This window comes from Treponema sp. OMZ 798 (genome assembly GCF_024181385.1).
Classification (GTDB): domain Bacteria; phylum Spirochaetota; class Spirochaetia; order Treponematales; family Treponemataceae; genus Treponema_B.
Map to the genome: position 1 here is coordinate 2825467 of NZ_CP051305.1, position 57305 is coordinate 2882771.

Below are 57305 nucleotides of genomic sequence, written 5' to 3' on the forward strand. Positions count from 1 at the left end.
GCCGTTGCTCCGAAAAAAATCAATACAGGAACACGCAAACTTTTAAAGCTGAAATTTTAGTTGAATTCCGGGTGCCGTTCTACCTGATAATTTACCTCGCCGGTAAAAATCTGCTTTGCTCCGGCTGAAACAACCTTGTCTCCGCTTTTTTCGACATTGGGATCTTGAATTTTAGCCAGTTGATAGGCCCTTCTTGTCGATGCGCATGTAATCTCGTAAATATTGTCATCAAACTCGATGAGTTCTTCTAATGGAAATATCATGGAGCTATTCTAACATCATTTACGAAAAAAGTCAATCATTATTGAATTTCGGGCGTTATGTTTCCCATACCGATGACCGAAACATCCTTTGGAATTTCGGGGACGGATAAGACAGGAACCATGGGCATTTCGTATTCGAGGAGTCTCTTTATTAGGAGGCGGCCTTCTTCGGGAACAAGGATGACTGCGATGCCTACAAATTGGGCATTAAAGTTGTTGTATGCAGTTTGAACTGCCCTAAGCCATGCTTTTTTAGATTCAATGTCGATTGCAGGCTGAGGCCCGGTCAGGGTGTCAATACGGCTTGCCAAAACGGTTTGGAAAAAGGCTGAATCTACCATAAAAGCCCGCAGGGCCTTGTCTTCTCCCAAGTATTGCTGAACAATCTGTCTGCCAAGTCTTTGTCTGACTTTTTCGGCGATTATATACATGTCTCCGGTTATGCGTCTATAGTCTGCTATTGTTTCAAGGATGGCAGTTGTGTTGCGTATGGAAACGTTTTCTCTAAGTAAGCACTTAAATACGGTTTGTAAGTCACCCAATGTCAGCTTGTCGTTTGATTGAATTTCATCAACTACGATTGGGTTTAGTTTTTTTGCGGAATCCAAGATGTTGCTTACCATCTGCCTTGAAAGGATATCGTCTGCATGTGTTTTTATAACCTGAGTTAAATGAGTTGCTATTATCGAAGGCGGATCTATTACCGTGTATCCTGCCCTTTCGGCGGCGGCTTGGTTTGCTTCCGAAATCCAGATAGCCGGGAGGCCGAAGGCCGGATCTAAGGTAGGCTCGCCCGGTATTTCATCTTGAACGTTTCCCGGGTTTACCGCGAGGTATGCGCCCATTCTTATCTTTGATCTTGCTACCTCGGCCCCCTGTATCGTGATACAATATTCATCGGGGGGAAGATTCATAGCATCCATCATTCTGATAACCGGCATTACAAGGCCTGTTTCGAGGGCTATTTCTTTTCGTATTCGTTTTACTCTGGGCACAAGATCGGAGCCTCTTTTTTCATCGACCAGAGGAATAAGGCCGTATCCGAACTGTAAGGATAGATCGTCATAGGGGCTTACAGCCTTGGTATCATCCGTTTCGGTTTTTGCCGCCTTTTCCGATGCAGCTTGAGCCTCTTTGGCTGCCTGTTCTTTTTGAGCCCTTGTTACCCTTGTTGTCTGCAAGCGCCAGCCTAAAAAGGCAAGGCTTAGTGCTATTAGGATTAAGATTATTGACGGGAAGCCGGGTAAAACGGCCATTACGGTCAAGGTAACAGCGGCTATGTAATAAACAGTCGAATTGCGTGCAAATTGATCTGTTATGTCCTTTCCGAAAGAACCTGTCGAAGCTGAGCGGGTTACTACAAGACCTGTTGCAACCGATATAAAAAGAGAAGGGAGCTGGGCTAAAAGTCCGTCACCTATTGTAAACCTTGTGTACATCTGCAATGCCTTGCCGAAGGCTTCTTGTCTAAAGATGATACCTACAATTAAACCGGCTACAATATTTAAAACCGTTATAAAGATACCTATTTTTACGTTTCCTGAAACGAATTTACTTGCACCGTCCATAGCCCCGTAAAAATCGGTAGATCTTTGCAGGTCTTCTTTTTTCTTTCGAGCTTCAGCTTCAGTGATAACGCCGGCATTGTACTCTGCCTCTATAGACATGCTCCTCGTGTTATTGAAGTCTAAGGCAAAACGGGCTGCAACCTCAGCGATTCTTGTTGCACCCTTTGTGATTACAAAGGCTTGGACTGCAATCAAGATAATAAAAACTACAAAACCTATGACCAAGCCCTGATTTCCTGAAGAGCCTATAACAAATTTGCTGAAGGCTGCTATCATCTTTCCGTCAAAGGCTTCTCCATATGTCAAAATCAATCTTGTAGATGAAACGTTGAGAGCAAGCCCGAATATTGTGGAGACTAAGAGCAATGAAGGAAAAACCGTAAATTCGGTAGGCTTATCTACAAACAAGACTATGAGCAGTATTATCAAGCTGAATATAAGATTCAGTGCCATAAAAAAGTCCAAAAGAGCTGTAGGCAGAGGAATAATAATTACAAATATTACCATGATAGCTCCTATGGCTACCAAGGAATTTGGTACTTCCTTAAAAAATCTGTTTTCGGCCATTTATCGTTTTACCTCCATCTTTTCCTTAACATTTCTTTTTCTTTCATAGAGTAAATTTTTAAGAAAATAATTGAAAGCGATTGATAGTACTCGCTTGGAATTATCTGTCCTAAATCGACGTTTGCATAAAGGGCTCGCGCCAAGGGAACATTTTCGATTGTGGGAATATTGTTTTCTTTGGCAATCCTTTTTATATTTTGAGCTGTTGCATCAACTCCCTTCGATATAACCATGGGAGCAGGCATAAGCCCTTGTTTCCATTGAAGAGCGACAGCATAGTGGGTCGGGTTTGTAATAACGACATCTGCATCCGGAACATTTTTTATACCGGTTTTTTGCAAGATTGCCTGCATCTGCCTGTTTATCTGGGCCTTTACCATCGGGTCTCCTTCCAATTCCTTGTACTCATCGGTTACTTCCGTTTTTGACATTTTAAGGGATTCGGAAAACTGCCGTTTTTGAAAAAAGTAATCCGGAATACTTAAAAGAACCAGAGCGATAGAGGCGTAGACCAATATTTGAGCTGCCGTTTTTGCTATAAAGATTATCGAATTGGTAAAATCGGATTGAAGCAGGGCTATCATCTTTGTAATATTGTTTTTTATAACAAGATAGCCTATAAAGCCTATGATGACAACCTTAAAAAGCGATTTTGCCAGATTAAAAAGTCCTTCTGCAGAAAACAGTGCCCTTTTAAAGAACCTTGCAAAGTTGGGTGTGATTCTTTTAAAATCGGGCGTAATCGGTTTTGTCGAAAATAAAAAGCCCCTGTTTTGAATAATGTTTCCCAAAACCCCTGAAATTAAGGCCACTGCCGTTATCGGGAAAACCGTTCTAAAAAAATACGAAACAAAGATCCCGAACCATGCTCCGTTTAAAACGTCCTCTGTTGTACAGCGTTCAAAAAAGAAAGAGATGACCTGCATTAAGGATTTAAATATGTAGGGGCCCATTATTATAAGAGTAATTACGGGAAGCAGCACCACCATCGCAGCATTTAGATCCTGACTTTTTGCAACCCTTCCTTCTTCCCTGGCTTTGCGTATCTTATATTCGGTCGGGTCTTCAGTTCTGCCTTCATCTTCGGCAGCAAACCACTGCAAGCCTATTGTCTTATTGAGGAGGAGTTCTTCTTGCGAAAAATATCTTTGGTAAAGGATGGATGATTTTCCGGATATCATTTAGTACCTCTCAAACTGTCTAAAAGCCGCCAAAAATCCGAAAAGCCTTTTTCCAACATAATTTCAAAGGTGTTTATAAAAAAAGGCAGAGCAATGGTCAAAATAAAAAATGCGGTTAAAATAGTAATTGGGAAGCCTTCAGATAAAAGGTTCATTTGAGGGGCTGCCTTTGTTAAAAGTCCCATTGTTATGTGAATTAAAATCAGGGTTCCCATAACAGGCAAGGCAATTATCATCGCATTAAAAAAAAGATTTCCAACTGCCCCTAAAAGATAGGTTGAAAGCACATCCTGTCTTTCTAAAAACATAAAGCAGTTGACATGTTCGATGCTCTTCATTATTCCGCCTAAAAAAAGGCGCTGGAAACCGTTTATGCGTAAAAAAATAAGGACTGCAATAAAGTTAAAATATTGACCTATCAAGGGGTTTTCAACTTGTGCAAGAGCATCAAAAACTCCTGAAGCTCCGAAACCCATCTGAAACGAAAAAAACTGCCCTGCAGTGCTGAATGTAGAAAACAAGATGCTTATAAAAAAGCCTGTTAACACGCCGATGAGCCCTTCTCCTAAAAGTAAAAGAAGATACTCAAGACTGAAGGCATTTAGATTTCCGAAGTTGGGATAGGCATAGGGGGTTACCATAAATGCAGTTAAACCCGCAAGAGCAACTTTTGCGATTCGTGAAACATTGCGCATCGACATTAGGGGAGATGTCATCAGCATGGCAAAAATTCGGACTGCTGCGAGTAAAAAAATAGGTTCTTTATTTAGGATAAAATCAAAGGGCTGCATTTATTTTATGGAATGACCCTTATCTTACCAGTTGAGGAATTAAATTCATTAAAGAAACAAAATATTCCCTTAACACCGTAATCATCCAAGTTGCCAAAAGGGCAATCATTCCTAAAATAGTTAAAATTTTAGGAACAAAGGTCAGCGTCTGTTCCTGTATAGAAGTAGTCGCCTGAAAGATTGCAACAATTAAGCCTACTAAAAGAGCTGCAACTAAGATGGGTGCGGAAAGCATCAGTATGATACCTACGCCTTCACGCATTAAAGTAACTATAGTACCTGTAGTCATAGTCCCCTCCATAATGACCTAGGGTTTTCTGTCATTATAAACAAAAATGCTATATTTTTCAAGGCAGGAATTAAAATTCAAGTTTAAAAAAAATATGCCGAAAATTTATTCTGTAGAGGAATTTGAAAAGATGGCAGATTTTGTATTTAAACTTTCATCAAAGGTTATTTTAGGTAACTATTCTCTTGCCCGCATCGGTGAAGAAGTCATAAAATTCGGTAATAATTTTATGTTTGTAGTAGATCCGTTTTTTGAAGATATGGGCTTGCTCGATAAGATTCGAAAATCTCTTGAAGAAAAGCATATATCCCTTTTTATTTTTAACGGTTTTGAGCAGACAGCCGATTCTGAGGTTATAGAAAGGGCACTTTCATTAGCCAGAGGGGCTCATATAAGGGGAGTAATTGCCTGCGGAGATATGACTGCCTGTGCCATAGGGCGGGCTATAGCGGCTCTTTATAATGAAGATAAACCCGTATACAGATATATTGAAGGAGAGCCTATCACGGCAGAAGCCTTACCTCTTGTTCAAATTCCTACAAGCTGCAGTGACCCCTTTTTGTTCGGAAATTCAAGCTTCATCGTCGATTCACGAAATAGAACCATAAATTTATTAAAGATAAAAGAAGACCTATGCGACCTTGTAATTTTCGATTCAAATACCTATGCAGGGCTTGCTCCAAACGCAATGACTTCAATGATTTTTGCAGGCCTGTGTTCTACCTTTGAGGCCTATGTTTCGACACGGGGAAGCTTTTTTTCGGAGACAATTTTGGGTAAGGCTGTCGAGATATTTTTAATTTCCCTTGACCCTCAGCATGAAAAATTGGTAGGCATGCCCAGAGAGGAACTTGTGGCGCAAGCTGCCTGCCTTTCGGCTATAGGAATTGCGGCTTCCGCCCCGGGACTTGGAACAGCTATAGCTCTTGCTGCCGGAGGACGATACAGAATAGCAAGCCCGCTTATTTCGAGTATATTGTTCCCCCATGTTGTTAATGATGCCATTTCTTCAAGTCTTTCAAAGACTGTTGCCGTTGCGAGAATGTTAGGCGAAACCATGCTTGAAGGCGGAGATGCAGCCGAGGTTGCAAAACGAGGTATTGAAGAAATTAGAAGAAGACTTGCCGAGGCCAATTTACCTATACGTTTAAAAGACATAGATTTAACTATAGAATCCCTTGTGCCTGTTGCAGAGGATGCCGCCCGTTTGAGTTTTATGAACTACAGTCCAAGGCCTCTTGCAAATCACGATATTTTTGAAATTATAAAACAAGCCTTCTAAGATGCCCGAGATTTTTAAGCTTTATAACTTACCGCAAAAACAAAGATGCCGTAAAATATTGCGTATCTTGGAATCGGCTGAAGCTGCCCTTGTGCAAAACAAGGCTGACGAATTTCTTGATGCTTTTTATCTGCGTTCTCTTTTAAAAATCATTTTAGAAGATTTAGAACCTTCCTCTGCAATAAAAATTCAAAACTGGATTGAAAATCCGCAAGAAAACGATAAAAGAAAAATTATCAATTTTGTACGGTATGAACTTTACAAAAAACTTGATACGGCTCCTGCGGAGTGGGATTTGATTTTGCCTAATTCCGGTGCCGATGAAATTGCAAATTTCAGGCGGACTTTTTTTGAAGGAGTCTATGTCTATGCCGAAGACATACGCACCCCTTTTAACATAGGCTCGATTTTTAGAACAGCCGAATCCTTCGGGGTCGAAAAAGTTTTTTTATCTCACGACTGCGTTTCTCCTGACAACCCCAAGGCTAAAAGAACGGCAATGGGCTGCACCGAATATCTTCCATGGGAAAGAGTCGGGCTTGAAAGCCTTCCTGACCTTCCTCTGATTGTGCTTGAAACGGGCGGAACGGATATTTCGAAGTTTGACTTCCCCAAAAAGGGAATTGTTGTGATAGGCTCGGAAGAATTGGGGGTCAGCCCCGAAGCTATAAAAAAAGCCGAAGGACGGGTTATCACAATTCCCATGTACGGAATAAAGGCCTCGATAAATGTGAGCGTTGCCTTCGGTATCTGTATGCAAAAATGGTGTGAAGCTCTTACGGCAGACAGGCGTTTTTAATTGGTAATTGGTAGTGGGTAATGAGAGAAACTTGTCAAGTTTCATGATTGCCCTAGCTCAAATTTCCCCCACAGCTTATACTGGATTTTTCAAACAAAAAGGTGTATAATTAAAATGTGAGGGAAAGGCTATGAGTATTTCAAACAGAAAATATAAAGATTCAGTCTTCGTCGATTTATTCAGTGAAGACGAAAAAGCAAAAGAAAACTTTTTATCTCTTTACAATGCCTTGCATAATACCGAACTCAAAGATACGGAACAGCTGAAAAATGTCAGGCTTGATCAAGTTTTATATATGTCATTTTATAATGATGTCTCCTACCTTGTAGATAACAAAATCATAGTTTTAGCAGAGCATCAATCGACAATCAACCCAAATATGCCTTTACGTTGTCTTGAATACATAAGCCGCCTTTATGAAACTCTTTTCGAGTCAAAAGAAAAATACAGCCGTAAACTCCTAAAAATTCCAAGACCTGAATTTTATGTCTTTTACAATGGAGAGGAACACTATCCTTCCGATAAAACATTAAAACTATCAGATGCTTTTATAGAAAAAGCAACAGAAACTAATCTTGAGCTGACCGTTAAGATAATAAACATAAATAAGCAAAACAGTCATCCGATACTTGAAAACTGCAAGACGATGTATGAATACACAGTATTTGTAGAAACAGTGCGGAGATGGAAAAAGGCAGACCCTAAAAACGGCTTTGAAAAAGCGATTGAAGAATGTATACAAAACAATATTTTGAGAGACTATCTAAAGCGTAAGACTAAGGAGGTGTTGAATATGTTACTAGCCGAATATGATTATGAAACAGATATAGCTGTACAACGAGCAGAAGAGAGAGAAATAGCCTTTGCTGAAGGAATATCTCAGGGTATATCTCAAGGAGTTTACCAAAACAAGCTTGAAACGGCAAAAATGATGAAGGGTATGAATTATCCCATTGATGATATTTGCACAATATCGGGTCTAAGCCAAGAAGAAATAGAAAACCTTTAAATTAATTATCAAGATACGATGAGCCGAGTTTTTTCTTTAGGCGGTAAATAAGCAAAAAGAGGAGTAAGATTGCTGTAGGAAAGATGATGAGGATGGGCGGCCAAGGGTCTGCAAAGATGGTTTTGCAAAGCCAATAAATGTGGAAAAATAGGGCGAGGATAAAAAACTTGAGGCTTATTATACCTATCATTATATTGACCTTAGAAACCGAAAAAGAGCCTCCGGCAGTAGAAAAAAGGCTTTTGTCTATGGGGTCGCCGTGGCAATTTTTAAGACGCCCAAAAACATATTCGCTGTATCGTCCGGTGGTTTTGTTGCAAAAGATTTTATCGAGTTCGGATACGCCTTTGGCTTCATCTTTACTCTTCCAGAATCGGGGGTTACTGCTCATTTTTGCCAAGTTGCTTTCGTATATTTCGTACCAAGCCTTTGAGCCCTTGCCCATAATAATCCAAAGCACCGAAAAGATTATACCTAAAAGGGAAATGAGGATCGGAACCGCACCGAATGTAAAAAGTAGCGAAAAAGACTTATCTTTTTTAATTGAAGTTTTAGTTTCGGGGTTGTTGTTCGGGTTTATGATTAGTGTATACTCCGTTGAACCTTCTGCCTCTTTTTTGTCCGCATTAAGTGTTACAGTAATTTGATTTGGGCTTAAATGCGGAATAAAGATGTCTTTTACATAAAAAGCATAGACGCTTGCAATGCCGAGTAAAAAAGCACCAAGGAAAACAGACCTTTGCCAAAGGTGTTCAAGCTCAAAATCCCTCCCGTGCCAAAGATAATCGTAAATGTCCTTTGCTGTGGGTCTGTCTTTTTGTTCGTCCTTTGATGTATCGGTCATAAAAGTCTCCTTATTTTGAAGTGATGTTTTGACAATAAGTTTCGAATATTTTGGTAAGCTGTTTTTTATAATACCTATTCATAGTTATAATCTCTTCGGTTGGTGTAGGATTTTTGGTTGTTTTTAAGTCCATATCTCCTTTAGGTGTATTTACCATATGTTTATCCCTATCGTCTTCTAATCTTTTAAGAGCCTCGTCATAGGCGTATGTTAATAGGGCTTTTTTGCGATTATCTTCTGAAAATATAAGATTGATTACGGTAAAAGCAATAATAAAAACTATAGTAATACCTATAAAAAGTGAAGTTATGATAAATACATATTGATTGCCTAAAGGGTAAACAATTAACCATAAAAAAATTAACAGTCCAATCGCAAAAAGACTTAAAAGCATAAATATTACATAAGTGCAGATCGGCATTTGCATTTTTTGTATGTAGTTTTCAACCGATAAGTTAGTTCCTTCACTCATTCTTTTTCTCCTTAAAATATTCAATTTACAATGCTTAATTAAGAATTAAGTCAATTCCTAATTAAGCATTTATAATTCCTAATTTATTTTAGTTTTTCTTCCAGTATTTCATGAAATACTTTCTGCTTAAAAAACTAGCCGCTGTTTTGGGGTCTTTCAATTCTTCTTCATTTATGGGTGCGGAATCGTCCTCATACGCATTCACAGCCCAGCCGTTGGTATCTGCAAAGACCGCACTCGTTAAGCCCTTGCAGTTTTCAAAAGCAAACTTGTCTATTGTAGTCAGGTTTGCGGGTAAGTTTATGCTTTTTAAGTCCTCACAGCCTTTAAAAGCTTACCATCCTATTGTATCCAGGTTTGTGCAAGAAGATAGGTCTATGCTTGTTAAGCCCGTACAGTCGTTAAAAGCATAGCCGCCTATTTGGGTAAGGCTTTGAGGTAACTTTACGGAAGTTATTCCGCTACAATCTCTAAAGGCTCCCTTATCCTGGTTGTCGCCTTCTTCTATTTCGGTAATACCGTCGGGGATTATTATTTTGCCTTTGGGTTTTGCTCCGCTATAGCCTTTCTTGTCTATAAGTTTGATTTTATCGCCTACGATATTAAATTTGGCTTTGGCATAGTTGGTTACGGCGTATACGGTTATGTGCTTGTCTATCTGGTAGCCGTCGGTCAGTTTTGCTCCGTTTTCATTGTCAAGTCTCCATTCGTAAACCTCATAATCGCCGCCCTGCCATTCGGGTTTTAAGTTTACCTTAGCTTCTACTTGAGCTTTTATGTCTGCCCATTTTTTGGTTTCGGTAATGGGAATTTCGATGAAGTTTTCTTGAGATATTTCTGTTCTTTCATCACCTTTTATGGTAATGTGGAAGTTTTTATTCCAGAAGGCCTTGTATTCTGCATCTTGAACAGGAAAGGTTGAAGGAAGTTCCGGCTCCCAGTACCAAAAAATATGTTCAGTCTTTGTCGGCTCAACAAGATTTATATCTGCTCCGTATCTGCTCTTTAACTTATCACCATCTATAAGAGGTGTAGTAGTACTTCCGCCTTGTAAATCAAGTGTGATGGTAATTTCGTTTCTGTTATACTTAATCTGCACTACCGTAGACCCGTCTGCATTTATTGAGGTTTGGCTAAAATCTTGCACCGTAAAGCCCTCATAGGCTTTGGCCTTCGCAGAGGTGGTTTCGCCTGCCTTACCGCTTAAGATTTCCCTCTCGTACACGGTGTACTCATCGTTACCGATATTTTGCTGCAAGTGTTCTACCGTGTAATTATATCTAGGATCAACCTTAGGCTTACAGCCGGTCAACAGCCCTGTCAATAATACCATCGGCAGCAAGGCTGCCAATACCGATGCAGTAAGATTTACTGCCCCAAAAAAGGATTTTCTTTTACTTTGCTTCATTCCTCTTTCCTTCCTTTTTAATTTATTTTTTTATTTAACCGCTAAGGGCGCGAAGCGTTGAGTTTACGCTCAACTTCGCAAAGAATTTTAAGGTAGTCTTTGTATGATATTCCTTTATAATCCTTGGCACTTTTTGTGCCTCTTGCGGTTTTATTAAACGATGTGAGAAAATTATATCCTGTGTGTGATTGTTTAAATTTAGCCGCAGAGAGCACAATGGTGTTAAGGAATGTGAGGAGGAATTTGTAAGGTGTTTCTTAATTATTCTTTGCGGTTTATCTAAAAGAGTGCTGAGTGCTGAGTGATTATGGGTTTGCTTTCGGTTTTGTCAAGTAGTTTGACATGCTTATCAAAAGTTTTAATATTCGAATACTCTCTTTTCCCTTTCATAGTTTAGTATTATATAATATTTTGTATGGAATAGCAAGGCTCTTTTTAATTGTAAGCCTATTGAAAAACATTCTTTTTAGTGTTATCTTAGTTAATCAGAGGTGAAAATGAAAAAAATTAAAATTGTGTTTTTTATGGCAGTTCTTGCATTTATTTTGACGGGATGCGAGCTTATGGATTCTTTAGCTAAAGAAACTGAAATAATCAAACAGATCAAGGATGAAGATTTACGAGGGTACACCGTAACATGGCTTATTTTTGCGGATGACAGCGATGCCTTAAAATCGGCCGCCTATAAAAAAGCCGCTTCTTATTATAAAAAGGCATCCGAAAATGCCGGTTTAAAAGATCAATTTCAAATTATAGTTGTTTCCGACGGTATAGAAAAAGCAATTCGTGAAAAGGTAAAGGAAGCCGGATTTGATGCGGATTGTTTCCCGTTAAGATGGAACGGAAATGTAAAAAATAAATATAACCCTGATGACAAAAAAAATTATTCCGTATTTTTCGATAAAAAGGGCAGGGCTCTTTTTAGTATGACGGAAGACTGGAAATTTGAAAATTACGGCGGACTTGCGGATTATTCTCTTGAAGCCGCAGGCTTGAAGAACATAAACGAATTAAAAAATCCTCTTACCTTTTTTAAGACCTTAAATAAAATGCAGGAAGACGATATTTTTAAATTTATAAACAATGCCGTAAATTTAAATCTAAAAGAGATTTTAAGAAATTTTATAAATCAAGATTAGTTTTATTTTTATGGAGGACTCAAAATGATTTTATTTATAAGCGACAGTATTTTTACTTCTACCGAAAAAAAGAGCGAGGATTTTGATAAGGCCTTCGCAGGTTACATAGTTGTAGAAAACGGTATTATTCAAAAGGTCGGCAAGGGCGAGGCTCCCGAAAGTTTAAAAAGCCAAGCCGAAAAAATAGTTGATGCAAGAGGAAAGACCATTACTGCAGGTCTTGTCGATGCCCACACCCACTTGGTGCACGGTGGCTCGCGCGAACATGAGCTTGCAATGAAACTCGAAGGAAAGAGCTATCTTGAAATACACGCAAGCGGAGGAGGCATTTTCAGCACCGTAAGAGCAACAAGAGCTGCCTCAAAAGAAGAGTTGACACAGAAGGCTATGACCAGTCTTGACCGAATGCTTATTCACGGTACAACCACTGCCGAATCAAAAAGCGGTTACGGCCTCGACATGGATACCGAAATTAAGTGTCTCGAGATAAATTCTTATTTAAACGAAAATCATCCTATCGATATTGTTTCGACCTATATGGGTGCCCATGCAACTCCGCCCGAATTCAAGGACAACAAAGAAGGCTATATCAAGTTTATGATAGAAGAGGTTATGCCCGAAGTTAAAAGACGAGGCTTGGCCGAATTTTCCGATGCCTTTTGTGAGGACAAGATTTTTTCTGTAGAAGAAACCGAGAGAATAATGAAGGCTGCTAAAGACCTCGGCTTTAAGTTAAAGCTTCATGCAGACGAGATAGTTCCTTTAAAGGGTGCCGAGCTTGCCGCAAAGATGAATGCACACTCTGCAGAGCACCTGATGGCAATCTCCGATGAAGGAATTACGGCCCTTGCAAAATCGGGAACCGTTGCCGTTCTTCTTCCTGCCACCTCTTTCTTTTTGATGTCGCCTATTTATGCGCCTGCAAAAAAGATGATTGAAGAAGGCGTAAGGGTCGCCCTTGCAACCGATTATAACCCCGGAAGCAGCCCGACCGAAAACCTGCAAATGTCTATGTGGGCGGCTTGTTTTAAGATGAAGCTTTTACCTGCACAGATTTTACGCGGAGTAACCATCAATGCGGCCTATGCAATCGACCGCGAAAAAACTATAGGCAGCATCGAAGAAGGAAAACAGGCAGACCTTGTTATCTTTGATGCCCCCAATATTGATTACCTTGTTTATCACTTCGGCGTAAACTCCGTTGATCAGGTTTGGAAAAAGGGAAAGCTCGCTGCCGAAAAAAGGCAGGTAGTTTACAAGAACTGATTTTGATTTTAATTAAATAAACAAAAAAGTTTGAACAATAGGAGATTTTTTATGGAATTAGTAAAGATGATGGTAAGTGCCTTTGTTGACGAAACAGCAAGCGATTCTCCGGCCCCCGGAGGCGGTTCGGTTTCTGCCTTAGCAGGCTCGCTCGCCTCGGCCCTCGGTCAGATGGTTATCCGCCTGACGACAGGAAAAAAAGCCTTTGCTTCTCTTGATGAAAAAACTCAAGAGGAATTTAAGGCTCAGCTTCCTAAACTGGAAAAGGCACAAAAACGATTGGTCGAAATCATTGACGAAGACACTCAGGCCTTTAATGCCTTTATGGAAGCCTTAAAATTACCTAAGGACACTGATGAGCAAAAGGCAAAACGTAATAAGGCTATGTCCGATGCTACTGTTGTAGCCATGCAGGTTCCGCTTGAAACAGCTAAAACCTGTTTGGAAGTTTTACGCTTTTTACCCATTGTTGCCGTTCACGGAAACAAAAATGCCGCATCCGATGCAGGTGTTGCAGCCCTTAATGCCCGCTCCGGTTTGGAAGGCGCTATCTTAAACGTCAAGATAAACCTAGGCGGTATCGACGATGCCCCCCTCTGCGAAAAGACAAGGGCAGAATGCAATAAGATGCTTGAAGAAGGCGAAAAGCTAAAGACCGAAATTTTAAAGACAATCTATTCAAAGATCGAATAGGTTTAACTGCAAAGTCCAATTGGCGAATGAGGGGAGCAAGGGTCATTTGAATTTTTTACGAATTATCAAATATCTTTGCTCCCCTTGTTGTTTATCTCGTCCAAGTATTCAAAGAGTTTTTTTACGGCTTCTTTTGTTGTAGCCCAAGAGGTGCAAAAGCGTACGGCTGTTTGATTTTCTGAGATCTTTGTCCAAAATTCGCATTTAAATTCTTTTTCTATTTTAGTTAAAAGACTGTTTTCGATTATGGGAAAACTTTGATTTGTTGCGCTTTCCATAAAAAAGGAAAAGCCGCGTTCTGAAAATCCCTTGCGTATCATCTTTGCCGTTTCGTTCATCGTTTTTCCTATCTCGAAGTAAAGGTTGTCTGTAAAAAGAGTTTTAAACTGAAGACCTAAAAGCCGGCCCTTTGCGAAGAGACCTCCCTTTTGTTTTTGGATGTACCTAAAATCTTTTTGAAGATCGGGATTGTTTATTATAAGGGCTTCACCGAAAAGGGCTCCCATCTTTGTTCCGCCTATATAAAATGCATCCGTATATCTTGCCAAGTCTGCAAGGCTTAAATCGTTATTGTCCGCTGTGAGGGCGGTTCCTAGGCGGGCTCCGTCAACATAGAGCGGAACGGAATATTTTTGAGCTGTCAGCTTTAAATCCTGTAATTCTTTTTTTGAATAAATGGTACCGAGCTCGGTAGGGTTCGAAATATAAATCATCCCGGGCTGAACCATGTGCTCTGCTGTAGGGTCTTCATAGTGAGCTTTTATAAGAGCTTCTGTCTGTTCTGCCGTTATTTTTCCGTTTGTCGATTCGATGGTAAGAACCTTGTGTCCGCAGGCTTCTATGGCTCCCGACTCATGCACGTTTATATGTCCGGTATCGGCCGCTATTACCCCCTGATGGGGCCTTAGTACCGAAGCAATCATTGTCAGGTTTGTTTGTGTTCCGCCCGAGAAAAAATAAACCTTACTTTGAGGGGCGTCCAGCTCCTTTAAGATAAGGTTTGCTGCTTCTGTACAATATTGGTCACAGCCGTAACCTACAGTTTGCTCTTCATTTGTTTCCGTTAATGTCTTAAGAATTTTTGGGTGACAGCCTTCGCTGTAATCGTTTATAAAAAAATACATACTTGCTCCCTATAAAACTTTTTGTAAGTAATTTCCGAATTTTATTTTTAAACTTGTTCACTTTTCCATTCCCCGATAGTTCTTTCTTCTTCATCAAAGCTTGAACCTATCAGGATAATCTTTTTACCCTCTCCCTTAAATTGTGCGGCATAGCCCTTCTCTTTTATCTGAGCTATTGCATCTTCGGCGGTGCCTACACTCATCAGCTTAAACTCAAAGATGTAGATTGTGTCTCTGGTATGCACAATGCAGTCAGCCCTGCCCTTTGCACAGTGGATTTCAGTCTGTACAAATTGTCCCATAAGCTTAAAGATTAGGTAGACTGCCGTCTGATAGTTTTGCTCCCTTAGTTTGAGCTTATCTTTAGGCAAGTTATCGTAAGGAACGCCTGCTATTATAGCCTGCATCCGCTCCATAAACCCGTCTACATTCCCTGCCCTTACATCCTCTACAAACTCCCATACCGAAACACCTGTTTCGTCAGGCCCAAGAGAGGAGTAGGCAGGTAAAAGATTTTTTAAAAAGCCGAACCTCACCTCATCATTAGGAAAGCCTAAGCGGTAAAGGTTAGATTCTTCTATGTATTCTTTTATCGTTAAATATCCCGATTGAAAAAGTATGGGTAGGGGATTTTTTGCATCTGCCCTATATAGCTCTATACCTGACTCATCAAGCTCAACTTTTCCGTCCAGCTTGGGTATATTGTAATAAGCATCTTTTAGGTAGTTTACCAAAAAGGTAGGTGTACCTGTTGAGAACCAGTAATCCTTTAATTGACCGGAATTAAGAGTGTTTAATATGCTGAAAGGATTATAAACCGACTCTCCTAAAACACTGAACTTATAGCCGTCATAACGCTTTTTTAATTCTTCAAGCATTTTGTCATAAGAGTTTTTAGTGTTATTTGCTAATCTTTCTATTTCGGGTTTAAAGGTGTTTTCTATTTCGCCTTGTGTCAGTCCGCATATTTCGGCATAGTCATTGAGCATACTTATATCCTGCAAATTGTTTAAATCGCTGAAAATGCTTATTTTGCTGAATTTTGTTACACCCGTCAAAAAGGCAAAGCGTATGTACTGGTCGCAGGTTTTTATTACGGAATAAAAGGCTTTTAGCGTGTTACGGTACTCTTCGTTCAAGGCTTCGTTTACCCCCATAGTCTGTAAAAGAGGTTTGTCGTACTCGTCTACTAAAATAACTACTTGACGGCCGGTTTTTTCATATAAGGTTGTAACTATAGATTTAAATCTATCTTCAATACTTCCGGATGTTTTTGTGATACTATAAAGTTTTTCCCAGTCATCTAAGTGTAAATTTATAATAGTTAGAAGAGCTTCTTCATTCTTATAATATTTTGTATTAAAGTCCAAATAAAGTACAGGATATTCTATCCAAGCATCGGTCTTTTCAATTTCGGCTCTTTTTTCTTCGGCCTTTTCGATGTACAGGCCTGTAAATAATTCTTTTTGGCCTAAAAAGTAAGACCTCAAGGTTGAGAGAAAGAGGCTTTTACCGAAGCGGCGCGGACGGCTCAAAAAGTATGGAGAGGAAGTACGAACAAGGCTAAAAATATAACGAGTTTTATCTACATATAAATAATTATCATTCCTCATTTTTTCAAAGCTTTGAACGCCTATAGGTATCTTTCGCGATAAATCAAAATCCATATCAAGCCTCCTCAAAGATGATTATAACATAAGACAGGGTATTATTCAATGTTGCGGAATTTGCAGCCGCCTATTTCTTAAAAAGGCCTGCGAGCTCTTCATTGCTTAATTTTGAAATCCAAGTTTCGCCTGAAGAAATACTCATGCCGCTTATTTCCCGTTTTTTTTGAATCATTTCATCAATTTTTTCTTCAAAGGTGCCGGAGCAGATAAAGCGGTGCACAAATACGTTTTTAGTCTGCCCGATTCTAAATGCCCGATCTGCGGCCTGATCTTCAACTGCGGGATTGTACCAAAGGTCAAAGTGAATTACCCTGTTAGCTGCCGTCAAGTTAAGTCCCGTTCCTCCCGCCTTAAGCGAAATTAAAAAGATACGGTAAGCAGGATCCGTTTGAAAAAGGCCGACGGCTTTTTTGCGTTTTGAGGCGGGCATTTGGCCGTGAAGCAAAAGGGGGCCGGTTCCCAATTCTTTTTGAATAATGGTTTTTAGAATATTGAGGGTGCCTACATATTGGCTGAAAATAATAGCCTTTTCGCCTGAAGAAATTATCTCGCTTAAAAGCTCGATGAGGGCGGTAACCTTCCCGGAATGCTTCATCTCGCTCGGAGTTTCCTTGTCATAGGCCCGCGGATGATTGCATACCTGTTTTAAGGCCGTTAAAAGTTTTAGGACATAGGCCTGCCTTTCAATCTTAGTTTCGGCTCCCATCACCTTGTGTAATTCCGTTTCTACAAGGTTCTCGTAAATTGCCAGCTGCTCAGGCGTAAGATTGCAATATTGATTTGTAATTATCTTGTCGGGTAAGTCGGAGATAACCTTGGGATCGGTTTTTAGGCGGCGCAGCAAAAAGGGCGAAGTGATTTTCTTTAAATCGTCTGCTTCGATTTCGGAATTGTGAAGCTCAATCGGAATGCGCCATTTTTTTCGAAACTCGTCAGCCGAGCCCAGATAGCCGGGGAGAAAAAAGTCGAATATGGAGCGCATATCTTCAAGGTTGTTTTCGACAGGGGTACCGGTAAGAGCGATTCTGCCCCTTGCCTGAATTGCCTTTACTGCATGGGCCTTCTTTGTTCCCGAATTTTTTATAGCCTGAGCCTCATCCAAAATAATACAAAAAACTTTTTTATCCTTTAATTTTTCTATATCGTTTTGCATCGTCTGGTAGGTGCTTATTATTACGTCGGCTTCGGTATTGAACTTGCGCCTTGCTCCGTGATAAAGGTCAACTTTAAGGGATGGAGCAAATTTGGCTATTTCGTGTTCCCAGTTTGAAAGAAGGCTTGCAGGAGCTATAACCAAAAAAGGCTCCTCTGCTTCTTTTGAATTTTTAAAGGCCAGTATCAAGCTTATAATTTGTACGGTTTTGCCCAAGCCCATGTCATCGGCCAAAAGACAGCCGAAGCCGCTTTTGATATTTGCATAAAGCCAGCGGAATCCCTTTTCCTGATAGGGCCGCAATTCCGCATTTAAGTTTTGAGGAACGGGAATGTCATCTTGCCTGAAAATGCCGTCGATAATTTCTGCGGCCGGTTTGGAGCAGACTGCATTCCCCGAAAGAACCGCTTGAAGGGCTTCCCTCATGTCTGCCGGTTTTTCAAATGCCTTTAACATTTTGGCAACTTCTTCGGGGTCGAGCAAAAGGAACTGATCATTAAATTTTACCAAGCCCGATTTATTTAAAAAGAGCTTTTTAAATTCGTCTATGTCTATTACGGTGTCTCCAAGCATTACGGCCCGGTCATAGGAAAGAACGTCATCAAGGTTTAAAAACGAAACTACATTTCCTGCTCCCTTTACGGATTTTACACTTATGACGGGCTTGGGCGTCAAAACGTTTTTTAGGCTTTTAGGTAAAACTATGTCGATGCCGAACCGCTGCAAAAGTTTGGCCGCCCTTTGCAAAAAGAGGCCTGCTTCTTCGCGTGAGAGCATAATATTTTTTTTGACTGCAAGAATCGAAAGAGCCGGTAAGTAGGCCGAAAGGCTTGCCGGAAAGCGCAAAATATCGTCGGGGTTTTTGCTCCTCTTTGCTGCGATATTTAACTCGGTAAAGGGAGCTTCCGCTTCGAGAGAAAAGGAAGATGCATCGTTTTCAAAGCTTTCACTTTCACCGGAGTTTTCTTTAGCCTTACGCACAAGGGCGGAAAGCAAAAAGAACTCGTCTTCTTTTAGTGAGTCCAAAGTCAGGCGGTATTCATAGCCGCAATTGCTGTAATTTAAAACCGAAAGCCAAGAGTAAATTACCGTATCCAAATTCCGCTTGCCGGGAACGCTTATATCTATTTCTTCATTTGAAAAAAAGAGAGAGTCTATTTCTTTATCCCTGGTATAGGACTTACTCGGGAAAAATTTTAAAGATGCCGCATACTCGGTTAAAAGGGCTGTAAGTAAAAGTTCGGCACAGTAGAGCCTTCCCCATTTTTCGACCGGAAGAAAAAAGTCCTTTGTGAGGGAAGCTGCAAATTTAAGAATGTCGGCCTTTATTTCGGAAGAGGCAGAAAGGCTTTTCCAAAAGATAAAAAGTTTTTTGTTTTCGGTAAATACGGCAGGTATAAGTGCCGAGCTTTGGATGAGTTTTCCCGCAATGGCAAAGAGAGAAAAAAGAATTTTGACCGAGGGGCTCATCTCGTTTAAACTGCTTCTTGTTTTATAAAAATTTTGAGCCTGCAAAAGGGTTTGATTTATCTCTTGGTTTTCGCCTAATTTTATGCTTACCGTTAGAGGGCTTTTAGGCTCAAGCGGAAAGACTCTTTTTTGCTTTCGGATATTGTCGATGTTTATTTTTACCCTTGCAAACAAAAAAGGGTTTACCGATTTTTCTTCTTCGCCTTGCTTTTCTTGACTGTAAAAGTTAAGCCCGTAATTTAAAACCGCCTTGTGATAAAATTCCGTAAGCTTTATTATAAAATCGCCCGATGTAAAATTAGGTTCAGGCGGAAGGATACCGGTTATAAGCGGAAGATAGGATTCTCCAAGCCTGAATTTTAAAGGTTCTTCTAATTCGCAAGGAGGCTGAGCTGCCTTATTGCCCGATGAGTCTGAAGTGAGGCCTGTCTCATTTAAAGTTTCATTTTTGCGTAGATTTAAGGGAACGGGATGTTCTTGGAGGAGGGCAAAGTTTCTCTCCTTTTCAGGACCAGCATTTTTGGAAGCGGCACCTTCGGGTATGTTTACTGAATCGAGATCGAAACCTGCAAGCTTAAACAAGAGGCGGGGGTCATGATCTATTTCTTTGGCAAGCAAAAAAAGAACGGCTGCCATGTGCTTACAAGGGTCGCCAAAATCGGGACAGGTGCAATCCCTTTCGATTAAATTCCAGCGGGCAGGAATGAGCCTGACCTTCTTTTTCTTTAAGGCTTCGATTAGGGCCGGGCTCATAATTCCGGCTCGGAGGCCTGCGAGCTCGATAGGATGCTTTTCTAAGATTGAGCGGATTGCGTTTTCATTTGTTTTTGAAAGAGGCGGAAATTTAAAATACACATGGTACCAGGGAGCATAGTTTCCCTTAACCTTTGCTCCCGCCGTTTGTCCGTTTACTACAAGAGAATTTACCTTTCCGGTATTTGCATAAGTCTTCCCGCGAGACAATCTCCCCGAATCGTCGTAGGCCTTGAGCATCTCCAAAAACCATGCACCCCAGGGCGTTGTCCCATAACTTTGTCTTGCCATTGTCAAGGAGTATAACAGAAGCGAGGATAATTTTCAATTCCGGGATTTTCACCGCGTATTAAAGCCACAGTATTAAAAATTAACGAGATAGAGAAACTATAATTTTATTTTCCTAGACCTTTTACTTAAAAAGTTGTATATTATTAACATGAATAAAAAGACAAAATTTAATATTACCGGTATGACCTGCTCGGCGTGTTCTTCTCATGTTCAAAGAGCTGTAGAAAAGCTTGAGGGGGCTGCCGAAGTACAGGTAAATCTTTTAACCAATAGTATGAGTGTCAATTATGATGAAAATCTTTTGACACCCGATAAGATTATAGAAGCGGTTAAAAAGGCCGGCTATGGAGCCGAGGACTTAGACGGATTAACAAAGCCTTCTCTTTCGGATTCATCCAAAGATGGGGCAAAGCGTTCATCTCAGACGGATGCTGCAAAGCGTGAGCGGGATCAGGTAAAAACAAGACTTATTTGGTCCTTGATTTTTGTGCTTCCTCTTTTTTATATTTCTATGGGGCACATGGCGGGAGCCCCGATTCCTCATTTTTTGCATGGGATAGAAAATGCTATTCTTTTTAGTTTTACCCAGTTTTTATTGACTCTTCCTGTTTTGGTATTAAACAAAAAATTCTTTATAGGCGGCTTCAAGGCTTTTTTGAACAAGGCTCCAAATATGGATTCTCTTGTTGCAGTCGGTTCAGGGGCGGCCGTTATTTATGGAATTTTTGCCATTTATAAGATGGCCTACGGAATGGGGCATGGAGATACGGCAACTGTAGAGCGGTTTGCTCATGATCTTTATTTTGAATCGGCTGCCGTTATTTTGGCCCTTGTAACCTTGGGCAAATTCCTTGAAGCTAATGCAAAGGGAAAAACTTCGCAGGCAATTACAAAGCTGATGAACCTTAGGCCTAAAACCGCCCTTGTTATCAGGAACGGTAAGGAAGAAGAAATTCCTGTCGAGGAAATTGTAAAGGGCGATTTTGTTTTAATCAAGCCCGGTTTTTCCATTCCCGTTGACGGAGTTGTGGTTGAGGGCAGTTCTTCGGTAGATGAGGCTGCAATTACAGGTGAAAGTCTCCCGGTCGAAAAGGCTGCAGGAGACAAGGTTGTAAGCGCTTCCATTAACCTTTCGGGAACCTTTACCTTTAAGGCTGAAAGGGTAGGCGATGACACAACCCTCTCCCAAATAATTGCCCTTGTAGAAGAAGCCTCGGCCTCAAAGGCTCCTGTTTCAAAATTAGCAGATAAGATAAGCAATTACTTTGTGCCTGCGGTTATCCTTATTGCGGTGATTACCCTTTTTGTCTGGCTCGCCGCAGGAGAGGGTTTTGAATTTGCTCTTTCGAGGGCTATTTCGGTGCTTGTAATTTCCTGCCCATGTGCCCTAGGTCTTGCAACCCCCACCGCCATTATGGCAGGAACAGGGAAGGGTGCCCGTCTCGGTATTTTAATCCGCTCGGCTGAGGCCCTTGAAACTGCCCATAAAACAAACACCGTAGTCTTGGACAAGACAGGAACTATAACCCAAGGCCGCCCCGATGTAATCGAGATTAAAAAAACCGCAAGTTTTAGCGAGGACGAAGTGCTCAAGTTTGCTTACAGCTTGGAAGTTCTTTCAGAGCATCCTTTGGCAAATGCCGTTATAAAACAGGCAAAGGAAAAAGGCTTGGATGTTTTAAAAATTAAGGACTTTAAGGCTGAACACGGCTTGGGTATTTCGGGTATCGAAGAGGCTTCGGAGCTAAAAATATTTGCAGGTAATGAAAAGCTTTTCCAAAAAAATAATATCGAAATTTCCCATGCTGCATCAGAAATTGATGCTCTTGCAGAAAAAGGAGCAACTCCTCTTTTAATAGGTCTAAGCGGTGCTAAAGACGGAAGTTCTTCAGGAACCGATTCAGGTGCAAAGCTCATCGGAATTATAGCCGTGGCCGACAAAATTAAGGAAGGCAGCATCGAGGCTATTGCAGAGTTTAAGGCTATGGGCATAAAAACTATAATGCTGACAGGTGACAATAAAAAAACTGCAAATGCCATAAAGGCCCAAACAGGAGTCGACGGTTTTGCTGCCGAGCTTTTGCCTCAAAACAAAAAGAGTGAAATCGAAAAACTTCATCAAGCCGGTCATAAAACGGCTATGATAGGCGACGGCATAAACGATGCTCCGGCCCTTATGACGGCCGATGTTGGGATCGCCATAGGCAACGGAACCGATATAGCGATTGAAAGTGCGGATATTATTTTGATGAATGACAGCCTGCAATCTGCGGTCGATTCGATTCAATTAAGCCGTGTTGTAATGCGCAATATAAAGGAAAATCTTTTTTGGGCACTCTTTTATAATTCTCTATGTATACCATTAGCGGCAGGAGTTTTTTATCCTGTCTTCGGCATAGTTTTAAGCCCGATGATTGCGGCTGCTGCAATGAGCTTGAGCTCGGTGTCGGTTGTAAGTAATGCCCTGCGCTTAAATTATTTTAAGCCCAAACGGAAACATAAAATAAACCGTAATGCAGAATCTTGCATAACGGAAGAAAATAAAATTAAGGAGAAAGAACTTATGAATACTGTATTAAAGGTAAACGGAATGCAGTGCCAACACTGTGTTTCCCATGTTAAGGAAGCCTTAACAAAGATTTCGGGGGTTTCTGCCGAAATAGATTTGGGCGCAAAAACTGCAACTATTTCACATCCTGAAAGCGTTGCAGTTGCAGATCTAAAAAAAGCTATTGAAGAAGCCGGATACACGGTAGAATAGCTTTAAAACTGTAACTTTTTTTAAGGCTGTAATTTATTAAAAGAAAAAATCGGCCATGCCTAACTTCGGCCGATTTTTTTTAAGTTGCTGGAAACGCTTAAGACCGGCTAAGATACTGTCAGCTTTTACGGAAAAGGCTTATATTCGTTTACCATGCTTATCGCTGAAGAAACTTTTCGGCCTTCCGACATTTCTTGAGCTATATCCGTTGCTTTTTGAATTAAACCTGCATTATCGGCAACACCGTGTAAAATAACCTCATCTTCCGAAATATCAGCTTCTAAGAAGTAGATCTGAAGCTTTAGATCAAAGGAAATGTGATTTACAATCCTTTGAGCTAATAAAAGCTCTTTGATTCTTTTGTCGCTTAAGGCTGCTTCTTCCTTGCTTATTGTTTTTTCAAAACCGAATTTGATTATTTCGGCAGCTTGGAGAGGCGTTATATGCCCGGTATTTATAACCAAGTTATATTCGGAGGAGTCTTCATTTGCAGTATTAAAAAAGCTTTTGTGGAAACCGTCGCGGTTATTGTCGCTTTCTTCCATTCTGGCTCTGGCATCTTTTTCGGAGTAATTAAATTCCTTCATCAGTCTTGAAATTCTTACATCGTCTGCGGCAACAAGGCGAACTGAATAAAGGCCGGGGACATTCCTTAAAATTGCAAATCCTCCTCTTCCTATAAAAATACTGTTTCCTGAAGAGGCATGTTCATATACTGCTTCGCGCAGATAATCAAAGTAAGAATCTCTTTCTCTCGATAGAGATGCCCAAAACCCGGGTTTGCGTTCATCATATTTTTTTAACTGAGCTTCAGAAATTCCCCGTGAGAGCAAATCTTTCTCCAACGACTTACGGTCGATAAAGTTGTAATTTAAAAGCTTGGCCAGCTCAATTGCTGTTTCATCGCCAAAGGAAGCGATCTTTCTTGAAATAGTTATAATTGCCATAAAAACCTCCTATTGCAATTAAATTCTCTTTATAATAGAATAACTCGAAATCCTTGATATGTCAAATGGAGAATTGCGATTTTTATGGAAAAGAATAATGAGATTATATGGAAGCCCGATTCCTCCAGAGAAATATTAAAAACAAGGGTCTTTACCGTATGCGAAAAAGATAGTATTTCTCCTGAAGGAGAAAAAAAGACCTTTATTTCTTTAAAAGCTCCGAGTTGGGTCATTATTGTGCCTGTTTACCGGGATTCCTCCGGAGAAGATATCTTTGTGATGGTACAGCAGTGGCGGCACGGCTCTGAAAGTGTCTGTATAGAATTTCCCGGCGGTGTTGTAGATGCAGACGAAAGACCGGAAGATGCCGCTTTGCGCGAGCTTATTGAAGAAACAGGGCGGACTCCTAAAAATATAAAATGCTTGTCGGTTCTGTCTCCCAATCCCGCAATAATGGAAAACTCTTGCACCATCTTTTTAGCCGAGCTTGACAGGGGAGAGGTTAAACAAAATCTGGATGAAGACGAATTCTTAAATATTATTGAAATCCCTGCGAAAAAAGTTATTCAAAATATGGGCAATCCTCCTTATACTCATGCAATAATGAATGCTGCCCTTTTCCTTTACTTAAAAGAAAAACAATATCACTGATATATCGGTGTACTGATATATCAGTGATTGCTCACCGATATATCAGTGAAAATTCCGATAAAAACAATCTTTTTTATTAAAATTTTAAATAATTTCTGAATATTTCGACAAAATTCCTCTATTTTTGCTTAAAAAATGCTTTTTCATTCGTTTTTATATTTAGCATGAAAATTGCTTACATATAACTGAACACATATGGAGGTGTTTATGAACAATATAATTAAAAGATTATCAGTCCACACTGCCGACTTTGCAGTTCTTTATATAAAGCTGCATAATTATCACTGGCATGTAGAAGGGCTCGATTTTAAGCCTGTGCATGAAATGATAGAGTCATATTACGATAATATGAGCGATTTCTATGATGCGGTTGCTGAAAGAATTTTACAGCTAAACGAAAAAGCTCCCTCTTCTATGAAAGAGTATTTGGCAATAACGGGAATAGAGGAAGAAACAGATAAATCGTTTAAAACCGCAGATGCTCTTAAAAAAATCTTAGGCGATTTCGAGTACATTGCAAAAGAAATAAAGGTAACTCAAATTGAAGCTGCAGACAGCAATGATGTAGCTACAGACGGAATCCTTAGCGGGATTATCGAATACCTTGACAAAGAAATATGGATGTTAAAATCCGCTTTGAAATAAATTTTTAAGGAGAAAATTATGGAACAAATGGCAATGAATATGCCCCTTTTGGGAGATGACTTCCCTCAATTAACAGTTTCGACAACACATGGAGCTATGAAGCTTCCCTGTGATCTTAAAGGCAGCTGGTTTGTGCTCTTTAGCCACCCTGCCGATTTTACACCCGTATGTACTACGGAATTTGTAGCTTTTCAAAACTTAACACCTGAATTTGAAAAGCTCGGTGTAAAACTCATCGGTCTTTCTGTAGACCAAATGCAGAGCCACTTAAAATGGATTGAATGGATCAAGGAAAAACTCGGAGTTGAGATTACCTTCCCTGTAATTGCTGCAAATGACAGCATTGCAAATCAGATCGGACTCTTGCACCCCGGAAAAGGTACAAACACTGTTCGTGCCGTATTTGTTGTAGACCCTAACGGCAAGGTCAGACTTGTTCTTTACTATCCGCAGGAAATCGGACGAAACATGGAAGAAATTCTTAGAGCCGTTAAGGCCCTTCAGATTTCCGACAAGAACAAGGTTGCTATGCCCGCAGACTGGCCCAACAACAGCTTGATCAAGGATAAGGTAATTATTCCTCCTCCTCCCACAGAAGCGGAAGCCAAAAAGCGCTTAAAGGAGTATGAGGGTTACGACTTCTGGTTCTGCCACAAGTCTTTGTAATCTTAAAATAATTTAAAAAAGTAATTTAAAATAAAAAGCCCTGCATTGATAATCTCAATTCAGGGCTTTTTATTAGGATTAGATAGTTTACGTGAGTAAATTATCTAAAAACATAAATTTTAGATTTTCCATTAAAGTTTATTCCAAACCGTTTTGACGTTTTGCCGCAACAAGTGTATTTGCAACAAGCATTGCGATTGTCATAGGGCCTACTCCCTTGGGTACCGGCGTTATTGCTGAGGCAATTTCGCAGGCGGGCTCAAAGTCGACATCTCCTACAAGTCTAAAGCCGCTCTTTTTTGAGCTGTCATCAATGCGGTTTACGCCGACATCTATAACGACAGCGCCTTTTTTAATCATATCGGCCTTAATAAATTGAGGCTTTCCCATAGCTGCAACTAAAATATCGGCCTCTCGTGTAACTTCAGGTAAATTCTTTGTACCGCTGTGGCAAACCGTTACTGTGGCGTTTACATCCTTATTCATCATTAAAACGGAAAGAGGTTTTCCTACTATGTTGGAACGGCCTACAATTACAACCTTTGCTCCGCTTGTTTCAACTCCTGTTCTCTTTAAAAGATGAATTACGCCGTGGGGTGTACAGGGAATAAAGGTGTCGTGTCCTAAAAGGAGCTTTCCTACATTTACCGGATGGAAACCGTCTACATCCTTTTCGGGGCTTATAGTCTCAATGACCGTATCGGGATCGATCTGCTTTGGCAGGGGTAATTGAACCAAAATACCGTTTACCAGCTTATCGGCATTGAGTTCTTTAATAAGTTTAAGTAACTCATCCTGAGTTGTTGTTTCAGGAAGTCTGAATGTTCTGTCATTCATTCCTACCTCGTGAAGAGCATTTGTTTTTCCCTTTACATAGGATTGGGATGCGGGATCATTCCCTACCAAAATAACGGCCAAGGTGGGCTGAACTCCCATTGCCTTTATTTTTTCAACATCTTTTGCAACATCGGCTCGTAGGTCGGCAGCTATCTGTGCGCCGTCAATAATTTTTGCACTCATTTTTTTCCTCCATTAGTAGATTAAGTAACTATTATTCTTCTTGTTTGTTCTAAACTCGTGTTAGTTTAGAAAAGACAAGAGTTTTTATGTTATCTAACATTTACTATGTTATAACATAATGTGATTTTGTGCAAGTCTTACATATAGACATTCTTGTAAAAAATAAGATATACTATTTTCATTAAGTTAGAGGTGAATAAAAAGTGAAGAGATTTATTTCCTGTTTTTTGATTATCAGCGTTTTTTTGATTCCGATTTTTGCACAAGAAGAGGCTGAAACTCCTTCAAATAGTAAAATAGACGGTGCCACAGTCTTCCGGCCTGTAAGACAAGGCGATAAATTTATAAAAATAGGCTTATCCTTGGGTGTGCCTCTTTTTAATACTTCTGCCGACAAATTTGCGATTAAGCCGAATATTTGGCCGGGAGGCTCTATCAATGCAGCCTTCAGCTATTATATTTTAGACGGGTTTTCTTTGGGCGGAAGTATAAGTTTTCAGTTTTATCCTACATTGGCAAAAAATCTTTACTTTGCTGTTCCTATAACCTTTGATATGGGCTATACCTTTGCTGCCGGAAAATGGCGCATTCCTCTTGGAGGAGGTATAGGCGGGGCAGTTCAGTCCTATAGCGGAAACGGAGCCCAGTACTTCGGAATGATTTTTAGATTTGATGCAGGAACTTATTATCAGTTTTCTCCCGAATGGTCCTTTGGAGGGGATGTGTCTTGGAATGTTGTTCCTCAGTGGTACAAGAAGAAAGAAAATAACCGTACAGGAAATTTTTTAGGTATCAGCCTTGCTGCCAGATACCATCTTTAATTAAATGGAGAATTCAGTATGAAACTTAGAAGATATATTTTTATTTTACTGCCGCTTATTTTTATCGGCTTTATAGCTTGTAATGATAGGCCCATATTTGCAGCCATTGAACAAGAGATTGATTTAAAAGATTTTTCGGTTGAAGGAAATATCTTGAGTTTGTTGGAAGCCGGCGAAAATGTTTATGCCTCAAATAGAGGCGGAGTTTATTCAAAATCAAAAAAATCCGACGGTTCCTGGTCAAAAATTTTAAGTGTGTCAGGTACTCAAAAACTTGCACATGATAATGCTAATATTGTTTTTGCTTGTTTTGGTTCAGGGAGCGTAAAATATTATGAAGCCGGAAATTGGAATACTGTTCCCGGCTCCGGAAATATACGCATTATTGCCGGTGATAATATTGTTTTCGGGTATGATGAAAGCCAAGAAAAAGTTTTTAAGATAGTAAAAAATGCCGCTCCTTCCGAAGTAATACACTCCGGTAAGGTTGATAGTCTTTTTGCGGCAGGGAACTATGTTGTAGTAAAGTCAGGCAGCTCTGAAACTATGTATAAGGCAGATACTTCTCCTGCCGCTGCTGAAGGAGGCTTACCTGGCGGAGTGAAGGGTATGTGTTCAGCAGGTGATGCCGATAAAATATTTGTACTGGCCGGATCCTCAATCCATTATTATAATGGTAGTGATTGGAGTAGTAATACCAAATCAATATCTGACAAAACTCCGATAAGTATTTCATATTTTAAAGAAAGAAAAACCATACTTGTAGGCTGCACAAATGGGTATACCGAGGTAAAGCTAAATACGCCGATAAATCTTTCAAATGCAACACAGTTTAATCCGGGGAATTCCGGCTCTACAACACCGCCGGGCTCTTATTCGCAATATCAAACGACTCTTGGAAGTTATTATACATATCCTGTTTTGGGCGTCGATAGGGACAACGGAGATTATGCAGTGTTTATGGGCATTTATTCCGGAGTAATTAAAAGAAATACCGGCCTTTGGGGCTTTTACAGCGACAAAAAACGCGAATGGAACCGTGAGTAAGGATCTTTTTGAAGCTGCGGCTTCAAGCTCTAAACAAAATGAACCTCTTGCCTCCCGTATGAGGCCTTTTAATTTGGATGAATACGTGGGGCAGGAACATATTATCGGTGAGGGTTGTCTTTTGCGAAGGGCAATCCAAGCTGATAGGCTTTCTTCCATCATCTTTTTCGGTCCTCCCGGAACAGGAAAAACCACCCTTGCAAGAGTCATTGCAAATACCACCAAAAGCAATTTTTTAAGTTTAAATGCCGTTTTAGCAGGTGTGCAGCAGATAAGGGAGGCTATATCCAATGCCGAAGAAAATAAAAAGCTTTATAACCGCAAGACTATTCTTTTTGTAGATGAGGTCCACCGTTGGAATAAATCCCAGCAAGATGCCCTCCTGCCCTGGGTTGAAAACGGTACGATAATTTTAATCGGGGCTACAACTGAAAACCCTTATTTTGAAGTAAACAAGGCTCTTGTAAGCCGGAGCCGAATTTTCGAATTAAAGGCCTTAACAAATGAGGATCTAAAAAAAGTTGTGCAGCTTGTGCTTTCCGATAAGGAAAGGGGTTACGGCCGCTGGAAGGTGGAATTTGAAGAAGGAGCCTTAGAGCATTTGATAGATACGGCTTCGGGAGATGCGAGGAGTCTTTTAAATGCCCTTGAGCTTGCTGTTGAAACCGGCGTAGACTACTGGCCTCCTGATGAAGGGGTACGAATTTTAATCAGCCTCAAGGCAGCTGAAGAAAGTATACAAAAGAAGGTTGTCCTTTATGATAGGGACGGCGACTATCATTATGATGTTATAAGTGCCTTTATAAAGTCGATTCGCGGAAGCGATCCCGATGCGGCTGTTTACTGGCTTGCCCGTATGATAGCGGCAGGAGAAGATCCGCGGTTTATTTTTAGAAGGATGTTAATTTCCGCCTGTGAAGATGTCGGACTTGCCTCTCCCGGAGCTGTCAGTGTGGTTGCAGGTGCTGCCGAAGCCTTTGACAGGGTCGGTATGCCTGAAGGAAGGTATCATTTGGCACATGCTGCCCTCTATTTGGCAACCTGTCCTAAATCGAACAGTGCCGAAGCCTTTTTTAAAGCTCTTGATTTTGTTCAAAAAGAAAATAAGGAAGTTCCCAATCACTTAAAAGATGCAAGCAGGGACGGAAAGGATTTAGGGCATGGGGAAGGGTATTTATATCCGCACAATTATGAAGGGCATTGGGTCAAGCAGCAATACCTCCCCGACGGACTTGATGGTACTCACTTTTATGAACCAAGCGATCAGGGTTATGAGGGTAAGATAAGGCCTGAAATTTTAAAAAAGCGGCAAAGCTAAAGACTTGCCGCCTTATAGATTTACCGCTTCTCAAAATTATTAATTAAAATAGTATTTAATTCAATCCTAAAAGCCTACTCGCTCATTAAGTAAGCATATAAGAGGTTTATAGTTTCTTTGTAAGAATCTATATGAGTTCTTTCATAATGGTGGGTGGCACTTACTCCCGGACCCATACATGCAAAGTTAATATCGAAGCCCTGCAAGACATACATACTGGCATCAGATCCGTATCTGAACATAACATCCGTTCTGTAGTTGATCTTATTTTGAATAGCAAGGTTTTCAAGTCTATGCCTAAAGCCGAAATCGTAGGGGGTGCGCGAATCCTTGGCGATGATTGTTACTGCATGTTCAGCCGAATTTTGGCAGCCTCCGACAGTTCCGATGTCCAGGGCTAAAACCTCAAAACATTCCTTTGGAATGCCGTAAAAACCGTGGCCTATTTCTTCATAGTTGCTTATAAAGAAGTGAGTAGTGTAAGCAGGTTTCTCTCCCTTTTCCTTTAAAGCTTTACAGGCGGCAAAAAGCATGCCTATGCAGGCCTTGTCGTCCAAATGGCGGGACTTTATGTAGCCGTCTTCCGTTTCGATTGTGCGGGGCTCAAAGGCTACAAAGTCTCCTATGTTTACACCGAGAGCTAAGGTTTCTTCCTTTGAGTGAGTTTCAGCGTCAAGACGGACTTCAAAGGTTTCTCCATTCCTTTCTTCTTTTTCTATTGCTTCAAAGATATGAACAGAGGCTTTTTCCGGAAGACCTGTACCTGTGATGACCTTTCCTGTTCTTGTAATTATGTAAAGGTTTTCTCCTTCGATGCTGTTAAAGGCTATACCGCCGATAGGAGCAAGCTTTAGGCAGCCGTTGGGCTTAATTTGACGCACCATAGCACCGAGGGTATCGGCATGGGCCGAAACAACTCTGTGTTTTGAAGTGTTTTTTCCTTCTATAGTGCCGTAAATGGCACCCTTATTTGTTTCAGTATATTTTATGCCTAAACCATCAAATTCTTTTTTTATTCGTTCAATTATGGTTTTTGTGTAGCCTCCGGGGCTGTGTATTTGTAAAAGCTCCTTTGTAAGATCTACTGCATATCTTATATTCATAAATTAGATTCTCCTGATTGTTTGTAAATTGTTTTGCGGGAATAAAAAAACTTCCTCCCCTCAGGGAGGAAGTTGTATATCGAAGATTAAAACTCTTTAAGCCGTCGTCTTAAAGACTCAACTACTCCTGACTTTCCTTCATCCTCATAAATTTTAATACATTTTTCGAACTCAGGTCTTGCAAGCATTTTTGAAGGTGAGTGTTTCATAAAAAGATCAAAATCAGGGATTAAAAGTTTGGTCTTAGGTGTGAGTTTGTCCGGATGCTGAACTTTACCGGGATTGATCGACATAATTATAGGAAAGTAGTATGCCTTTTCTCTTGTGCCGTAAAATTTCAAAGCAATTTCGGATAGAGTGTCGCCTTGTACAACTGCATATTCCTTTACAGGTACATCTCTGGGCTCTTCAACAACCGGTTCCGGTATGGGTGCGGGTTCAGGTGCTGGTTCCGATTTTACCTCGGGTGCAGGCTCTTCTACAACAATAGGTGCGGGTTTTTCTTCGGGAGGAGGAGTGGGCGGCGTTCCACAGCTCGTAAGTACAAAAGAAAAAAGGGCCATAATTGCCAAAACTTTCAAAATGTTTTTCATTTTTTACTCCTTAAATATTAATATAATTTATAAACTTGCCTTTCGGCAAGTTTATAAATAGCTACCTTATATTATACGATATTATTTTATAAAAATCAAATAGTATCGTATATTTTTTTAATTTTATGACAAGCCTTCCACGTTTCCGTTTACCAAGTCGATTCTTACGGCTTGGGGATCTTTAGGTAGACCGGGCATTCTCATCATATCCCCCATAATTGCAACAATCATTTCGGAGCCTGAGTTTAAAACTATATCCCTGACATTCATTTCAAAGCCTGTAGGAACTCCGTAAAGTTTAGGATCCGACGAGAACGAGTACTGTGTTTTAGCAACACAAACAGGGAAGTCTGCCATTCCGGCTTCTTCAATCTTTTTGATCATCTTGTCGGCAGCTCCCGAATATGTAACATCAGCAGCTCCATAGATTTCTTTACAGATTTTTCCTATCTTGGTTTTTATGCAGTCCTTGTCTTCGTAAATGAATTTTAAGGGCTTTGACGGATTTGTTTCGATGGTCTTGACAACGAGCTCGGCGAGCGCAACAGCTCCTGTTCCGCCTTCGACAAAGGCATTGTTTACTGCAAAGCCTACGCCCTGTGCTTCACAGTGCTTTTTAACCAGATCCAACTCGGAGTCAATGTCGTATCCGTATCTGTTAAGAGCTACGACTACAGTCTGACCGAATTTTTTCATGTTTTCAATGTGCTTATCAAGGTTGGCCAAGCCTTTTTTGAGAGCTTCTGCGTTGGGCTTGGATATTTCCTTTTCGGGAACATCTCCGTGCATTTTTAAACCGCCTGTAGTGGCTGCAATTACCGTCAATTTCGGATTTAACCCTGCTTTTCGGCACTTGATGTCGAAGAATTTTTCGGCACCGAGGTCTGCGGCGAAGCCTGCTTCGGTAATTACATATTCACCGTAGGTGAGGGCCGTCTTTGTTGCTATTACGGAGTTACATCCGTGGGCAATGTTTGCAAAGGGGCCGCCGTGAATAAAGGCCGGGGTATTTTCCGTTGTCTGTACAAGGTTGGGGTTAATGGCGTTCTTTAAAAGAACTACGATTGAACCTGCAATACCTAAGTCTTTTACCTTTACGGCATTGTTTTCGGTATCATAGCCCAATATGATATTTTCGATTCTTCGGCGTAAATCTTCAATGTCTTTTGCAAGACAGAAAATAGCCATGATTTCGGAAGCCGGGGTAATATCGAAGCCGGATTCCATTACTACGCCGTTACCGTCTCCTAATCCGGTAACAATTTGGCGTAAGTTTCTGTCGTTAACGTCTAAAACCCTCTTCCAAAGTACTGTTTTGATCGCTTTCGGAGTTCCCTGCATTCTAAAAATGTAATTGTCAAAGAGGGCACTTATCATGTTGTGTGCCGAAGTTATTGCATGGAAGTCTCCGGTAAAGTGGAGGTTAATGTCTTCCATAGGCAAGACTTGAGCATAGCCCCCTCCTGCTGCACCTCCCTTCATACCGAAACAGGGGCCTAAGGAAGGCTCCCGCAAGGCAGCAACCGCCTTTTTTCCGATTTTATTTAAGCCTAAGGCAAGACCGATTGATACGGTTGTTTTTCCGATTCCGGCCTTTGTAGGCGTGATAGCAGTAACAAGGATTAGATTGTTCTTTTTTACCTTTTCATCATCTATAACGCTATAGGGAACCTTGGCTATGTACTTTCCATAGGGAATGACGTTATCGTCATGAATCCCTAAGCCGTCTGCAATTTCAGCGATTTTGTTTAGCTTCGCTTCTCTAGCTATTTCTATATCTGTTTTCATGGTAATATTATCGCATAAAAAAACTATATTTGCAACTGTAAAACTCTTTTTTTGTTAAACTAGGCTTGCAATTTGTATAATCTGTGAGCCTATTTAATCGGTACTTGTATAAAGATTAAAAAAATATTATAATCAGTAATTCTTATTAGCAAAAGGGAGATACTTTATGGAAGATCATAAAATTTCAATGGAAAAAATTGTAAGTCTTTGTAAAAGAAGAGGTTTTGTTTTTCAATCATCCGAAATTTACGGGGGACAAAACGGTGCATGGGATTACGGCCCTTTAGGAATAGAATTAAAAAATAATGTTTCGCGTGCATGGTGGAAGGAGATGACACAACTTCATGATAATATTGTAGGGCTTGATGCTGCAATTTTGATGCATCCCCGCACGTGGGAAGCCTCCGGCCATGTTGAAAATTTTACCGATCCTTTAGTTGACTGCAAAAAATGTAAAAGCCGCTTTAGAGCAGACCATCTTTCTCCTGAAAACCTTGAAAAAAAAGTTTGTCCCGATTGCGGAGGCGAGCTTACCGATACACGTAAATTCAATCTTATGTTTAAAACTCATATTGGTCCTACTGACGATAACTCAAGTGTTATTTATCTTCGCCCGGAGACGGCTCAAGGTATCTATGTAAACTATAAAAATATTATTCAATCTAACCGAATGAAGATTCCCTTCGGAATCGCACAGATCGGAAAGGCCTTCCGAAACGAAATTGTTACAAAAAACTTTATTTTTAGAACCTGCGAATTCGAGCAGATGGAAATGCAGTTTTTTGTAAAGCCCGGAAGCGATGATGAATGGTTCGACTATTGGAAAAAACAGCGCTGGGCCTTCTATGAAAAATACGGAGTAAGAACAAATAAGCTTCAATGGCACCAGCACGGCAAAGATGAACTTGCCCATTATGCAAAAGATGCTTACGACATTGAATACGAATTCCCGATGGGCTTTAAGGAGCTTGAGGGTGTACACAACCGAACCAACTATGACCTTACACGCCATACCGAGTATTCAGGCAAGGATATGCAGTACATCGATCAAGATAACGGAAACGAAAAATACATTCCGTATATAATTGAAACATCAGCCGGATTAACACGAAATGTGCTTATGTTTATCTGTGATGCTTACGATGAAGAAAAGGTTGCCGATAAGGGAAACGATGATGATTGGAGAACCGTACTTCGCTTCCACCCGAATATTGCTCCTATAACTGTAGCTGTTCTTCCCTTGATGAAAAAAGACGGGCTTGCAGAATTGGCTGCTGAAATTCGAAATGAGCTTAAAGAGGAATTTAAGACCGATTACGATCAAGCCGGAGCTATCGGAAAAAGATACCGCCGTCAGGATGAGGTCGGAACTCCTTTCTGCGTAACTGTAGATTATGATTCAAAAGAAGATAATACGGTTACCCTGCGTTTTAGAGATTCCATGGAACAGGTTAGGATTCCCAGGGCTGAATTAATTTCAAGAATAAAGACAGAAATTAAAAACTATAAAAGAGTATAGTAAAAGAATAATTAATGGAAAATTACTCTTACAGTGCAGAGGATAAGTCCTTACTTACTCCTCTGCTTTACAAGTATTTTGTTTTCCCCCTTGTAAGGATTTTACCTGAATCCGTTCCGGCCAATATAATAACGATATTTTCCAATGGCCTTGTAGTCCTTGCGTTTTTTATTGCTTATATAAACTATTTACATGATGCGTATAAGTTTTTATGGCTTATACCGATCCTATGCTGGTCTTATATTGTAGGCGATTGTTCGGATGGAATACAGGCAAGAAGAACAAAGACCGGTTCCTCATTAGGGGAATATTTTGATCATTTTTTGGACAGCTTTGTTACAGGACTTCTTACCGGTATTTTAATGCTTTGTTTTAGGGTTACAAATCCGATTTTGCTTTTTTGCGTATATCAGTTTTTATATGTAGGTCAGATAGGAACATTTTGGGGCCGCTTTAAAGACGGGGTAATGCAGTTTGCTCTCTTTAGTACAAGTGAAGGTGCGATGGCAATTACAATTACGGCAGCCCTTGCTTCTTTTAGCGCTATTAGAGAACTTAGTTCTCATTCTATTGTGCTAGGTTTGAGCATTATTCACATAATTATGCTTGCTGCCTTTGGAGCGGCTTGGCTTACAGGAATTCTAGTTATTTTTAGAACAAAAAAATTGACTATACGTTTATTTTTACACCTTGTATTTTCTGCCCTCATAGGAGCTGTTTTAGTTTGGAAAGTTCAGGCTCCGATATTTATGCAGACCGTGATTATTACATTCTATAATGTGTTGTTTATTCAATCGGTTCTTTCAGCTACGGCAGAAAAGTTAAGAGAAGCTTTGCCCGATTTTTTAGTGCCCTTAAGCTGCTTACTCTATTTTGTGTTCTTAGAATATTCTATTATTATCGGAGCAGCCCAAAGTTTATATCTTTTAATAAGGATAATAATAAGATTTTCGATATTTTTAAAAAAATATAAGCATTGCTGGTATTGGAAAAATCCTCTTCCTGCAAAAAAAAGTAAATAAAATGCTTTTAAGGTATTGACAAAATCTTGATAAAATAGCAAGGTATAGCCATGGTTGATCCGATATTTAATGATGAATTTTTGATGTCCCCTGAAATAAAAGAGATTGCAGTTTTTGAAATTCCAAGATTTATAGATGCTGCAGATACGGAGCTTGTCTCATCGGCTTTAAAAATATCCAAGGCCTTCGGACGAGGGGCTTCTTTTGAAATTTATACGGATAGAACCAAGATAGATGCCGAAAAAAACTTGATAGAAAGTTTTATGAAAAATATTCAGCTGCTTGTACAAAAAACTTGGGTTGAAAAAGATGATGAAGAATGTAAAGAAGATACCTTGTACAGGATAAATTCTTTATGTGAAAAACTTATAAGATCGGAGCATCCTGCGGCATACAAGGAATCATTTGAAGATTGTTTTGCAATTTTACGCGATGTTGTTGCCCTTCTTTTTGGAGACTTGGTAAAAACCGATTCTTTTGTCGAGTATGCATTCCGCATTGATCCTGACTTCGGATTTTTTTGGTATTATGTTACACGTCTTTCAAAGGTGGAAATTATATCTGAAGAAAAGGCCAGATATGCTTCCTTGCTTGCAATGTTCTTTTTAGCAAATTTTTAGAGTAAGTTCTTTTTAATTTTCAATTGTTTTTTTAAAAATATGAGATCCGAAAATCTCCCGATTCTTTGAATCCTATTTTTTTATACATTTGCCTTGCTGCCTGATTTTTAATTTTTACAAAGAGGGCGCATTTTTTTTTATACTGAAAGCAGTCATTTATCAGCATCATCATATTTGCCGCACCCACACCCTTATTTCTATATTCCGCTCTTGTAAAGACTCCGCCTATTTGATTCCATCTAAAACCGGAAGCATTTATTCCGGCCTTTGCAATATACTTGCCGTCTTTTTTTACTGCATATAGGGCATGATTGTTTATTCTTTTTTTTAGAAGCTTTAGGCAGGATTCGTGAGAGGCTCTTACTCCTGGGGCCAATACTTCGGTTTCATTGTATTCTATTTCCATCGGGCAAAGGAGTTCTGCATCTTGAATCGGAGGTTTTATAAATTCCAATTCGGTATTTAAATTATCGGAAGCCCTTATACAAAAAATGTTAGGTGCTGAAGGTTTTGTTTTGAGGGTAAGAAGTTTGTAGTTTTCAAAACGGTCAGGCACAAGTGACAGACTTTCATTTATTAATTTTTCTAAATAGATGGAGGTGTTTTTTTCTCCCATCACGGAAAGAGGTTCTGTGTGTTTTAAAAAATCTTTTTTGATATATTTTGCAATATCATCAGTAATTTCTTTGGTAAAGCAATGGAGTAAAACACTGTGAGCTGCTAAAAATAAAATCCCTATAAATTCTTGATTATTTGAAAAAAAGGCATCAGCCTTTATAAAGGTAAAAAGTTCTTGGCCTGCATCAAAAAATCTTTTTTGTTTTTTTAGACATTCGGCAAGATTTACGCATAAGTGTTCATAGGGTAGAATGTTATCGATGAAGAGATTTATATTGCTGCTTGTAAGATGAAGAACCGGGCATTTCATTACTCTATTCCTGAGATAGGAAGTCTTCCGTTAGCATTAAAATCTCCGCAAAGGGCTCCGAATGCAGCGGTAAAGGATGCAGGCGAATAGCTGTAAATGGCAATAGCCGTTTCAGCTTTAGGGACCTTTGCCAAAAATGCGGGGGACAGGACTGAAATAACTATGTATTTTTTCTTGGGATAGGCCTGCATTATTTTTTGTAAAACACTTAAAGAGTACTTATCGGAAAGACAAAAAATTATTGTATCAAAGCGCCGTGCATGGTGATAGGCTGAGTCTACCTCTATTATTTTTGCCTTGGGGAAACGTTTTAAGCCGTATTTAAAAAAATCTTTATAGGCAGACACAAGGAGGATATCCTCATGTTCTTCAGGTTTAAAAGGGATATCTGCATCGCGCACTATTGTAGTTGAGCGGCCCGCCAGGCTTAAAAAGAATTTTTGGCCTTCCTTATCGGGGATGTTTTCATCAAGTTTTTCTATATCGGGCATAATGGGAACATGGTTATCGCTTTTAAAATACTTTAATTTTTCAACTAAAATTCTAAAGGCTGCATCCTTTACCCTTTCTTTAAATTGGGGGTCGTCCTTCATTGCCCTGATATTATCCTTCCAAAACGCTTGATAGTGCCGAGGTGTTGTCGAGGATTCGATTATATCGTTTCCGGCTTCTAAGGCCATTTTCACGGCCTTTGCAATGCCGCCTGCAAAATTCATAGCGCCGTGCATCATCATGTCATCGGTAATTATGAGTCCCTTAAAGCCAAGTTCTCCGCGCAGGATATCTTTTAAAAGATATTTGGAAAAGGTGGCCGGTTCTCCATTAGGTAAGATTGACGAAAAATTTAGGTGTCCTGTCATAATTGCAGGTACGCCGGCATCTATCAGGTATTTAAAAGGTATCAGCTCCCTGCTGCGGAAGGTTTCTTCGGATATGTCGATTTTAGGTAAACGGCCGTGACTATCGATGCTGGTATCTCCGTGGCCCGGAAAATGCTTTGCTGTTGTAAGAACGCCTGCATCCCTGCTTCCCCTTACAAAGGCTGCTCCTAAGATACCGGCGGCATGAGGGGAGTCTCCAAAGGAGCGGGGGCCTATTATTGAGGAGTCATGATCCGTTAAAAGATCTACAGTGGGAGCAAAATTTAAGTTTATACCTAGGGCTCTTATTTCTCTTGAAATATAATAGCCTGAATAGTAAGAATCTTGGGGTATGCCTGATGCTCCTATTGCAAGGTTTCCCGGAGTCTCTGAGGTTAATCCTTTGACATGCCGTACCCAGCCCCCTTCTTGATCGGTTGCAACAAAGAGCGGGATGCCGAATCTTCCTTCGAGGGATTTTTTTTGCAAAAGTGAAATTGACTTGGCAAGCTTGTGGGAGTCTCCGGTGTTCCAGCCGAAAATCTTGATGCTGCCCAGTCCGGAGTCTTCAATCCATGATAAAAGTAAGTCTCCGGGATCTTGACCGGCCCAGCCGAACATAAAGGTTTGAGCCAAAAGTTCTTCATCGGTCATGTTTTCGACTATTTCGGATGCCAGTTTTTCACTCGGCACATTATCGTAAAAGTTAGGCAACCTTTTTACGGCAGAATTGGAGTTCAAATTGACCGTCAATAAAAAAATACAGACAAAAGATAGTATGCTCTTTTTTGTAAGGGAGAATTCGGTTTTCATAAGTTTATTTATTCCAGCCAGTAAACCTTATCGGGTGCTCTTTCCGTAAGGAAAAAATTTTCATATCGTTTTGATGATTCTACACGAATATCGTCAGGAAAATATGTCGAATGCAAGAACCAAACGACGTCCAGCAGATCTCCAAAGGAGTCGGAGCATGAATACCTGTAGTAAAGCTCTATATCGTCATCTTCCAATATTTTTCTTCTTTCGGGATCTATTTTTGTATCGGGGTCGATTGCTTCCCGTATATTGCTTCTTAAACCTCCGTACCACGCGTGGGTTACCGATAAAAGATTGAGGTGCTTTTCCTTATCCATTTTGTACAGCTCGTAAACACCAGAAACGGCGGGAACTGCACGGTTTATCTTGTATTTATCGGCCTTTGTAAGAGGCGACCATGTAAGAATATAATGAGGTTTGTTCTTAAATATTTTCTTTATTATAACAGGTTCCATTTCAAACATATCTGTCATTATACTATTTTTTTATTAAAATTGCTATAAGGCCTTGTCAAAGTTTGTATTTTTTGATATACTATCTAAACTTCGGCGCCGTACCCAAGTGGTAAGGGACAGGTCTGCAAAACCTTCATTCATCAGTTCGATTCTGATCGGCGCCTTTTTCCATTTTTTAGTTTTTTTTTCATAATGGGAACCTCCTTTACAGAGGTTCCCCTCCTTTTTTATAAGCCTTATAGCCTATATTCATGTTGGCATTCTTATTTAATCAGATTTGCAATAAGGGCAGGAACCGTTATAAATGTTCCTATCGAGCTTCCAAGCGAAGAAAGAATAAAAACAAGCAGAACCTTTGTTATTCTGTTTTTATACCAGCCTGAAAAGGTGCCGGCATCGTTTGTGAGGTTTTCCATGTCTTTTACCTGAGGCTTTTTTGCCCAAGCCTGTACCAGTCCCGAAATCATTCCTATACCCAAAAGAGGGTTGATAGTCGTAAATGGGGCTCCCAAAAAGGATGCAAGGATAGCGAGAGGATGGCCGAGTGCAATTAAGGCACCGATTGCCGCAAGTCCTCCGTTCCAGAGTACAAAGGATAAAAGCATTTGTCCGGTTTTTATGCCGCCTCCCTTAAAGAAGCCGAGAATGATTAAGCCTATTATAACTACCGGAAATATCCAAGAGGCTGCCTTGCTTGCGGTACTTTTGGGAGGGATTACCTCAATGTCTGATACGTCTGTTGTTTTTGTACCAGCCTCAAGTTCTTTTATAAAGCGTTCCGTTCCGGGAAGATGTCCTGCCCCCAAGACGGCTACGATTTTTTTTCCGCCGCTTTCCCAAATTTTTGATGCAAGATAGCGGTCTCTTTCATCGATTAAGACGCCTTTTATGTTTGGAAGGTACTCTGCCATTTCCTGCATCATATTGTCCATTGCGCTTTGATTTTTTAATTTTTCGATTTCGGCTTCATCAAGTTTTTCGTTGGAAAAGGCGGCGCTTAAAAGAGTTGCCAAGAGCTTCGATCTGCCCCAGCCGCGGTTTTTTGCCCAAGCTCGTTTTAAGGTTGTGTGAATCGGGCGGTCAACCATTTCGGTTTTTATGTTTAGTTCTTGAGAAACTTCGATTGCCGCCTTCATTTCATCTCCGGGTTTTACACCGAGGTCGGTTCCGAGTTTTTTTTGAAAGGAGGATAAAACAAGGTTTGCAAGGAGTAAAAAGCCTTTGCCTTCCCGCAATACTTGGGAAATATTTATTTGCTGCCATGCATCTTTTGAGGTTAGGGATTTGTATCTTCCTTCATCCAATTCTACACATACACAATCGGGATTTTCTTTTCGAATTGTAGATTCAACATCCTTAATACTTTCTTTAGAAACATGTGCTGTTCCTAAAAGAATAATTTCGCGGTCCTTTAAAAGAATACGCTTTAAAGTTTTTTCATTATTTTCGTCCACAGTGATTCCTTTCTGTCTGAATTTGCAAGCTCAACGATTGAGCCTAAAAGTATTTTTTTTCCGGGATATTTTTTAGAGTCGATTATTCCTCCGGCCATATGTGCATGTCCGCCTCCTCTTCCTATACCGCTTAGAGCTTCTTTAACAAGATAACCTGCATCGAGGGTTTTATCGCGGCTTCTGGCAGATAGTTTGTATTCGTCTCCGTTTGTTTCTATTACGATAACAAAAGAAATATCCTTGATCCAAATTAAAAAATCTGCTACAACCGACAAAATAGCTCTCGAATAGTCTTTGCTTAATTCCACCAAGAGGAAGTTTCCTATCTGAAAATAATCGGTAAATGCCCTGCCTATTTCTTCGAGTTCACCAATGTGTATTGTCGTTTTAATCATTTGATACATTGTCTGAACATCGGATTTAAAATAAAGTTCATAATAGGCATCCATATCAAGATGATTGACTCGTCTTGATAAAAATGATGTATCAAGCTGAATACCTGCAATCATTGCAGTAGCCGTTATTCTGTCATATTCTTTACCGCTTTCTTTCCAGTATGACCAGATAATTGAGCAGCAGGCTCCCATTTCGGGTCTTATGTCCATGTATGCTGCAGTGGATTTTGTGCGGGGAGGATGATGGTCTATAATGGCTTTTAGGACTCCTCCAACCTTTGAAACCGTAGCTTTAAAGGGAGAGCCGTCTACAATTATAACTTGATATTTTTTGAGATCTTCAATTTCTTCTACTTTTAAAAGAGGGTTATTTAGATATTTGACGAATTCGATCAAGGGAAGACTTTGAACGAGTCCTCCGTAAGCTATTTCTGTTGTATAGCCGTAATTTTCTAAAAGTTTTGAAAGAGCATAGGCCGCTCCTATTGCATCATGATCGGGAAAATCATGAGTTTGTACAAGTACCGGTTGATCTTTGTTTAAAACCGAGCAAAGCGTAGATAATTTTTCTTCCATAAAATAATCCTAAATTATGGGAATAATATATCATAAAAAAAAGTGTTTTTCAATCAGGTTTGCACCTGGTTATTTTTAATAAGTTTTTTTCTTTTAAATAAAAATAAAATTGCAAATAAAGGTATTGAAAAACTTATATTCCATGCTGCATATGGGCTTGCCGCCATTGCTGATGCAGATAAAAAATAAATAGCAAAAAAAGATAAATTTATACTGCCTGTTGTCCAGTTTATTGAGACAGAAAATATGCCAAACAAGATTAAAATACACCATAATACTTTCTTTTTAAACTTAGGAGTTTTTATACATAAAACAAAAATAAATATGGAGTATAACGGCATTAAAATTGCGAGTAAAAGAATAGTAATGTGTTTCCATGTTTTATCTTTTAATGTGAATTTGTTTATGTTTTTTTGTGAATCAGGAGCCGCTGTTATACGAAAGCCCTGTAGTATTAGCGTGTTTTCTTTTTTAAAGTTTAAGGATATAATTCGAAATTCTTTATTTTGATATTCATATTCAAATAAAAACTCATAATAAGTTTGCTCATTTAGTATTTTTTTATGTGAGCCTAACATTATGATATTACTTACTTTTGAATTTGGGATAAGTGTTTCAATATTATTAAATGTTTCTTGCGTAAGCTGTTTTTTTATATTTTCATCTGAATTTTCATATATAAAGTTAAAATCTTTTTCTTTAAATTTAGATATATATTCTTTTGCAATCTCTATCTCCTCATGCGGAGCTATTATACTTACTATATTATTATAACTGCATGAAAAGACCGGAAATAACGATAACAATAAAAGTAAATTTTTAAGATTTTTCATTTTTGCCCTCAATTTAATACTCTTAATAATTATAGATAAATCTCCTTTTCCGGATATTCTTGCTCGATTGACTTTAATTTTGTTTTTTTATTTAAATCAATATCATACAAAAAAAACGTCAAAACCGTTCCATCATGTTCAGTGAATAAAAGTTGGTTGTTGTCTGTAATTCTAACCTTATATACCGAGTTTGAAACTTGAATTAAATTTTTACCGTCATAATCGGAAACGTATAAGGCTACATTATCCTTTGTATTTAGAGTTTTATCGTTGTTTGTGTCTTCATTTACAACAGCATAAATATTTTTATCGCAAGAAATGTTATTTCTGTTTGAGCTTTCAGCAAATCGATATCTATATATAAAAATATTTGATTCAAATAGGTTATACTCTTCGTAATTTTTATCTTTTATAAAAATTAAGTTTGTAATTCCTTCATTACCGGATTTTGCCGAAAAACTTGGGCTTGATTTAAGAGAAACTTTAGGTATATCATCATACAGCCCATCGGCTTTTATTTTAGAGCTTTTAAGGTTAAAAATAAAAACATCTTTTATCTTTTCGTTGAATTCTATATATTCCCGTATTTCTTCTTTAGTTTCGTCTTCAACAATCGCGACTTCATTTGATACGCTGCGGCGGCTTCTAAATGGGTCAAATATACTTATCATAATAATAACCCATGTAACAATTCCTAAAATCGAGAAAATAAAAATCAACACAAAATCAATTTTTTTGATTAATTCAAACGATATTTTTTTCATTTTATATCTCCTACGCTTATGAATATTATATTAGCATTATTGTATATCTTTTGAGCAAGAAGTACAAGATGACGATAAAATAATAAATTATTATCGGGAAGTGTATATTATGCAAATTCTAGATCAGAAAAACTTACGCTTATAGCTGAATTTTGATTGAATTTTTTATATATTGGTTTTTTCAATATTAGCGGATTATCCAAAACATAGATGTATGCTTTATCATCATCAGAATTATAAATACGAGAACGAGGGGTTTTAGGCGGTATAATTTCTTTTACGGGATATAATTTTTTTATCAATACTTTTTTTGCATCTGTATCCCATTCACGAATCCCGATAAATATTGGTTGGTGATAATTGTCATTTCTATAAACAAGGTCTTCCTCTATTCTTTTGATCTCAGCATCTTTATTGATGACAACCGCCCATATGTCTATATCCGATATTTTCATATTTTGACTCCCTGTAAGATAACTATCAAATTCATCTGCGATATTTATAGTTATGTTGTATTTTTTGATTACTTCATATATTTCTTTCCATTCTTTATACAGAATCTTTACATTAGTGTTTGCTGAAAATTCAATTTGATTATTATACTGTGTTAGCAATATAAGAATCTTTTTCGGCTGACTGTAATTTTCAAGAATTTTTAAATACCTATTCATTTGATCTTGTCCAACAGTGCTTAGCCCTATTTTAGTTTCTATAACTATTGCATAATTCTTGCTTAAACAAAGGATATCAAAACGTGCAGAACCAAAACTGGGCTCATAATAAACTTCTAGTGTCTTAACATCTTCCTTTTTAAATTTAAAGTTTTCGCCTTTTATAATTTCTCGAATTACCCTATAGTCAGAATAAAATAAGCAAGCCAAAGTTCTTGATAAACCGGTTTCTTTACGATTGTATAAATCAAACAATGATTTTATTTTTTCCATTTTTTCTCCATGCTTAAAGTATTGCTATAGCACACACAAAAAATTATAAAGGTATACTGTTTTACTTTACAAATTTTCTCGTATTTCCTTAGCTACTCTTTCTAATTCTTCTCTATTCGGCTTGTGATTATAGTACCTTTCAGAAAACTGTAGTTTAAATCCGTCATCTTTATATCTTGGGAAACAGTGTATATGAGCATGGCTCACTTCTTGAAAGGCCGCTTCTCCATCTGCTAAAAAATAGTTAATACCCTCACATTTTATTTTAGACTGACGTATTGCTTTGTTAATTTTATTTGTTACCATAAACATTTTAGATGTTATCTTGTCATCGATTTTATATATGTATTGTTCGTGTATTTTGGGAATTATTAATACATGGCCTGCGTTTACAGGCTGAATATCCAAAAATGCTAAGCAATCATCATCTTCATAAATCTTACTTGCGGGTATTTCGCCTTTAATAATTTTACAAAATATACAATTATCCATTTTTGCTGTCTCCTATTTAGATTATATTCTTAACAAAACTTCTTCATCCTTAATCCTACATCAATACCTTATTTTTTTCAAGTAAGAAAAAAGCATTTGTGTGTCCACAAACCAGAGAATGTACCCATAGTTACAGAGTAAAAGCCATAGCAAAATCTAACTCAGCATGGCTATGCTGTATGGCAGATAAATGATAGCTGAACAATGATTATACTGAATCGGACTAAACTAATCTTTAAGAGGACAAATAATGGGAGAGGTCAAATGGCAATTCAAGATTTTATTCGTGCGGAGGGTTTAATACCCCGACGCTTTGCGTCGTAACAAAGGGTATTAAAGCCGACTGCAACCACCTTATGAGAACATACAGTGCGAAACATTGAGCACTGTACCCCGATGCTCTGCGTCTGGGTATGTTGATTAAAACTCATAACACAGATTATCCACATTAGAAGAGACAATAGCTATTATGAAAACTAATATACACGATACTGATGATTAAAAAATATTTCCAAGGCCATGTCTTTTTCAACCAACAAAAAACCGTTCAAAATGTTGGAAGTCCATACATTCTGAACGGTTTTAGCTTATCTGATTAGAGCTTTTTAAAAAGCCCTTACTTTATCTTTTTAAAGACGGCAACACCGTTATGGCCTCCGAAACCGAGAGAGCCTGAGGCGGCACAGTTTATTTCGCCTTTGACACCCTTGTTCGGAACATAGTCCAAATCGCATCCTGCTCCAAGAGAAGGTCGAGAGGCTCTACCGAAAGTCGGGAGCGAAGACCAAGAGCGACTATGTGAGAGCCCGAGTCTTAGGCGAGCCGTTCAAGGTTATTACAAAGGACAAGTCCACTGAGAAGCATCTCCGTGAATTGTCTTCCATCATCGCCTCTATCCAGCAGATCGGCATCCTCTACAACGAAGCCGTGAAGACGCTGAACAGCTACCACTCCGTAGCCACGGCTCAACGAATGCTCGCCAAGCTCGAGAAGTATTCCGTGCTCCTCATTAAGCTACAAGAGCAAGCGATAGCTCTAAGGGAGGATTTAAGAACCCAATGACTTTTCTTCGCCTCGCTTACTCGGCGGATAATTCTAATCAGTAGGATTACCTACAATCCCAATACGAGTCGTACTATCTTGAGAGTATTATGGCTTATAGATTCCAGCTTTTAACGCTTCCACAAATTCCACCCCATAAATAGAAGCTTCCAAGCAAGCTTTTCGAAACTCATCAGTACAAAATAGCCTGTTGAAGAAGTAGCTACTATCTGTCATAAATACCTGTTGGGATATATCTGTCCTTAAGTGTAGCTCTATAGGCTTCTTTATAAAGCCTTTCTTGTCATAAACAATATTAGATGACGTATGGTTAATTAAGTCTGTATAATTATAGAAGCGGATGTAGTAGTACTCTTTTTTTTTATTATCACCTTGTCGTTCTAGAAAGTCGCAATTTTACTACTCTCCATACTTCTTCACTTAAGATCGTCATTCTCTATTTTACGAATAACAAAACTCTTACCTTCTTCATTTAAGGAGTACAATTCATCTAGGTGGATATGATATGTCATATCCACCTCCTCCATTTTAGCTATACCTAAGATGCTCCTTGCTAGAAGCTGTAATCCGATTTCATTACCCAAAATTTCAATCTCACCTCCTATAGGTGAGATCTGAAAGGAAAGATAACAACCTGACTTGGGTGTAATATACGGGATCCCCTCTTCGTTATAGCGAACCGTTATGCTTCTTTTTTTCATCAATCCTCCAATGCCTTTTTAAGAGCGTCTTGGACACGAGAATTCTGTGCTACTTTTTTAGGAAGTTTTTCTTGTGCCTGTCCAACAGTCAACCCTGATATGTTTATACACTGTTCTTTTTTTGTTCCCCGATTGATGTGTACATGGGGACCATGGCTATCAACATGTATTTCTACTTGATTGTGGGCAACCTTCTGCCTTGAGAATACCGTGACGCTAGAATTAACATCCTCACCTGTTTTTTTGCTCTTATATGTTAACCCCAACACATCCAGCCAGCTATTGCTATCTTCTACATAGTTATGCAGTGCTAACGTTCCACTAGCAAATCGTATCGGGTCTTCCGAAATATATCTCCCCAATTCTGGTGAGTAGTACCTGAAACGGTTGTAAGCCAGCTCCGTCTCGTGGTCGTAGTACTGTCCTTGGAAGAGGAATGGGATGCGTATCTGCTCGCTGTATGGGGCATTCCTGTCGTACACCTCCTCCAGTATCTTACCGTTCATATCGAGTCTGCGATGCCAAACCTCCTTGCCCTCGACGTTGTACGCCTCCGTTGGCGTGCCTAACTGGTCGGTAACGATGCTGTACACCTTGCCATTGAGGAGCAGTGCCATCGGCACGAAGCTCTCCTCCTCAAAGACCCAAGTCCTGAGGTCAAGCTCGTAGTGCTGCCAGCCGTCGTCCTTCCATTCCCTGCCAGAGTTCCACTCGGTATGCAACGGCACATTGCCGTTCCATACCCAATGGGTGTATTCACTGGCGAGCTTGCTGAGACGACGCCCCAAGGCATCGTAGGTAAACTCTACCCAGTTCGACCTATGAGGCGCCTTAACCGCCTTAAGCGTCCCGTTCTGATTCCACTCATACCGCCAGCGTTCACGCTTCGTGTCCCACCACTTGCCTGAGCCTTTGTACTTCTCGGTAAGCTGTCCATCCTTGTCATACTCGAAGTGCCACTCGCCCGACTGCTCGATCTTACCCCCTTGGAGGTACTTGCGGAGCTTGCGTTCGGGGTCATAAAGGGCATTTGCTGAATTTAATCCGATGCCCACCACATGTTACACCTTTGGTAAAAAGTAGAATTAGTGCTTTTGTCGCTGCGTCGACAATGTAGTCCTCTATTGTATTATAACTTGAGTAATCTATCTCTTCTACGAAATAAAAGTGCCTACTGTCTGATATCGGATTCCATAAAGACCATTCTACTTTTCGAAGTCCCCATAGAGCTTGTTTATGACTAGGAATGGAGATTGAGATAAATAAGCGATACCGATCTCCCCAGCGAAAAGAACGTTTAGCTACCCCAACCCTATCCGAGGCTCTGGTCATAACGGAAATAACCAAAGATCTTCCTCCTATATCAAGTTCTTTCACAAGTCTATCTACTATCTCACTAAACCGAACTTCTACAGCCTGCAGATCAATTTCTAGGCTTGTTAAGTTTGATATTTCACTTGGAAATGATATCTCAATATGCTCCTTCATGACTTTTTCAACGCCTTTTTGACTCTGTCAGAGATCGCTATTCTCGTTGGGAAGAAAAACGCCTCAGAGGAACCAACAATTGGGACAATCGAGTATTTTTTTATCTTCTCCGCAGAGAGTACTGCTTTAATCAATATGCTCTTATTCACCCCATAAAGAGAACTGTCTTCATTAAGTATATCAAGAGTTCTAGTGAATTTTGGAGCAAAATAACGATACTGATTTCTTGACTGAACTACGGACACTTCGTACCATTCAATTCCTTCCTCGCCTGTCATTAATTCATCTATGATATTTCGAACTTGTTCTGAGAATAATGGTACACCCAAGTCATCGGCGATATAGTCGTCCAATGACATTTTTGGGGATAGTCTGTATTGGAATGGAAATCTTCTGTTAGATTCGATTGCCTCCATCCAGTCTATAAGTGTTTTTTTCCCATCTGGAGAGATAGCTAGGGGTGTTGAGGAAGTTTCCTCTTCGGGGAATTGTATTTGCCACCATTTCATATTTATATCCATCCTGTTTTTCGTAATAAGTCGGGGTTGTTTCTTACGGGGTCCTTCACTCGAACTTCGAACTCCTGTAAAAAAGTCTTCTTTTTTTGTCCACGAGGGGCTTGCGATGCAATTTGGTCTGCAGCTTTCATATTTACCTCCTAAATATATCCATACTTTTCAGCAATCAATTCGAAATATTTTGATGGTGTAAAAATTAACGGTTTATCAATTTTTACATCTTCAAAATCCTTGTCTCCCGTAATCAAAATATCTGAATCAGATAAAATTGCGGATACAAGAACCGGCAAATCTTTTATATCACGAACTTTTGGATATTTATTTTCATCAATTGTATCGGGACTCTTAAATTCTTCAAAAGTAATTCCATCAAAGAAAATACCCAATAACTCTTTTTTAAATGGAAATTTATTTTCAAAAACTTTTTTGCATTCTTCCTTTGTATATGAAGAAATTATTACCGTATGATTTTCAAGCAAATGAGAAAAAACTTTAGCAACCTTACCATCAGGGAAAAGTATCGCAGAAATCACAATGTTTGAATCTATGAAAATCCTCAACTCTTTTTCCTTAGCTCTTTAATATAAGCAATAACGTCATCTTCTGTTTGAAAGCCGGCTTTTTCTGCTTCTCCTTGCATTTGAGTCTGAATATTTGCTAAAGTTATTTGAGAAGCATTTGTAATATAAACTTTTCCTCTGCTTTCTTCAAAAAAAACTTTATCGCCGGTTTTTAATCCGAGCATATTTCTTATCGCAAGCGGAATTGTAATCTGACCTTTCGATGTTAGTTTTGCAAGTTCCATAAAACACCTCCTTACTTTCCTTACTAATACTATTATATAATAATTAATTACTTTCTGTCAATAATTTGTATTTAATATTTTGTGTATGATATATTTATTTCAAACGAGAATTAATTTGTTGCTATTTGAAGAACCCATGATTGTAGATTCAATACTCTTTTTAAAGAAATACTTTTTTTCTCTCTGTTTTGCCATATCTTGTTTAAAATAATTACAGCATAAGAGTAATATTTTTTGATATTCTTTATTCAAAATATATTCTCCAAGTAATGATGGCCTCTATTTTTGTAATTGCCTTCTTTTTTGCAATTTCAAATCAATATCTCTGATATCATTTTTATTTAGTATTTGATTTATAATGTTTTTATTGTTCCTGCGCTCTTTTCTTTACCCTATTATTTTCTTTCTAAAAATTCTAAGATACTTACCTATTCTAATGGCCAATTTATGATCTTTCTTGCAGAGCAATTTCTTCTTCGTTTGCAGAGTTTTCGGTTCATAGTATATCTCTTTATTCTATGTAGTTTTACTATTTTCTTAACTTGCAAATTAGTTTGATCTTTTGCGGGCTTTAAAATTGTGTTGTCAGTTAATTTTTGTAATTTCTCAAATAATTCTTTATATTCATCCATCGTTATTGCTATTTGAATTTCTCCAGAGGCCCCATGTGCATATTTATTTCTTATTTCATAAACCTTTTTATAGCTAGACGAATAGTAGTCAATATCTTCAACTCCTAAAGATACTAAATATTTGGCCATCAAAGATTTAGAGGGAATATTTGATGAATTATTAAAAGCTCCATAAACTAAATTAGAATCTACTGCTTTATCTTTCAAAGCTTTTCTGATTGTAAAAACAAAAAAATTGCATAAATGAATTGTGGCAAATTTTATAATTAAATCTTGGCTAACAGCATCAGTTATATTGTTAAATTCAGTAAAAGAATTAATCAAACTTGTTATTTCTGAAGAAGTAATTAAATATGCATTTTCCCACTCAACGAATTTTTTATTTTTTTCACAATCCATAATTTATTTATTTTTTATAAAATATTTTTCTGAAAAACAAATAATTTCCATTAAGTTCTTTGATGATGAGGCTCTTCTTGAATTTTCGATAAATTCTTTCCATTCATTTGTTTCAATCATTTTAATAGAAATCTCTTGGATTTTATTTGGATCAACACTATTAGTTTCTAGCAACTTTCCGATTACTATCCAATAAACTAAAAACATATAACCATTAAAATTTTTTTTAGGAGAAAAGGTTCTACTATCAAAACACTTACACATCATTGCAAAACTTCTTTCAAATAAAATCTTTAATTTATCTTTTGAGTGCTTTTCAAAATTTCGATTATTTTTCAGCTCTTTATCTAAAAAACTTTTCATTGATCCCTTAAATTCTCCGGCTGTATAATACAATGAAAAGAAACGTAAAATCAACTCTGAAATTCCTCCAGTTACATCACTTAATCTAAAAATATTTAACCACTCATATTTTTGCGCATAATTAGATATAAAATCTGCATAATTACCATGATAAACACATAAACGAATTTGTTGAGGATTTAAAGGCGTTGCACCAGTATTAATTCTTTCAAAAACTAAATACATGCTAGAATTATCATCAGTTGGCTTTATCTGTTTTAAATTTATTATATAAATATAGGTATTTAAAATTCTTTTTTGCTGTTGTGGAGATAAATCTTTAAAACATCTTCCTTTCCAGTCGGGATGAATTTTTTTTCCTGTTAGAGAAAAATTTTCTTTACTTATATCTTTACTTATTGGAGCAATAGCTTGATGCGCTTTTTTTTCTGGAAAATAGCCCTCTACAAAATAAAACAGCGACAGTAATCTTTGTTGACCATCGATCACTAAATATCTTTGAGATTCTTCTTCATAAAAGAAAAAACTTGGACTTGGAAGACCTCTTAAAACAGAATCTATAAACATTGAAGCCCCATCTTTTGTCCATACATAATTTCTTTGAAAAGATGGAATTATTATATCTTTTGATTTATACCTACGAATCAAACCTTCAACATCCATATTGAAATGATATGGGGTTAAATCATAATAAAAATCACCGGAATCTTCTTCTAATTCTTCAACAAAAATTTCATCTGTAATTTTTTTACTCATAATTTCTTCACTTTGAGTGTCGAAGGTATTATTCTAACACCAATTGCCACTCCTATCTCCATTCTACCTCAAAAACTCATCTTTTTCAAGTAATAAAAACCGTTCAAAATGTTGGAAGTCCATACATTCTAAACGGTTTTATCTCATCCGTTTACCGCTTTTTAAAAAGCCCTTACCTTATCTTTTTGAAGATGGCAACGCCGTTATGGCCTCCGAAACCGAGGGAGCCTGAGGCGGCACAGTTTATTTCGCCTTTGACGCCCTTGTTCGGAACATAGTCCAAATCGCAGCCAGCTTCAAGGTCGGGTTCGGTTAGGTTTATGGTCGGGGGATAAAATCCTTCTTCCATTGCCTTTATACAGAAGATAGCTTCAAGAGCTCCTGCGGCACCTAAGCAGTGGCCTATCATCGACTTGGTTGAAGAAACCTTCATTTTATACGCATGGTCTCCGAAAGCTTTTTTAATCATGGCCGTTTCTGCAGGGTCGTTAATCGGTGTCGAGGTTCCGTGAGCATTATAGTATTGAACTTCTTCAGGTTTTACGCCTGCATCGGCTAGTGCGTTTGTGATGGCCAATGCTCCTCCGTCACCTGAGGGGTCGGGGCTGGTTAAGTGGTAGGCATCGGAGGAAGCTCCATAACCTGCAAATTCTGCATATATTTTAGCTCCCCTCTTTTTTGCATGTTCATATTCTTCAAGAATGAGAATGCCGGAGCCTTCGCCCATTACAAAGCCTGAACGCTTTTTATCGAAGGGGCAGCAAGCCTTGGCAGGATCGCCTGAGGCGAGGGTTTGTAGAATCGTAAAACCGCTTATACCGAAACCGGTAATTGTAGCTTCCGTACCGCCCGATACGCATATATCGAGCCTTCCTGAGCGGACAAGGTCTAAAGCGTTTCCGAGAGCATCGGTACCGGAAGCGCAGGCTGTGGCCAAGGTCCAAGACGGGCCCTTTATACCGAACTGCATACTTATATTTCCGGCCGCCTCATTCGGAATAAGAAGAGGAACAGTCATCGGCGGAATACGATCCGGAGCGACCTGAAAGTATTTTTTAAAGGCTTCTTGGTAGATTTCAAAACCTCCTATACCGTTTCCGAGTATTATACCTGTGCGGTTTGCATCGATGTTTTCTTTTGAAAGACCTGCATCCTTCATTGCCTGTGAAGCTGCGGCTACGGCAAATTGAGTAAACCGAGCCATTTTACGGGCATCTTTTTTATCCATAAATTGTGAAGCGTCAAAGTTTTTTACTTCTGCCGCTATCTGAATCTTAAAATCGGAACAATCAAATTGGGTAATGTTTCCGATTCCGCATTTACCTGCTTTGATTCCTTCCCATGTTTCATCCAGGGTGTTTCCTATGGGGGTTACGGCACCGAGGCCTGTAATTACAACTCTTCTCATATAAACTCCTTTTTTATGTCAGTCTGTCTACATAACAACTTTTATAGAACAAAGTCTACTTGCTTTCGGCCTGTGTGTCAAGGCCGGTTTTTCTGAAGCCGCGGAAATCAATTTTGCAATAAAAATGTATTCTCTTACAAAACTTGCCAATCTATGTTATAATAAAATCAGTGAGGAAACGGCTATGAGTACGTCAAACAGAAAATACAAGGATTCGGTTTTTGTTGATTTGTTCAGCGAAGATGAAAGGGCAAAAGAGAATTTTTTATCTCTTTATAATGCTTTACACGGAACGGAACTTAAAGCTACGGAAGCTTTAAAAAACATCCGCCTTGATCAAGTTTTGTATATGACATTTTACAATGATGTATCATACCTCGTGGATAACAAAATAATAGTACTTGCTGAACATCAATCAACAATAAATTCTAATATGCCTTTACGCTGCCTTGAATATGTCAGCCGCCTTTATGAAACTCTATTTGAATCAAAAGAAAAATACAGCCGTAAGCTATTAAAAATTCCAACTCCAGAGTTTTATGTCTTTTACAATGGAGAAGAAAGCTATCCTTCTGATAAAATACTGAAACTATCGGATGCTTTTATAGAAAAGACAACGGAAACTAATCTTGAGTTAACTGTTAAAGTAATAAACATAAATCAACAAAACCGTCATCCTATATTGGAAAACTGTAAAATGATGCAGGAATATAGTATATTTGTAGAAACGGTAAGGAAATGGAAAGAAATAGATCCGCAAAAAGGTTTTGAAAAAGCTGTTGAAGAATGTATACAAAATAATATTTTGCGTGAATATTTAAAGCGCAAGACCAAGGAGGTAATTAACATGTTACTAGCCGAATATGATTATGAAACAGATATAGCCGTACAACGGGCAGAAGAACGGGAAATAGCCTTTGCCGAGGGCTCATACCAAAAATCACTCGAAACGGCAAAAAATTTGCTTGAAATGGGTTTTAGCTCAGATTCTATTATAAAAGCGACAGGTTTAACCCTAAAAGAAATAGAAGCTTTATAAAGTATCAATCCTTTCGGCTTCTGATTGCAGCCCTGCTTATCTTGCCGTTATGAGTTTTAGGCAAAGTTTCTACAAATTCGAGAGAACGCGGGGACTTGTAGAGGGCAGCATTTTTCTTTGCAAAGAACATAAGCTCTTTTTCTAAGGCTTGGCTCTCTCGATAGGTTTTGTTTAAAACAACAAAGGCCTTTACCGCCTGGCCTCTTTTCGGGTCGGGTACGCCTGTTACCGCACATTCAAAGACTGCCGGATGCTGGAGAAGAACCGACTCCACCTCAAAGGGGCTTATACGAAAACCGGAGCTTTTTATAAGGTCATCGGTTCTGCCTTCAAACCAAAAATAACCGTCTTCATCCATATAGGCGGCGTCCCCCGTGTGGTAAACTCCGTCCTTAAAAACCTCGGCCGTTTTTTCTTCATTTTTATAATAGCCTCCGAACATTCCGAAGGGAACCTTTTTATCCAAACGCAAGATGATTTCTCCCGATTCTCCTGCCTTGCAAGAAGATCCGTCGGGGCGGATAATATCTATCTCATAGCCGGGGGCAGGCTTTCCCATTGAACCTGGTTTTATTTTCATGCCGGGGAAGGTTCCCGTTGTGAGGGTAAGCTCTGTTTGCCCGTAGCCTTCCCGCAGTTCTATTCCGGTCTTTTCTTTAAAGGTATTGAAGATGTATATGCTAAGGGCTTCACCTGCCGTTGTACATTCTTCCAATGAGGATAAATCGTAATCGTCTATTTTTTCACGGATTAAGTACCTGTAAACCGTGGGCGGAGCGCAAAAGGAAGTTATTTTGTATTTCGATAATTTTTCGAGCATGTTTTTAGGGATGAACATTTTCATGTCGTACACAAAGATAGCACAGCCGCAAAGCCATTGCCCGTAGATCTTTCCCCACATGGCCTTAGCCCAGCCCGTTTCCGCAACGCTCAAATGCCTTCCGCCTTCTTTGACATTTTGCCAAAACTTTGCCGTTGCTATGTGCCCGAGCGGATATAGAAAATTATGTTCTACCATTTTGGGATTACCCGAAGTACCTGATGTAAAGTACAAAAGGGCCGTATCCTTTCCGCAAGGATAGGCTTCTCCTGCGGGGGGCATAAACTCATCGCTCATATTTTTTACAAGCTTATCAAAGGAAATCCAGCCTTCCATCTCGTCATGAACCCAGACAAGGAGGGGCTTATTATAGGCGGATTCGGCAGCTTTTTGAATTTCTTCCTGCAAGTTTTTTTCTTGTACGGCCATGACCATTTTTATATTGGCGGATTGAATTCTGTACTCAATGTCGTGGGCTGCAAGCTGAACCGTCGCGGGGACGGCTATGGCTCCGATCTTGTGCAGGGCCGGAAGAACGAACCAAAACTCGTATCTTCTTCTCAAAAAAAGCAAAACCGTGTCGCCTTTTCCTATCCCCATCGCCTTAAAAAAGTTTGCCGTCTTATTTATTTGTTTTGCCAATTCTCCGAACGAAAAAATCCTTTCTTCGGTTTCGTCGCACCAGACGAGGGCTTCCGTTTCAGGGCTTTCCTTCGCCATTCTATCTATTATGTCATAAGCAAAATTAAAATTTTCGGGAGCTTTGACTGAAAAAGAGTTATGTACGGTTTCCCAATCATCGCTTTCAATATAGTTTATATATTCTTTATAAAACATAGTTTCACCCTATAAAATAATAGACAAGGCTGTTTCCAAAAGGTTGCAATAGAAAAAAAAGGAAAAATATGCTAGAATTTGGTTTTATGGGAGAGCTTATATCAAGGACAACGAGCGATATCCTTTTGGATATGCTGATAGAACAAAACGGAAAACCTCTTTCGGGCGAAGAAGCTGCTTTGCGCTTGGGGCTTTCGCGGGTTTCCGTTTGGAAGGCCGTACAAAAACTGCGGAGTGAAGGCTATGATATCGAAGGCGGAAAGAACAAGGGCTATGTCCTAAAGTCTTCTTCCGATGTGTTAAACGCTTTTTTTATCGAAAAGAACTTATCCCGCCTTGCCGAATCTGTTTGCGGCAGCAAAATCGAAGTTTTTAAGACAATAGATTCTACAAACACCGAGGCGAAAAGGCGGTTGAATTCTTCTAATAATGCAGAGTCTCTCCATGGAACTCTTCTTTTTGCTGAGCATCAAACTGCAGGGAGGGGCCGCTTTTCGCGAAATTTTTATTCGCCTGAAGGAGCAGGCCTCTATTTTAGTCTTATTTTCTGTCCATATCTTCCTGCAAAGAATAAAAAGGAAGCTCCCGATCCAAGCCTTTATACGGCAATTTCGGCAGTAATCATTTGCCGCTGTTTACAGGAATTGGCCTTTGCTCCAAAAATAAAATGGGTAAACGATATTTATCTCAACGGAAAAAAAATCTGCGGCATTTTAAGCGAAGGAATTATCGATATGGAAACCTCTTCAGTACAGGCCGTAATTATAGGCATAGGCCTCAACGTAAAAGAATCGAATTTTCCTCCCGAACTTAAAAACAAAGCCGGAGCACTTTTTAGTGAGACTTTCTCTCTTTCCGGTAAAGAGTGTATTCCGTTTAAAGAAACTTCTTCCTTCAGCCGAAACGCCTTGGCTTCTTCTATTATATCGAGTCTAATCGAAGCTCTTTACGGCCTTCAGTCTAAAGAGAAATTAATGGAAGAATATAAGGGCCTATCCCTCCTTACAGGAAAAAATGTGAGGGTTTTGCCCTTTACCGGTGCCCCCTATGAAGCCTTGGTTCTTGGAATCAGCGATTTAGGTCATCTTATTATAGAAAACGAAGAAGGAAAAAAGGGAGAGCTGATTTCGGGTGAGGTGAGTTTGGAGTTTGAGTCTTGAAAACTTTATTTTTAGTGTCGGCATTTTGCTAGACATAAACATTAAAACATGCTAAAATACAGTGCAAGTAAAAAATTGTTAGTCCGATTTAAACATGCGGAAAAGATTTAGGAGATAAAGTTATGAGTTTTGTAGACGAAATGAAAAAAAAGGCAAAAGAATATGCTAACCGCCTTGTTTTGCCTGAGGGTACTGAAGAAAGGACTCTTAAAGCAGCCCGATCTATCGTAGATGAAAAATTGGTATC

The 57305-nt window shown here is 39.1% G+C and carries 58 protein-coding genes, 1 tRNA gene and 2 pseudogenes (2 of these 61 only partly in view); 21 read left to right on the plus strand and 40 right to left on the minus strand.

All coding sequences use genetic code 11. The features are described from left to right. The 6 genes in view from miaA to fliQ are tightly spaced (at most 38 nt apart) and all read right to left on the minus strand, a layout consistent with a single transcriptional unit that may run on beyond the window. Positions 1–38 carry the beginning of a tRNA (adenosine(37)-N6)-dimethylallyltransferase MiaA gene (miaA, locus tag E4O07_RS13060; protein ID WP_253686515.1) on the minus strand. The gene continues 955 nt to the left of window position 1, outside the view, so 38 of the gene's 993 nt are visible here — the first part of the coding sequence; its start codon is at positions 36–38; its stop codon lies beyond the left edge, outside the window. Between the two features lie 18 nt (positions 39–56). Then, positions 57–263 (minus strand): DNA-directed RNA polymerase subunit omega, encoded by a 207-nt coding sequence (locus tag E4O07_RS13065; protein ID WP_253686517.1) that lies wholly within the window; start codon positions 261–263, stop codon positions 57–59. 38 nt (positions 264–301) lie between these two features. Beyond that, on the minus strand, positions 302–2398 hold the full coding sequence (gene flhA / locus E4O07_RS13070) for a flagellar biosynthesis protein FlhA (RefSeq protein ID WP_253686519.1): 2097 nt from the start codon (positions 2396–2398) through the stop codon (positions 302–304). 8 nt (positions 2399–2406) lie between these two features. Next, positions 2407–3579: a flagellar biosynthesis protein FlhB gene (flhB, locus tag E4O07_RS13075; protein WP_253686521.1), complete on the minus strand. Its 1173-nt coding sequence runs from the start codon at positions 3577–3579 to the stop codon at positions 2407–2409. Further along, on the minus strand, positions 3576–4370 hold the full coding sequence (gene fliR, locus E4O07_RS13080) for a flagellar biosynthetic protein FliR (RefSeq protein WP_253686523.1): 795 nt from the start codon (positions 4368–4370) through the stop codon (positions 3576–3578). Before fliR ends, flhB begins: the two co-directional genes overlap by 4 nt. 19 nt (positions 4371–4389) lie before the next feature. Further along, the gene (gene fliQ, locus E4O07_RS13085; protein WP_253686524.1) at positions 4390–4659 is read right to left on the minus strand and encodes a flagellar biosynthesis protein FliQ; all 270 of its coding nucleotides are present in this window, start codon (positions 4657–4659) and stop codon (positions 4390–4392) included. 130 nt (positions 4660–4789) lie between these two features. Between fliQ and E4O07_RS13090 the strand changes: the two genes are divergently transcribed. The 3 genes from E4O07_RS13090 (at position 4790) to E4O07_RS13100 (ending at position 7749) form a co-directional block, all read left to right on the plus strand. Continuing rightward, positions 4790–5941 (plus strand): iron-containing alcohol dehydrogenase, encoded by a 1152-nt coding sequence (locus E4O07_RS13090; protein WP_253686526.1) that lies wholly within the window; start codon positions 4790–4792, stop codon positions 5939–5941. A gap of 1 nt (position 5942) precedes the next feature. After that, positions 5943–6740, plus strand: a complete 798-nt coding sequence (locus E4O07_RS13095; RefSeq protein ID WP_253686528.1) for a TrmH family RNA methyltransferase — start codon at positions 5943–5945, stop codon at positions 6738–6740. 130 nt (positions 6741–6870) lie between these two features. Beyond that, positions 6871–7749 (plus strand): Rpn family recombination-promoting nuclease/putative transposase, encoded by an 879-nt coding sequence (locus tag E4O07_RS13100; RefSeq protein WP_253686530.1) that lies wholly within the window; start codon positions 6871–6873, stop codon positions 7747–7749. Between the two features lies 1 nt (position 7750). On the opposite strand, the gene E4O07_RS13105 is transcribed toward E4O07_RS13100, so the two are convergent. The 4 genes from E4O07_RS13105 to E4O07_RS13120 all read right to left on the minus strand — a co-directional run bounded on the left by E4O07_RS13105 (position 7751) and on the right by E4O07_RS13120 (position 10473). Further along, the gene (locus E4O07_RS13105; RefSeq protein WP_253686532.1) at positions 7751–8593 is read right to left on the minus strand and encodes a RipA family octameric membrane protein; all 843 of its coding nucleotides are present in this window, start codon (positions 8591–8593) and stop codon (positions 7751–7753) included. Between the two features lie 10 nt (positions 8594–8603). Then, positions 8604–9065 carry a hypothetical protein gene (locus E4O07_RS13110; RefSeq protein WP_253686534.1) on the minus strand — a complete coding sequence of 154 codons (462 nt, stop codon included), beginning with the start codon at positions 9063–9065 and terminating at the stop codon, positions 8604–8606. A gap of 88 nt (positions 9066–9153) precedes the next feature. Then, a complete protein-coding gene (locus E4O07_RS13115) occupies positions 9154–9369 on the minus strand; it encodes a leucine-rich repeat domain-containing protein (protein ID WP_371921986.1) in 216 nt (71 codons plus the stop codon). Positions 9370–9399: 30 nt separating this feature from the next. Continuing rightward, positions 9400–10473 carry a leucine-rich repeat domain-containing protein gene (locus tag E4O07_RS13120; protein WP_253686536.1) on the minus strand — a complete coding sequence of 358 codons (1074 nt, stop codon included), beginning with the start codon at positions 10471–10473 and terminating at the stop codon, positions 9400–9402. Positions 10474–10970: 497 nt separating this feature from the next. Between E4O07_RS13120 and E4O07_RS13125 the strand changes: the two genes are divergently transcribed. From E4O07_RS13125 to E4O07_RS13135, 3 genes are read left to right on the plus strand one after another with little or no spacing between them, the layout of a single operon-like run. Next, positions 10971–11612, plus strand: a complete 642-nt coding sequence (locus E4O07_RS13125) for a hypothetical protein (RefSeq protein ID WP_253686538.1) — start codon at positions 10971–10973, stop codon at positions 11610–11612. 24 nt (positions 11613–11636) lie between these two features. Beyond that, a complete protein-coding gene (gene hutI, locus E4O07_RS13130) occupies positions 11637–12878 on the plus strand; it encodes an imidazolonepropionase (protein WP_253686540.1) in 1242 nt (413 codons plus the stop codon). A 51-nt stretch (positions 12879–12929) separates the two neighbouring features. Beyond that, the gene (locus E4O07_RS13135; RefSeq protein WP_253686542.1) at positions 12930–13571 is read left to right on the plus strand and encodes a cyclodeaminase/cyclohydrolase family protein; all 642 of its coding nucleotides are present in this window, start codon (positions 12930–12932) and stop codon (positions 13569–13571) included. Between the two features lie 65 nt (positions 13572–13636). On the opposite strand, the gene E4O07_RS13140 is transcribed toward E4O07_RS13135, so the two are convergent. The 3 genes from E4O07_RS13140 to E4O07_RS13150 all read right to left on the minus strand — a co-directional run bounded on the left by E4O07_RS13140 (position 13637) and on the right by E4O07_RS13150 (position 20032). Then, complete coding sequence (locus tag E4O07_RS13140; RefSeq protein WP_253686544.1) at positions 13637–14695, minus strand: threonine aldolase family protein; 1059 nt, start codon at positions 14693–14695, stop codon at positions 13637–13639. 47 nt (positions 14696–14742) lie between these two features. Next, on the minus strand, positions 14743–16362 hold the full coding sequence (locus E4O07_RS13145; RefSeq protein ID WP_253686546.1) for an ATP-binding protein: 1620 nt from the start codon (positions 16360–16362) through the stop codon (positions 14743–14745). Between the two features lie 70 nt (positions 16363–16432). Further along, positions 16433–20032 (minus strand): DEAD/DEAH box helicase, encoded by a 3600-nt coding sequence (locus tag E4O07_RS13150; RefSeq protein ID WP_253730566.1) that lies wholly within the window; start codon positions 20030–20032, stop codon positions 16433–16435. A gap of 148 nt (positions 20033–20180) precedes the next feature. Here E4O07_RS13150 and E4O07_RS13155 point away from each other — a divergent pair, with 148 nt between their 5' ends. After that, positions 20181–22793, plus strand: coding sequence for a heavy metal translocating P-type ATPase (locus tag E4O07_RS13155; RefSeq protein WP_253686550.1), 2613 nt, complete (start codon positions 20181–20183; stop codon positions 22791–22793). A gap of 125 nt (positions 22794–22918) precedes the next feature. On the opposite strand, the gene E4O07_RS13160 is transcribed toward E4O07_RS13155, so the two are convergent. Further along, complete coding sequence (locus E4O07_RS13160; protein ID WP_253686552.1) at positions 22919–23740, minus strand: cytidylate kinase family protein; 822 nt, start codon at positions 23738–23740, stop codon at positions 22919–22921. A gap of 84 nt (positions 23741–23824) precedes the next feature. Here E4O07_RS13160 and E4O07_RS13165 point away from each other — a divergent pair, with 84 nt between their 5' ends. From E4O07_RS13165 to E4O07_RS13175, 3 genes are all read left to right on the plus strand, one after another. Then, complete coding sequence (locus tag E4O07_RS13165) at positions 23825–24391, plus strand: NUDIX hydrolase (RefSeq protein ID WP_253686554.1); 567 nt, start codon at positions 23825–23827, stop codon at positions 24389–24391. Positions 24392–24598: 207 nt separating this feature from the next. After that, complete coding sequence (locus E4O07_RS13170) at positions 24599–25036, plus strand: Dps family protein (protein ID WP_253686555.1); 438 nt, start codon at positions 24599–24601, stop codon at positions 25034–25036. An 18-nt stretch (positions 25037–25054) separates the two neighbouring features. Next, positions 25055–25702, plus strand: coding sequence for a peroxiredoxin (locus E4O07_RS13175; protein WP_253686557.1), 648 nt, complete (start codon positions 25055–25057; stop codon positions 25700–25702). A gap of 138 nt (positions 25703–25840) precedes the next feature. Here E4O07_RS13175 and folD read toward each other — a convergent pair whose 3' ends face one another. Then, positions 25841–26722, minus strand: coding sequence for a bifunctional methylenetetrahydrofolate dehydrogenase/methenyltetrahydrofolate cyclohydrolase FolD (gene folD / locus E4O07_RS13180; protein WP_253686559.1), 882 nt, complete (start codon positions 26720–26722; stop codon positions 25841–25843). A gap of 203 nt (positions 26723–26925) precedes the next feature. Here folD and E4O07_RS13185 point away from each other — a divergent pair, with 203 nt between their 5' ends. From E4O07_RS13185 to E4O07_RS13195, 3 genes and pseudogenes are all read left to right on the plus strand, one after another. Beyond that, on the plus strand, positions 26926–27543 hold the full coding sequence (locus E4O07_RS13185) for a TP0733 family outer membrane beta-barrel protein (RefSeq protein WP_253686561.1): 618 nt from the start codon (positions 26926–26928) through the stop codon (positions 27541–27543). An 18-nt stretch (positions 27544–27561) separates the two neighbouring features. Beyond that, complete coding sequence (locus tag E4O07_RS13190; RefSeq protein WP_253686563.1) at positions 27562–28590, plus strand: hypothetical protein; 1029 nt, start codon at positions 27562–27564, stop codon at positions 28588–28590. After that, positions 28583–29905 (plus strand): annotated as a pseudogene (locus E4O07_RS13195) (AAA family ATPase); the annotation flags it as partial. The gene E4O07_RS13190 and the pseudogene E4O07_RS13195, both read left to right, overlap by 8 nt. A gap of 77 nt (positions 29906–29982) precedes the next feature. Here the strand turns inward: E4O07_RS13195 and E4O07_RS13200 are convergent. The 3 genes from E4O07_RS13200 to E4O07_RS13210 all read right to left on the minus strand — a co-directional run bounded on the left by E4O07_RS13200 (position 29983) and on the right by E4O07_RS13210 (position 33392). Further along, positions 29983–31011: a M42 family metallopeptidase gene (locus tag E4O07_RS13200; RefSeq protein ID WP_253686565.1), complete on the minus strand. Its 1029-nt coding sequence runs from the start codon at positions 31009–31011 to the stop codon at positions 29983–29985. Positions 31012–31097: 86 nt separating this feature from the next. Then, positions 31098–31604 (minus strand): LysM peptidoglycan-binding domain-containing protein, encoded by a 507-nt coding sequence (locus E4O07_RS13205; RefSeq protein WP_253686567.1) that lies wholly within the window; start codon positions 31602–31604, stop codon positions 31098–31100. 123 nt (positions 31605–31727) lie between these two features. Then, positions 31728–33392, minus strand: coding sequence for a formate--tetrahydrofolate ligase (locus tag E4O07_RS13210; protein WP_253686569.1), 1665 nt, complete (start codon positions 33390–33392; stop codon positions 31728–31730). A gap of 166 nt (positions 33393–33558) precedes the next feature. Between E4O07_RS13210 and E4O07_RS13215 the strand changes: the two genes are divergently transcribed. Genes E4O07_RS13215 through E4O07_RS13225 form a run of 3 tightly spaced genes read left to right on the plus strand, consistent with a single transcriptional unit; the run spans position 33559 to position 36553 of the window. Then, complete coding sequence (locus E4O07_RS13215; RefSeq protein ID WP_253686571.1) at positions 33559–34911, plus strand: glycine--tRNA ligase; 1353 nt, start codon at positions 33559–33561, stop codon at positions 34909–34911. A gap of 14 nt (positions 34912–34925) precedes the next feature. After that, entirely contained in the window at positions 34926–35933 is a 1008-nt protein-coding gene (locus tag E4O07_RS13220; protein WP_253686573.1) for a CDP-alcohol phosphatidyltransferase family protein, read from the plus strand. 50 nt (positions 35934–35983) lie between these two features. Further along, on the plus strand, positions 35984–36553 hold the full coding sequence (locus tag E4O07_RS13225) for a hypothetical protein (RefSeq protein ID WP_253686575.1): 570 nt from the start codon (positions 35984–35986) through the stop codon (positions 36551–36553). A gap of 31 nt (positions 36554–36584) precedes the next feature. Here E4O07_RS13225 and E4O07_RS13230 read toward each other — a convergent pair whose 3' ends face one another. The 3 genes from E4O07_RS13230 to E4O07_RS13240 are packed head-to-tail and all read right to left on the minus strand — an operon-like array spanning position 36585 to position 39621. Next, a complete protein-coding gene (locus tag E4O07_RS13230) occupies positions 36585–37481 on the minus strand; it encodes a GNAT family N-acetyltransferase (RefSeq protein ID WP_253686577.1) in 897 nt (298 codons plus the stop codon). Beyond that, entirely contained in the window at positions 37481–39154 is a 1674-nt protein-coding gene (locus E4O07_RS13235; RefSeq protein ID WP_253686579.1) for a glycoside hydrolase family 3 protein, read from the minus strand. The genes E4O07_RS13230 and E4O07_RS13235 overlap by 1 nt, the downstream gene beginning before the upstream one ends. A gap of 8 nt (positions 39155–39162) precedes the next feature. Then, on the minus strand, positions 39163–39621 hold the full coding sequence (locus E4O07_RS13240; protein ID WP_253686581.1) for a hypothetical protein: 459 nt from the start codon (positions 39619–39621) through the stop codon (positions 39163–39165). Between the two features lie 83 nt (positions 39622–39704). Here E4O07_RS13240 and E4O07_RS13245 point away from each other — a divergent pair. Continuing rightward, positions 39705–39776 (plus strand) — tRNA-Cys (locus tag E4O07_RS13245). A 99-nt stretch (positions 39777–39875) separates the two neighbouring features. On the opposite strand, the gene E4O07_RS13250 is transcribed toward E4O07_RS13245, so the two are convergent. The 7 genes and pseudogenes from E4O07_RS13250 to E4O07_RS13280 form a co-directional block, all read right to left on the minus strand. Further along, a complete protein-coding gene (locus tag E4O07_RS13250) occupies positions 39876–41066 on the minus strand; it encodes a TraB/GumN family protein (protein ID WP_253686583.1) in 1191 nt (396 codons plus the stop codon). After that, a complete protein-coding gene (locus tag E4O07_RS13255) occupies positions 41039–42037 on the minus strand; it encodes a DHH family phosphoesterase (protein ID WP_253686585.1) in 999 nt (332 codons plus the stop codon). The genes E4O07_RS13250 and E4O07_RS13255 overlap by 28 nt, the downstream gene beginning before the upstream one ends. Before the next feature lie 53 nt (positions 42038–42090). Further along, positions 42091–42870 carry a hypothetical protein gene (locus E4O07_RS13260; protein WP_253686587.1) on the minus strand — a complete coding sequence of 260 codons (780 nt, stop codon included), beginning with the start codon at positions 42868–42870 and terminating at the stop codon, positions 42091–42093. A 29-nt stretch (positions 42871–42899) separates the two neighbouring features. After that, on the minus strand, positions 42900–43634 hold the full coding sequence (locus E4O07_RS13265; protein ID WP_253686589.1) for a hypothetical protein: 735 nt from the start codon (positions 43632–43634) through the stop codon (positions 42900–42902). A 107-nt stretch (positions 43635–43741) separates the two neighbouring features. After that, complete coding sequence (locus E4O07_RS13270) at positions 43742–44578, minus strand: PD-(D/E)XK nuclease family protein (protein ID WP_002666880.1); 837 nt, start codon at positions 44576–44578, stop codon at positions 43742–43744. Positions 44579–44644: 66 nt separating this feature from the next. Then, the gene (locus E4O07_RS13275; RefSeq protein ID WP_253686591.1) at positions 44645–45070 is read right to left on the minus strand and encodes an HIT family protein; all 426 of its coding nucleotides are present in this window, start codon (positions 45068–45070) and stop codon (positions 44645–44647) included. A 616-nt stretch (positions 45071–45686) separates the two neighbouring features. Then, positions 45687–45827 (minus strand): annotated as a pseudogene (locus E4O07_RS13280) (beta-ketoacyl-[acyl-carrier-protein] synthase II); the annotation flags it as partial. Between the two features lie 41 nt (positions 45828–45868). Between E4O07_RS13280 and E4O07_RS13285 the strand changes: the two are divergent. Continuing rightward, positions 45869–46132: a plasmid mobilization protein gene (locus E4O07_RS13285; protein ID WP_253686593.1), complete on the plus strand. Its 264-nt coding sequence runs from the start codon at positions 45869–45871 to the stop codon at positions 46130–46132. An 87-nt stretch (positions 46133–46219) separates the two neighbouring features. Here the strand turns inward: E4O07_RS13285 and E4O07_RS13545 are convergent, their stop codons facing one another. The 11 genes from E4O07_RS13545 to fabF form a co-directional block, all read right to left on the minus strand. Then, positions 46220–46474, minus strand: coding sequence for a hypothetical protein (locus E4O07_RS13545; RefSeq protein WP_371921987.1), 255 nt, complete (start codon positions 46472–46474; stop codon positions 46220–46222). A gap of 74 nt (positions 46475–46548) precedes the next feature. Further along, positions 46549–46833 (minus strand): Imm32 family immunity protein, encoded by a 285-nt coding sequence (locus tag E4O07_RS13290; protein WP_253683246.1) that lies wholly within the window; start codon positions 46831–46833, stop codon positions 46549–46551. Then, positions 46833–47891, minus strand: coding sequence for an RHS repeat domain-containing protein (locus E4O07_RS13460; RefSeq protein WP_305879948.1), 1059 nt, complete (start codon positions 47889–47891; stop codon positions 46833–46835). Before E4O07_RS13460 ends, E4O07_RS13290 begins: the two co-directional genes overlap by 1 nt. After that, positions 47851–48321, minus strand: coding sequence for an Imm9 family immunity protein (gene imm9 / locus E4O07_RS13550; RefSeq protein ID WP_371921933.1), 471 nt, complete (start codon positions 48319–48321; stop codon positions 47851–47853). The genes E4O07_RS13460 and imm9 overlap by 41 nt, the downstream gene beginning before the upstream one ends. Next, positions 48318–48830 (minus strand): hypothetical protein, encoded by a 513-nt coding sequence (locus E4O07_RS13300; protein ID WP_253686595.1) that lies wholly within the window; start codon positions 48828–48830, stop codon positions 48318–48320. Before E4O07_RS13300 ends, imm9 begins: the two co-directional genes overlap by 4 nt. Before the next feature lie 2 nt (positions 48831–48832). Continuing rightward, entirely contained in the window at positions 48833–48970 is a 138-nt protein-coding gene (locus E4O07_RS13305) for a hypothetical protein (protein ID WP_253683243.1), read from the minus strand. 9 nt (positions 48971–48979) lie between these two features. Next, entirely contained in the window at positions 48980–49399 is a 420-nt protein-coding gene (locus tag E4O07_RS13310; RefSeq protein ID WP_002680893.1) for a putative toxin-antitoxin system toxin component, PIN family, read from the minus strand. Further along, positions 49396–49644 carry an AbrB/MazE/SpoVT family DNA-binding domain-containing protein gene (locus tag E4O07_RS13315; RefSeq protein ID WP_002666876.1) on the minus strand — a complete coding sequence of 83 codons (249 nt, stop codon included), beginning with the start codon at positions 49642–49644 and terminating at the stop codon, positions 49396–49398. The genes E4O07_RS13310 and E4O07_RS13315 overlap by 4 nt, the downstream gene beginning before the upstream one ends. A 428-nt stretch (positions 49645–50072) precedes the next feature. Further along, a complete protein-coding gene (locus E4O07_RS13320; protein WP_253686597.1) occupies positions 50073–50675 on the minus strand; it encodes a HEPN domain-containing protein in 603 nt (200 codons plus the stop codon). Positions 50676–50678: 3 nt separating this feature from the next. Then, a complete protein-coding gene (locus tag E4O07_RS13325) occupies positions 50679–51794 on the minus strand; it encodes a DUF262 domain-containing protein (RefSeq protein ID WP_253686599.1) in 1116 nt (371 codons plus the stop codon). A gap of 172 nt (positions 51795–51966) precedes the next feature. Beyond that, on the minus strand, positions 51967–53202 hold the full coding sequence (fabF, locus tag E4O07_RS13330) for a beta-ketoacyl-ACP synthase II (RefSeq protein WP_253686601.1): 1236 nt from the start codon (positions 53200–53202) through the stop codon (positions 51967–51969). Between the two features lie 184 nt (positions 53203–53386). On the opposite strand from fabF, the gene E4O07_RS13335 reads away from it, so the two are divergent. After that, the gene (locus tag E4O07_RS13335) at positions 53387–54241 is read left to right on the plus strand and encodes an Rpn family recombination-promoting nuclease/putative transposase (protein ID WP_253686603.1); all 855 of its coding nucleotides are present in this window, start codon (positions 53387–53389) and stop codon (positions 54239–54241) included. A 4-nt stretch (positions 54242–54245) separates the two neighbouring features. Here the strand turns inward: E4O07_RS13335 and E4O07_RS13340 are convergent, their stop codons facing one another. Next, positions 54246–55898 (minus strand): AMP-binding protein, encoded by a 1653-nt coding sequence (locus E4O07_RS13340; RefSeq protein ID WP_253686605.1) that lies wholly within the window; start codon positions 55896–55898, stop codon positions 54246–54248. Positions 55899–55984: 86 nt separating this feature from the next. Here E4O07_RS13340 and E4O07_RS13345 point away from each other — a divergent pair, with 86 nt between their 5' ends. Together E4O07_RS13345 and pta are read left to right on the plus strand one after the other, a co-directional pair. Continuing rightward, positions 55985–57058 (plus strand): biotin--[acetyl-CoA-carboxylase] ligase, encoded by a 1074-nt coding sequence (locus tag E4O07_RS13345; RefSeq protein ID WP_253686607.1) that lies wholly within the window; start codon positions 55985–55987, stop codon positions 57056–57058. Positions 57059–57180: 122 nt separating this feature from the next. Next, positions 57181–57305, plus strand: partial view of a phosphate acetyltransferase gene (gene pta / locus E4O07_RS13350; RefSeq protein WP_253686609.1) — the beginning only. It continues 883 nt past the right edge of the window; 125 of the gene's 1008 nt are visible here — the first part of the coding sequence; it begins with the start codon at positions 57181–57183; its stop codon lies off the right edge, out of view.

Bases quoted from the DNA above. Each gene is read 5' to 3' on its own strand.
- E4O07_RS13235 (WP_253686579.1), bottom strand. From the start codon at position 39,154: ATGAAAACCGAATTCTCCCTTACAAAAAAGAGCATACTATCTTTTGTC.
- E4O07_RS13100 (WP_253686530.1), top strand. From the start codon at position 6,871: ATGAGTATTTCAAACAGAAAATATAAAGATTCAGTCTTCGTCGATTTA.
- E4O07_RS13335 (WP_253686603.1), top strand. From the start codon at position 53,387: ATGAGTACGTCAAACAGAAAATACAAGGATTCGGTTTTTGTTGATTTG.
- E4O07_RS13255 (WP_253686585.1), bottom strand. From the start codon at position 42,037: ATGGAAGAAAAATTATCTACGCTTTGCTCGGTTTTAAACAAAGATCAA.
- E4O07_RS13260 (WP_253686587.1), bottom strand. From the start codon at position 42,870: ATGAAAAATCTTAAAAATTTACTTTTATTGTTATCGTTATTTCCGGTC.
- E4O07_RS13065 (WP_253686517.1), bottom strand. From the start codon at position 263: ATGATATTTCCATTAGAAGAACTCATCGAGTTTGATGACAATATTTAC.
- E4O07_RS13205 (WP_253686567.1), bottom strand. From the start codon at position 31,604: ATGAAAAACATTTTGAAAGTTTTGGCAATTATGGCCCTTTTTTCTTTT.
- E4O07_RS13210 (WP_253686569.1), bottom strand. From the start codon at position 33,392: ATGAAAACAGATATAGAAATAGCTAGAGAAGCGAAGCTAAACAAAATC.
- E4O07_RS13165 (WP_253686554.1), top strand. From the start codon at position 23,825: ATGGAAAAGAATAATGAGATTATATGGAAGCCCGATTCCTCCAGAGAA.
- E4O07_RS13160 (WP_253686552.1), bottom strand. From the start codon at position 23,740: ATGGCAATTATAACTATTTCAAGAAAGATCGCTTCCTTTGGCGATGAA.
- E4O07_RS13275 (WP_253686591.1), bottom strand. From the start codon at position 45,070: ATGGATAATTGTATATTTTGTAAAATTATTAAAGGCGAAATACCCGCA.
- E4O07_RS13145 (WP_253686546.1), bottom strand. From the start codon at position 16,362: ATGGATTTTGATTTATCGCGAAAGATACCTATAGGCGTTCAAAGCTTT.
- flhA (WP_253686519.1), bottom strand. From the start codon at position 2,398: ATGGCCGAAAACAGATTTTTTAAGGAAGTACCAAATTCCTTGGTAGCC.
- E4O07_RS13300 (WP_253686595.1), bottom strand. From the start codon at position 48,830: ATGAAATGGTGGCAAATACAATTCCCCGAAGAGGAAACTTCCTCAACA.
- E4O07_RS13225 (WP_253686575.1), top strand. From the start codon at position 35,984: ATGGTTGATCCGATATTTAATGATGAATTTTTGATGTCCCCTGAAATA.
- E4O07_RS13170 (WP_253686555.1), top strand. From the start codon at position 24,599: ATGAACAATATAATTAAAAGATTATCAGTCCACACTGCCGACTTTGCA.
- E4O07_RS13155 (WP_253686550.1), top strand. From the start codon at position 20,181: ATGAATAAAAAGACAAAATTTAATATTACCGGTATGACCTGCTCGGCG.
- imm9 (WP_371921933.1), bottom strand. From the start codon at position 48,321: ATGAAGGAGCATATTGAGATATCATTTCCAAGTGAAATATCAAACTTA.
- E4O07_RS13140 (WP_253686544.1), bottom strand. From the start codon at position 14,695: ATGTATTTTTTTATAAACGATTACAGCGAAGGCTGTCACCCAAAAATT.
- E4O07_RS13105 (WP_253686532.1), bottom strand. From the start codon at position 8,593: ATGACCGATACATCAAAGGACGAACAAAAAGACAGACCCACAGCAAAG.
- flhB (WP_253686521.1), bottom strand. From the start codon at position 3,579: ATGATATCCGGAAAATCATCCATCCTTTACCAAAGATATTTTTCGCAA.
- E4O07_RS13215 (WP_253686571.1), top strand. From the start codon at position 33,559: ATGGAAGATCATAAAATTTCAATGGAAAAAATTGTAAGTCTTTGTAAA.
- fliQ (WP_253686524.1), bottom strand. From the start codon at position 4,659: ATGACTACAGGTACTATAGTTACTTTAATGCGTGAAGGCGTAGGTATC.
- E4O07_RS13175 (WP_253686557.1), top strand. From the start codon at position 25,055: ATGGAACAAATGGCAATGAATATGCCCCTTTTGGGAGATGACTTCCCT.
- E4O07_RS13305 (WP_253683243.1), bottom strand. From the start codon at position 48,970: ATGAAAGCTGCAGACCAAATTGCATCGCAAGCCCCTCGTGGACAAAAA.
- E4O07_RS13220 (WP_253686573.1), top strand. From the start codon at position 34,926: ATGGAAAATTACTCTTACAGTGCAGAGGATAAGTCCTTACTTACTCCT.
- E4O07_RS13135 (WP_253686542.1), top strand. From the start codon at position 12,930: ATGGAATTAGTAAAGATGATGGTAAGTGCCTTTGTTGACGAAACAGCA.
- fliR (WP_253686523.1), bottom strand. From the start codon at position 4,370: ATGCAGCCCTTTGATTTTATCCTAAATAAAGAACCTATTTTTTTACTC.
- E4O07_RS13270 (WP_002666880.1), bottom strand. From the start codon at position 44,578: ATGGAAAAAATAAAATCATTGTTTGATTTATACAATCGTAAAGAAACC.
- E4O07_RS13290 (WP_253683246.1), bottom strand. From the start codon at position 46,833: ATGAAAAAAAGAAGCATAACGGTTCGCTATAACGAAGAGGGGATCCCG.
- E4O07_RS13265 (WP_253686589.1), bottom strand. From the start codon at position 43,634: ATGAAAAAAATATCGTTTGAATTAATCAAAAAAATTGATTTTGTGTTG.
- E4O07_RS13190 (WP_253686563.1), top strand. From the start codon at position 27,562: ATGAAACTTAGAAGATATATTTTTATTTTACTGCCGCTTATTTTTATC.
- E4O07_RS13340 (WP_253686605.1), bottom strand. From the start codon at position 55,898: ATGTTTTATAAAGAATATATAAACTATATTGAAAGCGATGATTGGGAA.
- fabF (WP_253686601.1), bottom strand. From the start codon at position 53,202: ATGAGAAGAGTTGTAATTACAGGCCTCGGTGCCGTAACCCCCATAGGA.
- E4O07_RS13325 (WP_253686599.1), bottom strand. From the start codon at position 51,794: ATGAGTAAAAAAATTACAGATGAAATTTTTGTTGAAGAATTAGAAGAA.
- E4O07_RS13345 (WP_253686607.1), top strand. From the start codon at position 55,985: ATGGGAGAGCTTATATCAAGGACAACGAGCGATATCCTTTTGGATATG.
- E4O07_RS13150 (WP_253730566.1), bottom strand. From the start codon at position 20,032: ATGGCAAGACAAAGTTATGGGACAACGCCCTGGGGTGCATGGTTTTTG.
- E4O07_RS13095 (WP_253686528.1), top strand. From the start codon at position 5,943: ATGCCCGAGATTTTTAAGCTTTATAACTTACCGCAAAAACAAAGATGC.
- E4O07_RS13240 (WP_253686581.1), bottom strand. From the start codon at position 39,621: ATGTTTGAAATGGAACCTGTTATAATAAAGAAAATATTTAAGAACAAA.
- E4O07_RS13110 (WP_253686534.1), bottom strand. From the start codon at position 9,065: ATGAGTGAAGGAACTAACTTATCGGTTGAAAACTACATACAAAAAATG.
- E4O07_RS13090 (WP_253686526.1), top strand. From the start codon at position 4,790: ATGGCAGATTTTGTATTTAAACTTTCATCAAAGGTTATTTTAGGTAAC.
- E4O07_RS13320 (WP_253686597.1), bottom strand. From the start codon at position 50,675: ATGGATTGTGAAAAAAATAAAAAATTCGTTGAGTGGGAAAATGCATAT.
- folD (WP_253686559.1), bottom strand. From the start codon at position 26,722: ATGAGTGCAAAAATTATTGACGGCGCACAGATAGCTGCCGACCTACGA.
- hutI (WP_253686540.1), top strand. From the start codon at position 11,637: ATGATTTTATTTATAAGCGACAGTATTTTTACTTCTACCGAAAAAAAG.
- E4O07_RS13230 (WP_253686577.1), bottom strand. From the start codon at position 37,481: ATGAAATGCCCGGTTCTTCATCTTACAAGCAGCAATATAAATCTCTTC.
- E4O07_RS13200 (WP_253686565.1), bottom strand. From the start codon at position 31,011: ATGAATATAAGATATGCAGTAGATCTTACAAAGGAGCTTTTACAAATA.
- E4O07_RS13125 (WP_253686538.1), top strand. From the start codon at position 10,971: ATGAAAAAAATTAAAATTGTGTTTTTTATGGCAGTTCTTGCATTTATT.
- E4O07_RS13120 (WP_253686536.1), bottom strand. From the start codon at position 10,473: ATGAAGCAAAGTAAAAGAAAATCCTTTTTTGGGGCAGTAAATCTTACT.
- E4O07_RS13315 (WP_002666876.1), bottom strand. From the start codon at position 49,644: ATGGAACTTGCAAAACTAACATCGAAAGGTCAGATTACAATTCCGCTT.